This window comes from Undibacterium sp. Ji22W (assembly GCF_049340305.1).
In the GTDB taxonomy this organism is placed as follows: Bacteria; Pseudomonadota; Gammaproteobacteria; order Burkholderiales; family Burkholderiaceae_D; genus Undibacterium.
In genome coordinates this window covers 173,015-230,685 of the sequence record NZ_JBMPOU010000004.1, presented here as the reverse complement: position 1 = coordinate 230,685, position 57,671 = coordinate 173,015, and the positions used below count along the sequence as shown (strand labels likewise).

At 46.0% G+C, this 57,671-nt stretch carries 49 protein-coding genes and 1 tRNA gene (2 of these 50 running past the window's edge); 34 read left to right on the top strand and 16 right to left on the bottom strand.

Annotated elements, in window-relative coordinates; genetic code table 11:
• The 5 genes from ACO0KW_RS18580 to ACO0KW_RS18560 all read left to right on the top strand — a co-directional run.
• Positions 1 to 350, top strand: partial view of a hypothetical protein gene (locus tag ACO0KW_RS18580; protein WP_423054854.1) — the 3' portion only. Its footprint begins 307 nt before the window's first position; 350 of the gene's 657 nt are visible here — the last part of the coding sequence; its start codon lies off the left edge, out of view; the stop codon is at positions 348 to 350.
• A 439-nt stretch (positions 351 to 789) separates the two neighbouring features.
• Positions 790 to 1,008 carry a DUF6500 family protein gene (locus tag ACO0KW_RS18575; RefSeq protein ID WP_423054853.1) on the top strand — a complete coding sequence of 73 codons (219 nt, stop codon included), beginning with the start codon at positions 790 to 792 and terminating at the stop codon, positions 1,006 to 1,008.
• A gap of 233 nt (positions 1,009 to 1,241) precedes the next feature.
• Positions 1,242 to 2,960, top strand: a complete 1,719-nt coding sequence (locus tag ACO0KW_RS18570) for a molecular chaperone HscC (RefSeq protein ID WP_423054852.1) — start codon at positions 1,242 to 1,244, stop codon at positions 2,958 to 2,960.
• A 14-nt stretch (positions 2,961 to 2,974) separates the two neighbouring features.
• Complete coding sequence (locus ACO0KW_RS18565; protein WP_423054851.1) at positions 2,975 to 4,306, top strand: hypothetical protein; 1,332 nt, start codon at positions 2,975 to 2,977, stop codon at positions 4,304 to 4,306.
• 44 nt (positions 4,307 to 4,350) lie between these two features.
• Positions 4,351 to 4,809, top strand: coding sequence for an EVE domain-containing protein (locus tag ACO0KW_RS18560; RefSeq protein WP_423054850.1), 459 nt, complete (start codon positions 4,351 to 4,353; stop codon positions 4,807 to 4,809).
• A 3-nt stretch (positions 4,810 to 4,812) separates the two neighbouring features.
• On the opposite strand, the gene ACO0KW_RS18555 is transcribed toward ACO0KW_RS18560, so the two are convergent.
• The 5 genes from ACO0KW_RS18555 to ACO0KW_RS18535 all read right to left on the bottom strand — a co-directional run bounded on the left by ACO0KW_RS18555 (position 4,813) and on the right by ACO0KW_RS18535 (position 9,400).
• Positions 4,813 to 6,330 (bottom strand): malonate--CoA ligase, encoded by a 1,518-nt coding sequence (locus ACO0KW_RS18555; RefSeq protein WP_423054849.1) that lies wholly within the window; start codon positions 6,328 to 6,330, stop codon positions 4,813 to 4,815.
• Positions 6,331 to 6,384: 54 nt separating this feature from the next.
• On the bottom strand, positions 6,385 to 7,158 hold the full coding sequence (locus tag ACO0KW_RS18550) for an enoyl-CoA hydratase/isomerase family protein (protein ID WP_423054848.1): 774 nt from the start codon (positions 7,156 to 7,158) through the stop codon (positions 6,385 to 6,387).
• Positions 7,159 to 7,346: 188 nt separating this feature from the next.
• Positions 7,347 to 8,201: a prolipoprotein diacylglyceryl transferase gene (lgt, locus tag ACO0KW_RS18545; RefSeq protein ID WP_423054847.1), complete on the bottom strand. Its 855-nt coding sequence runs from the start codon at positions 8,199 to 8,201 to the stop codon at positions 7,347 to 7,349.
• 4 nt (positions 8,202 to 8,205) lie between these two features.
• Entirely contained in the window at positions 8,206 to 9,099 is an 894-nt protein-coding gene (locus tag ACO0KW_RS18540; RefSeq protein WP_423054846.1) for a LysR family transcriptional regulator, read from the bottom strand.
• Positions 9,100 to 9,172: 73 nt separating this feature from the next.
• On the bottom strand, positions 9,173 to 9,400 hold the full coding sequence (locus tag ACO0KW_RS18535) for a hypothetical protein (protein ID WP_423054845.1): 228 nt from the start codon (positions 9,398 to 9,400) through the stop codon (positions 9,173 to 9,175).
• Between the two features lie 223 nt (positions 9,401 to 9,623).
• Here ACO0KW_RS18535 and ACO0KW_RS18530 point away from each other — a divergent pair, with 223 nt between their 5' ends.
• Positions 9,624 to 9,929 (top strand): c-type cytochrome, encoded by a 306-nt coding sequence (locus ACO0KW_RS18530; protein ID WP_423054844.1) that lies wholly within the window; start codon positions 9,624 to 9,626, stop codon positions 9,927 to 9,929.
• Between the two features lie 118 nt (positions 9,930 to 10,047).
• The gene (locus ACO0KW_RS18525; protein ID WP_423054843.1) at positions 10,048 to 10,557 is read left to right on the top strand and encodes an Lrp/AsnC family transcriptional regulator; all 510 of its coding nucleotides are present in this window, start codon (positions 10,048 to 10,050) and stop codon (positions 10,555 to 10,557) included.
• 2 nt (positions 10,558 to 10,559) lie between these two features.
• Here the strand turns inward: ACO0KW_RS18525 and ACO0KW_RS18520 are convergent, their stop codons facing one another.
• The 5 genes from ACO0KW_RS18520 to folD are packed head-to-tail and all read right to left on the bottom strand — an operon-like array spanning position 10,560 to position 15,102.
• Positions 10,560 to 11,057: a hypothetical protein gene (locus ACO0KW_RS18520; RefSeq protein ID WP_423054842.1), complete on the bottom strand. Its 498-nt coding sequence runs from the start codon at positions 11,055 to 11,057 to the stop codon at positions 10,560 to 10,562.
• Complete coding sequence (locus tag ACO0KW_RS18515) at positions 11,054 to 11,479, bottom strand: DNA polymerase III subunit chi (RefSeq protein ID WP_423054841.1); 426 nt, start codon at positions 11,477 to 11,479, stop codon at positions 11,054 to 11,056. The genes ACO0KW_RS18520 and ACO0KW_RS18515 overlap by 4 nt, the downstream gene beginning before the upstream one ends.
• 23 nt (positions 11,480 to 11,502) lie before the next feature.
• Positions 11,503 to 12,138 (bottom strand): DUF4124 domain-containing protein, encoded by a 636-nt coding sequence (locus ACO0KW_RS18510; RefSeq protein WP_423054840.1) that lies wholly within the window; start codon positions 12,136 to 12,138, stop codon positions 11,503 to 11,505.
• A gap of 26 nt (positions 12,139 to 12,164) precedes the next feature.
• Positions 12,165 to 14,252 (bottom strand): M3 family metallopeptidase, encoded by a 2,088-nt coding sequence (locus ACO0KW_RS18505; protein WP_423054839.1) that lies wholly within the window; start codon positions 14,250 to 14,252, stop codon positions 12,165 to 12,167.
• Between the two features lie 4 nt (positions 14,253 to 14,256).
• Positions 14,257 to 15,102 carry a bifunctional methylenetetrahydrofolate dehydrogenase/methenyltetrahydrofolate cyclohydrolase FolD gene (gene folD / locus ACO0KW_RS18500; RefSeq protein ID WP_423054838.1) on the bottom strand — a complete coding sequence of 282 codons (846 nt, stop codon included), beginning with the start codon at positions 15,100 to 15,102 and terminating at the stop codon, positions 14,257 to 14,259.
• Between the two features lie 699 nt (positions 15,103 to 15,801).
• On the opposite strand from folD, the gene aceE reads away from it, so the two are divergent.
• The 3 genes from aceE (at position 15,802) to lpdA (ending at position 22,191) form a co-directional block, all read left to right on the top strand.
• Complete coding sequence (aceE, locus tag ACO0KW_RS18495) at positions 15,802 to 18,495, top strand: pyruvate dehydrogenase (acetyl-transferring), homodimeric type (protein ID WP_423054837.1); 2,694 nt, start codon at positions 15,802 to 15,804, stop codon at positions 18,493 to 18,495.
• A 175-nt stretch (positions 18,496 to 18,670) separates the two neighbouring features.
• Positions 18,671 to 19,987: a dihydrolipoyllysine-residue acetyltransferase gene (aceF, locus tag ACO0KW_RS18490; RefSeq protein ID WP_423054993.1), complete on the top strand. Its 1,317-nt coding sequence runs from the start codon at positions 18,671 to 18,673 to the stop codon at positions 19,985 to 19,987.
• Positions 19,988 to 20,091: 104 nt separating this feature from the next.
• Positions 20,092 to 22,191: a dihydrolipoyl dehydrogenase gene (gene lpdA, locus ACO0KW_RS18485; RefSeq protein ID WP_423054836.1), complete on the top strand. Its 2,100-nt coding sequence runs from the start codon at positions 20,092 to 20,094 to the stop codon at positions 22,189 to 22,191.
• 170 nt (positions 22,192 to 22,361) lie between these two features.
• Here the strand turns inward: lpdA and ACO0KW_RS18480 are convergent, their stop codons facing one another.
• Positions 22,362 to 24,710 carry a sensor histidine kinase gene (locus ACO0KW_RS18480; protein WP_423054835.1) on the bottom strand — a complete coding sequence of 783 codons (2,349 nt, stop codon included), beginning with the start codon at positions 24,708 to 24,710 and terminating at the stop codon, positions 22,362 to 22,364.
• 417 nt (positions 24,711 to 25,127) lie between these two features.
• Here ACO0KW_RS18480 and ACO0KW_RS18475 point away from each other — a divergent pair, with 417 nt between their 5' ends.
• Positions 25,128 to 26,066: a sulfite exporter TauE/SafE family protein gene (locus ACO0KW_RS18475; RefSeq protein WP_423054834.1), complete on the top strand. Its 939-nt coding sequence runs from the start codon at positions 25,128 to 25,130 to the stop codon at positions 26,064 to 26,066.
• A gap of 88 nt (positions 26,067 to 26,154) precedes the next feature.
• On the opposite strand, the gene ACO0KW_RS18470 is transcribed toward ACO0KW_RS18475, so the two are convergent.
• The gene (locus ACO0KW_RS18470; protein WP_423054833.1) at positions 26,155 to 27,006 is read right to left on the bottom strand and encodes a transporter substrate-binding domain-containing protein; all 852 of its coding nucleotides are present in this window, start codon (positions 27,004 to 27,006) and stop codon (positions 26,155 to 26,157) included.
• A gap of 414 nt (positions 27,007 to 27,420) precedes the next feature.
• Positions 27,421 to 27,774: a DUF1428 domain-containing protein gene (locus ACO0KW_RS18465; protein WP_423054832.1), complete on the bottom strand. Its 354-nt coding sequence runs from the start codon at positions 27,772 to 27,774 to the stop codon at positions 27,421 to 27,423.
• Between the two features lie 619 nt (positions 27,775 to 28,393).
• On the opposite strand from ACO0KW_RS18465, the gene ACO0KW_RS18460 reads away from it, so the two are divergent.
• Positions 28,394 to 29,587: an aromatic amino acid transaminase gene (locus tag ACO0KW_RS18460; protein ID WP_423054831.1), complete on the top strand. Its 1,194-nt coding sequence runs from the start codon at positions 28,394 to 28,396 to the stop codon at positions 29,585 to 29,587.
• 105 nt (positions 29,588 to 29,692) lie between these two features.
• Here the strand turns inward: ACO0KW_RS18460 and murI are convergent, their stop codons facing one another.
• Genes murI through ACO0KW_RS18445 form a run of 3 tightly spaced genes read right to left on the bottom strand, consistent with a single transcriptional unit; the run spans position 29,693 to position 32,758 of the window.
• Complete coding sequence (murI, locus tag ACO0KW_RS18455) at positions 29,693 to 30,565, bottom strand: glutamate racemase (protein ID WP_423054830.1); 873 nt, start codon at positions 30,563 to 30,565, stop codon at positions 29,693 to 29,695.
• Positions 30,558 to 32,084 (bottom strand): fumarate hydratase, encoded by a 1,527-nt coding sequence (locus tag ACO0KW_RS18450; RefSeq protein ID WP_423054829.1) that lies wholly within the window; start codon positions 32,082 to 32,084, stop codon positions 30,558 to 30,560. The genes murI and ACO0KW_RS18450 overlap by 8 nt, the downstream gene beginning before the upstream one ends.
• Positions 32,085 to 32,119: 35 nt before the next feature.
• Positions 32,120 to 32,758, bottom strand: a complete 639-nt coding sequence (locus ACO0KW_RS18445) for a TIGR00645 family protein (protein ID WP_423054828.1) — start codon at positions 32,756 to 32,758, stop codon at positions 32,120 to 32,122.
• Positions 32,759 to 33,149: 391 nt separating this feature from the next.
• On the opposite strand from ACO0KW_RS18445, the gene acs reads away from it, so the two are divergent.
• From acs to nuoG, 22 genes are all read left to right on the top strand, one after another.
• Positions 33,150 to 35,129 carry an acetate--CoA ligase gene (gene acs / locus ACO0KW_RS18440; RefSeq protein ID WP_423054827.1) on the top strand — a complete coding sequence of 660 codons (1,980 nt, stop codon included), beginning with the start codon at positions 33,150 to 33,152 and terminating at the stop codon, positions 35,127 to 35,129.
• 221 nt (positions 35,130 to 35,350) lie between these two features.
• Entirely contained in the window at positions 35,351 to 36,496 is a 1,146-nt protein-coding gene (locus ACO0KW_RS18435) for an ABC transporter permease (protein WP_423054826.1), read from the top strand.
• Between the two features lie 67 nt (positions 36,497 to 36,563).
• Entirely contained in the window at positions 36,564 to 37,388 is an 825-nt protein-coding gene (locus tag ACO0KW_RS18430; protein WP_423054825.1) for an ABC transporter ATP-binding protein, read from the top strand.
• Positions 37,372 to 38,310, top strand: a complete 939-nt coding sequence (locus ACO0KW_RS18425; RefSeq protein ID WP_423054824.1) for an MlaD family protein — start codon at positions 37,372 to 37,374, stop codon at positions 38,308 to 38,310. The genes ACO0KW_RS18430 and ACO0KW_RS18425 overlap by 17 nt, the downstream gene beginning before the upstream one ends.
• A complete protein-coding gene (locus tag ACO0KW_RS18420; RefSeq protein WP_423054823.1) occupies positions 38,307 to 39,008 on the top strand; it encodes an ABC-type transport auxiliary lipoprotein family protein in 702 nt (233 codons plus the stop codon). The genes ACO0KW_RS18425 and ACO0KW_RS18420 overlap by 4 nt, the downstream gene beginning before the upstream one ends.
• 79 nt (positions 39,009 to 39,087) lie before the next feature.
• A complete protein-coding gene (locus ACO0KW_RS18415) occupies positions 39,088 to 41,184 on the top strand; it encodes an AsmA family protein (RefSeq protein WP_423054822.1) in 2,097 nt (698 codons plus the stop codon).
• A 102-nt stretch (positions 41,185 to 41,286) separates the two neighbouring features.
• A complete protein-coding gene (locus tag ACO0KW_RS18410) occupies positions 41,287 to 43,440 on the top strand; it encodes a catalase (protein ID WP_423054821.1) in 2,154 nt (717 codons plus the stop codon).
• Between the two features lie 265 nt (positions 43,441 to 43,705).
• The gene (gene pssA, locus ACO0KW_RS18405) at positions 43,706 to 44,569 is read left to right on the top strand and encodes a CDP-diacylglycerol--serine O-phosphatidyltransferase (protein ID WP_423054820.1); all 864 of its coding nucleotides are present in this window, start codon (positions 43,706 to 43,708) and stop codon (positions 44,567 to 44,569) included.
• Between the two features lie 367 nt (positions 44,570 to 44,936).
• Positions 44,937 to 46,475 (top strand): 2-isopropylmalate synthase, encoded by a 1,539-nt coding sequence (locus ACO0KW_RS18400; protein ID WP_423054819.1) that lies wholly within the window; start codon positions 44,937 to 44,939, stop codon positions 46,473 to 46,475.
• 205 nt (positions 46,476 to 46,680) lie between these two features.
• Positions 46,681 to 46,950 (top strand): 30S ribosomal protein S15, encoded by a 270-nt coding sequence (gene rpsO, locus ACO0KW_RS18395; RefSeq protein ID WP_186889867.1) that lies wholly within the window; start codon positions 46,681 to 46,683, stop codon positions 46,948 to 46,950.
• A 241-nt stretch (positions 46,951 to 47,191) separates the two neighbouring features.
• Positions 47,192 to 49,321: a polyribonucleotide nucleotidyltransferase gene (gene pnp / locus ACO0KW_RS18390; protein WP_423054818.1), complete on the top strand. Its 2,130-nt coding sequence runs from the start codon at positions 47,192 to 47,194 to the stop codon at positions 49,319 to 49,321.
• 161 nt (positions 49,322 to 49,482) lie between these two features.
• On the top strand, positions 49,483 to 50,460 hold the full coding sequence (locus ACO0KW_RS18385; RefSeq protein ID WP_423054817.1) for an NAD(P)H-quinone oxidoreductase: 978 nt from the start codon (positions 49,483 to 49,485) through the stop codon (positions 50,458 to 50,460).
• 193 nt (positions 50,461 to 50,653) lie between these two features.
• Positions 50,654 to 51,409 carry a triose-phosphate isomerase gene (gene tpiA, locus ACO0KW_RS18380; protein WP_423054816.1) on the top strand — a complete coding sequence of 252 codons (756 nt, stop codon included), beginning with the start codon at positions 50,654 to 50,656 and terminating at the stop codon, positions 51,407 to 51,409.
• 93 nt (positions 51,410 to 51,502) lie between these two features.
• On the top strand, positions 51,503 to 51,874 hold the full coding sequence (gene secG, locus ACO0KW_RS18375; RefSeq protein WP_423054815.1) for a preprotein translocase subunit SecG: 372 nt from the start codon (positions 51,503 to 51,505) through the stop codon (positions 51,872 to 51,874).
• Between the two features lie 95 nt (positions 51,875 to 51,969).
• Positions 51,970 to 52,054 (top strand) — tRNA-Leu (locus ACO0KW_RS18370).
• Positions 52,055 to 52,181: 127 nt separating this feature from the next.
• Positions 52,182 to 52,541: an NADH-quinone oxidoreductase subunit A gene (locus ACO0KW_RS18365; protein WP_423054814.1), complete on the top strand. Its 360-nt coding sequence runs from the start codon at positions 52,182 to 52,184 to the stop codon at positions 52,539 to 52,541.
• Between the two features lie 17 nt (positions 52,542 to 52,558).
• Positions 52,559 to 53,035, top strand: a complete 477-nt coding sequence (locus tag ACO0KW_RS18360) for a NuoB/complex I 20 kDa subunit family protein (RefSeq protein WP_186923149.1) — start codon at positions 52,559 to 52,561, stop codon at positions 53,033 to 53,035.
• A gap of 35 nt (positions 53,036 to 53,070) precedes the next feature.
• Positions 53,071 to 53,670, top strand: coding sequence for an NADH-quinone oxidoreductase subunit C (locus tag ACO0KW_RS18355; RefSeq protein WP_423054813.1), 600 nt, complete (start codon positions 53,071 to 53,073; stop codon positions 53,668 to 53,670).
• A gap of 9 nt (positions 53,671 to 53,679) precedes the next feature.
• A complete protein-coding gene (locus ACO0KW_RS18350; RefSeq protein ID WP_423054812.1) occupies positions 53,680 to 54,933 on the top strand; it encodes an NADH-quinone oxidoreductase subunit D in 1,254 nt (417 codons plus the stop codon).
• 71 nt (positions 54,934 to 55,004) lie between these two features.
• Complete coding sequence (gene nuoE, locus ACO0KW_RS18345) at positions 55,005 to 55,502, top strand: NADH-quinone oxidoreductase subunit NuoE (RefSeq protein ID WP_423054811.1); 498 nt, start codon at positions 55,005 to 55,007, stop codon at positions 55,500 to 55,502.
• Positions 55,502 to 56,797 carry an NADH-quinone oxidoreductase subunit NuoF gene (gene nuoF, locus ACO0KW_RS18340; protein WP_186940003.1) on the top strand — a complete coding sequence of 432 codons (1,296 nt, stop codon included), beginning with the start codon at positions 55,502 to 55,504 and terminating at the stop codon, positions 56,795 to 56,797. The genes nuoE and nuoF overlap by 1 nt, the downstream gene beginning before the upstream one ends.
• A 79-nt stretch (positions 56,798 to 56,876) precedes the next feature.
• A protein-coding gene (nuoG, locus tag ACO0KW_RS18335) for an NADH-quinone oxidoreductase subunit NuoG (RefSeq protein WP_423054810.1) crosses the window boundary here: on the top strand, positions 56,877 to 57,671 show its 5' end (the start). The gene runs 1,536 nt beyond the window's last position; the window shows 795 of its 2,331 coding nt (coding positions 1-795); its start codon is at positions 56,877 to 56,879; its stop codon lies off the right edge, out of view.

Sequence of the window (57,671 nt, the reverse complement as noted above, 5' to 3'; positions counted from 1 at the left end):
TAGGCGGAATGAACTTCTTAGACATCCAACTCAACGCCTCAGCCACAGGCCAAGGCCAAGGCCAAGGCCCTTACCCACAATCCGTATTTGGCCGCGGCGTATTAGAACCGTCCAGTGATTTCTTACAGGACACCTACGGCTTTACCGATAATGCTTTACGCAATGTCGTCGATCAGTATTACCAAGACGTACGCAAGATCGCACAAGCAATACAACTGCGTCAGGCAAAAGACATCTCCAAATACTTTGCTTTGCATCCGAATAGCGAAGCAGTGCCGAATACGGTTTTGTTTGATTTGATTACGCCGGTGAATGTGATGAATACAATTCAGACTTCGGTGGTGGCTTGATGTAGGAATTTGTTTTTGATGAAGGTCTTCACTAGTCGTTAGGTGAGGGCATTTTTTTATGCTTTCTTATTTTTCGAATGCTCCTGAGATTGAAAGTTCTTCATATTTTTAAGGCTGATTTGATAAAGTCAAACGGCTGATAAATTAACTTGAAGGTGTAGTTTTGGAACAAGAAAATATTTCATTTTCGTAAGTGGAAGATGGGTAACTATATATGATTTCGAGATGGATAATGGGATAAAGAAGAATCACACGTTGTTCAGTTGACGTAAATATTTTTTCCAAAGGTCCGCCGTCGTTGTACTAAATCATTTCGTAATGCTAGTATCCGCAACAATTGATTTAGTGTGACGACGTTGATTATTCAGATTTGGCGCACAGCAGTTGTCTTGATCAATTTAAGATTAATCATCACAAAAATTACGACCCAAAAATCCCAATGAGAAAACAATTACGCGCCAAAATAATCGACGTTTTCAATCAGAAAATTGATGCAAAAGGAGAGGGTGTGGGCTTATCTTTTTACGCATTCTTTGCCAATAAAAACGATGACCCTGAGCTTCTGATGGAGGCTGCAGTCTGGTGGATAAAGCTTCATCAATTGAATCACTTTGAGAAGGCAGTAAAAATTCGGGAAATGGTGGGCTCAGGGCAATAGATGCATGAATTCCATTTTTGATGAAATCTACGTGCGGATGCTCTTGTGATTGTTGTTGAAAATATTGTGCAGTGTTAAATATCTCCGGTCGGACTTCAGCTTGCAAAAATTGTCAATCCATCTGATTCCTTTTACAATGACTCAAGTTCGTCAACACGAAAATAGGAAGTGCACTATGTCTGCTGCGAAAGATATCGTGCACTTATTTTTTGCTCGGAAAAAAGGTATGCAGCATGATAATCGGCATTGATTTGGGTACGACCAATAGCTTAGTGGCGATCTGGCGTGATGGAAAGTCGCACTTGATACCCAATAGTCTCGGCGACACTTTAACGCCATCTTGTGTCAGCGTCGATAATGATGGCAGTATTTTGGTCGGACGCGCAGCCAAAGAGCGTTTGCAAACACATCCTGAAGTGACCGCCGCAGTTTTCAAGCGCTACATGGGCAGCGACAAAAAAATCAAATTGGGCAAGCGTGAATTTCGCGCTGAAGAATTGTCTTCATTTGTCCTGAAGAGTTTGAAAGCGGATGCCGAGGCATTTTTAGGTGAAGCTGTGACCGAAGCAGTGATCACAGTTCCAGCGTATTTTTCGGACGCGCAGCGCAAAGCGACGCGCACAGCGGGGCAACTCGCTGGCCTGAAGGTTGAGCGACTGGTCAACGAACCGACCGCAGCGGCTTTGGCTTATGGCATGCATGAGTTTAAAGACGAATGCCGCTTCCTAGTTTTTGATCTGGGCGGTGGCACTTTTGATGTCTCTATTTTGGAGATGTTCGATGGCGTGATGGAAGTACGGGCTTCTGCCGGTGACAATTATTTAGGTGGTGAAGATATCACCAAGATCATGGTCGATGCGTTTATCGAAAAGCACGCATTTCCGCCCAAGGTGCGCAATGATCCGCGTTTTATGCAGCAGCTTTTCGCTGCAGCAGAAAAAGCCAAACGCGATCTATCCTCTGAAGAAAAATCTAAGATGGAAGTGCAGACCAATGATCAAACTTTGGAGCTTGAATTCGACGAAGAGAGTTTGTCGAAATTAGCTGCACCACTCATTAAGCGACTACGTGAACCTGTCGAGCGCGCCTTACGTGATACGAATTTACGTAGCAATCAGCTTGACAGTATCGTATTAGCGGGCGGTGCAACCCGTATGCCGATTGTTAAGCGTCTGGTGACTTTGATGTTTGGACGTTTTCCTGCTAGCGAAATCAATCCGGATGAAGTGGTGGCGATGGGCGCTGCGGTTCAGGCTGGTTTAAAAATGAAAGATGCTGCACTTGATGAAGTGGTGATGACGGATGTTGCACCGTATTCTTTGGGTGTGGAAGTGGCGATGCGCTTGGCGAATAACAAAAATGTCAGTGGACATTTTTCACCGATTATTGAAAGAAATAGTACGGTTCCTATCAGCCGTGTTGCGCAATATTATCCGATTGAAGACAATCAAAAATTATTGCAACTCGATATCTATCAAGGCGAATCACGCTTGGTCAAAGATAATATTTTATTAGGTTCATTGGAATTGAATCTGGAGCCTTTACCGCGTGATCAGAACGGTGTAGATGTTCGTTTTACCTACGATGTGAATGGTTTGTTGGAAGTGCAGGCGACGGTGATACGCACGCAGAAAGTGCAAAAAATGCTCATTCAAGGTAATCCCGGTCTACTTACCGAGGATGAAATCGCCAAGCGCCTAGTGGAGTTGGAAAAATTGAAAATGCATCCGCGTGATGCACTGGAAGTTCGGACCTTGTTGGCACGCGCTGATCGCGTGTATCAACAATTGAAAGGCGAGGCGCGTGATTGGCTGAGTCATCAGATTGCTGAATTTGAACGTGTGATCGAAACGCAAAATCCTAAACTGATTACGCCAGCACAAAAGCAATTTTCCGAAGCGCTTGATCAAATTGAGCAAGACGTCGTATTGCATCCCGATTTCACTGAATAAGCAAAGAGCGAATTATGTTTGATATACCCGCTTTTTTTATTGATCATCGTATCGAGCAAGATGTCGATGAACGCATGATTAAACGCGCCTATGCTAAAGCGCTCAAGCAGATCGATCAGGATAATGATCTCGAAGGTTTTCAAAATCTGCGTGAGGAATATGTGCGTGCTTTAGCTTGGGCTCGGAGTAAAGAATGGCGCGAGCAGTATATTGCTGAGCAAAATGCTGAGTCTGAGCAGTCGACGGAATTGGGCTCTACTCAGGAACATATGAACAGCGAGCCAAATGCGGCAACTTTTGCGATGGGGGATGCAGTTGCCGATGCTAGAGGATACACGGAGAACACCGCATCGCCCGAACTTGTTCCGCAACAGCCAACTTCCAATGCCGTAGAAAATGCAGAAGAGCAGGTCGTTTATGCAATCGATATTGCCCGTCATATTTTTATGGAATTTTTGCAGCATCTAGGTGAAAAAGCAGAAGAAGTGGGGCAGACGGAGTTTCTGTTGCGTATGTATTTGGATGACGAGCGTTTAATTAATGTGGAAATCCGCGACTTGTTTGAGTGGCTAATAGCCGAACGATTAGCGCAAGGCTGGCAGACAGGTAATGGTGATTTGTTTGGCGCTGCGGTGAAGTGTTTTGGCTGGCATCAAGACAAACACAGACTATTAAGATTTCATGACTTTGGGTATTACCTTGATCGTGCAGTCGATGAAATGAGTGCATTCAATTTGCAAGATGAGGCGCGCACTAATCGGCAAGTCGGTTTGATACGCCTCGCCAGAAATGACGCGCCACCGACCAAGCAATTTTTGCGTGAGAACATTTATTTTATCGATGAGATGTTGAGCAGTTATCCGACATGGTTGGCTATGGTGACGAAGTATGAGAATTTGCAGACATGGCATAAACGGGCTGTGGAGTATAAGTTTTTTCAGCCGCCGAAGTTGAATTTCGTCACAATCAGAGAATTTTTCAAAAATAGTGAGTGGTCAGCGCCACTCGTGGTGTTAATAGTTGTTGTGCTAATGGTGCTATCTGTCGTTTCGAATCTTGGTAGCGCTGGAAAAACGATAGAAGTAAAGTTGGATAAGGCAGAATTCCGATCAAATACCGAGATTGCACTGGACTTGTATTTGAAGGGTGAACGGTATCTAAATTCGGTAGATTCTGCGCCAGCAGATATTGCGCTCGCCGAAATTAATTGGAAGCGTGCAGCCGCATTGGGATCACACGCTGCACAATTGGGATTGGTTAAGTTATATGAAGATGACCGATATGGACGTAAGAATATTGAGGAATCTAAGCGTTATGCGAAAATGGCTGCTTCTAGAAATGAATGAACGAAACCTTGTATTGATGAATTGAGATTAAGGAAGCTACAGGAATGAAATACTGGCTAATGAAATCCGAACCCAGTGAAGTCAGCATAGACGACGCCTTGCGTATTGGTGCTGCACCTTGGTTTGGCGTGCGTAACTATCAAGCGCGGAATTTTATGCGGGACCAAATGCAGCTTGGTGATGGGGTTTTGTTTTATCACTCTAGCTGCGATGAACCGGGAGTGGTTGGCATTGCGGAAGTTGCCAGTATGCCTTATCCCGATGCGACGCAGTTTGACATGAAGAGTCACTATTACGATCCGAAAGCCACACCAGAAAATCCGCGTTGGATTTTGGTGGATGTGAAAGCAATTCGTAAAACACGCATATTGAGTCTGGCAGAGATGCGGGCCAATGAAGCGCTGGAAAGTATGGTGGTGTTGCAAAAAGGGAGTCGTCTGTCCATTACTCCTGTGACCGCTGCGGAATGGAAAGCCGTATTGAAACTGTTGGACAAAAAGTAAAACTTAAAGTTGAAACTGCTGCCTGAGCAAATTTTTCTGTACTTTTCCCATCGCATTTCTCGGTAACTCGCTCACGAAGAAAACTTGCTTAGGCACTTTGAAGTTAGCGATTTGCGATTTCAAACGTGTGACGACTGTTGCTGAGTCCAGCGTCTCCGCTTTTTTTAATACAATCACCGCACATACCGCTTCACCAAAATCTGCATGTGCTAAGCCGATGACCGCGGACTCGACTACTTCAGGCATGTCATCAATCATGCTTTCGATTTCTTTCGGGTAGACATTGTAGCCACCTGAAATAATCAAATCTTTGCTACGCCCGACGATACTCAAATAACCATCACGATCGAATGTGCCGACATCGCCAGTGCGAAAGTAGCCATCGGAAGTAAATTCTTCTGCGGTCTTATCCGGCATGCGCCAATAGCCTTGAAAGACGTTAGCGCCTTTGACCTGGATATCGCCAATTTCTCCCGCATGACCAATTGTGCCGTCAGAACTTACAACGCGCACATCGACGCCCGGCAAGGGCATCCCAACGGTGCCCGCTTTTCGCTCACCATGGTAGGGATTGGACACCAGCATCGTCGTTTCGCTCATGCCATAGCGTTCTAAGATGGTGTGCCCAGTACGTAGTTTGAAGTCACGGAAGGTTTCCATTAGTAATGGCGCCGAACCAGATATAAACAAGCGAATCTTGGAACAAAGTGAATGATTTAAGCGGCTATCTTGTAGCAGTCGTACATAGTACGTTGGCACACCCATCATTACAGTTGATTGCGGCAGATAATGTAGCACCTGATCTGCATCGAACTTCGGCAGAAAGATCATCTTGCTACCGTTGAGAAGCGTTCCATGGGAAGCAACAAACAATCCGTGGACATGAAATAAGGGCAGTGCATGCAATAGCACATCGTCTTTCTGCCAGCCCCAGGCGTCTTTCAAGACCTTTGCATTCGAGGCGAGATTGTCATGACTCAGCATCGCGCCTTTGCTGCGACCTGTGGTGCCTGATGTGTAAAGGATTGCTGCCAGATCGTTTGCTTGACTATGAACGGTAGTGAATTGATCGGACATAGTTGAGGCACGATCTAGCAGACTACCGCGATTATTTCCTTGTGTCGGCGCGTCTAAAGTGAACACATGTTGGCTGCCAGCCTGAAACGCGATTTGTGAAACCCAGCCAAAATTTTGTGGAGAACATACGACTACTTCTGGTGCCGCATCTTTGATGAAATAGGAAATTTCTGCATGCTGATAGGCGGTGTTCAATGGCAAGAAAACATAGCCAGCGCGCAAAGTCGCCAGATACAAGATCAGTGCTTCGGGCGATTTTTCTACTTGTACCGCAATTCTCGCCCCTGGCTCTAAATCTAAGCTAGCCAATAGATTGGCGAGTTTGGCGCTGGCGTGTTCGATATCTAACCAACTGAAATAGCGCGTATCGTGTGTTTCTATACAGCAGCGAGACAAATCGCTAGGAAAGTTTGCAGCGAAAAGTGCGTAGAGGTTGGCATTCATAAAGCAGCGATTGAAATTTATTTTAGTGTGATGTTCCGGTCTTAAGTTCTAGCCTTAAGTTCCTGTGAATACGGGAACTTGTTTGGCCAAGAAGCCTAGCACACCTTCCTGATAGTCATTCGTTTCTAAAAATGAGAAGGCTTCTAATTGTTCATTGTCATCTAAAGGTTGTGGGGCAAAGCTTAAACGACGAATAAATTTTTTATTCAAGCGAGCGGCAAGTGGTGCGCCGAGCGCGATTCTTTGTGCAGTCTCGAGCGCTTCACCCGGTACGTCATCGGAAAGTCGTTGTACTAAACCTTTTTGCTTTGCCTCGATGGCATTCAAAATTCTGCCCTCGAGTAAAATTTCTGAAGCAACTGCTTTGCCAACTAAGCCTAACAAACTCTTGAGTTCTTTCGGAGCTAAAGGAAACCCTAACTTGTTAATGGGAATGCCGAATCTTGCATTCGGCGAAGCAATCCGAATATCGCAAGAAATCGCGATTTCTAATCCACCCCCGACACACACGCCTTCAATTGCAGCCACGACTGGATGTTGGCATTCGCTGATGGCTTTTAATGAAGCGGCAATGACTTGATTGTGATAACGCATGCCATCGGCCAGCGTATTGCGCACCGTAGCAAATTCTTGTACGTCGGCACCAGCCGCAAAATTGCCGCCCGCACCGCGGATGATGATGCAGCGCAAGTCGGGGTTTTGGTGCAAATCCGTAAAATGCGTGGTGAGCGCATTCCACATTCCCATATTCAAGGCATTGAGCCGGTCGGGATTGGAGATGGTGATATAGGCGAGGTTGCCTTGAAGTTCGCAGCTAATGCTTTCCATGATGTTGTCTCCTGGTGGGGAATTTTATTTTGAGACCTTTATGCGAGCTGAGCGTGCACAAATTTTGATTCTGCGATGCTCACTGTATTCAATCAAAAGTGTGCTGTGCTCACTAAAATTTAGGCGTTCGCGAAACTTGTGCCAAGGTCTTATTTTGTTTTATTGTGTTTTGTCGTGAAGTGTTGCTTTTATTTCTTGTGCTTATTCGGTTTGTTGTTTGATTTGACTGGTGCTGGGCTTGATTTTGCTGGCGTAAACTTTCCGGCATACGCCATCACCAGCAATACAGCACCCACCACGATCATCGGTAGCGATAGCATTTGTCCTGCAGATATGGTCATGCCAATAAAACTGACTTCGTAATCGGGGGTGCGGAAATATTCAGTGAAGAAACGGGCGCAGCCATAGAGCATCACAAATAAGGCACCGACTGCCAATGCTGGGCGTGATTTGCGTGCAAATATCCAGACGATCACAAATAACAAAATACCGTCGACTAAGGCTTGATAAATTGGAGAAGGATGAACTGGATAGGGTACGTCTGGCCATTGCATCGCCCACGGGAAATCGGCAGCAGCAGCGCGACCGGGTAATTCATGATTGATGAAATTACCGAAGCGTCCAGCCGCATAGCCGAGCGGCACCAACGGAGCGATAAAGTCATACACGTGAACTAGAGGCATTTTAGCTTGCCGTGCCCATAACGACATCGCAATCAAGACACCCAGAAAGCCACCATGAAACGACATACCACCTTTCCACACCATAAATATTTCGAGCGGATGATGGAAAAAGTAGTTAGGCTGATAAAAAATCACTTCACCTAGGCGACCACCAAGTACTACACCAAGTACGCCATAGAACAGCATGTCGTCGATATGTTCCTTGGTCCAACCTAAAGCCGCAATATGTGGCAGCCGCAAACGCAAACGGCCTAAGATGACGAATTGAGCGAATGCGACCAGGTACATGATGCCGTACCAGTGGATTTTCATAAAACCCAGATCGAGTGCAACAGGGTCAAAATTAGGATGTACCAACATGAGTTTATTCTTCTAAAAGGTCTAAAAAAGCTTGCACAACTGGCGAGGTGGAATCGCGCCGCCAGGCGATTCCTAGCTCTACACAATTTTGCATCGCTGGATGTAAATCTAAAGTCTGATAATGCACACCTGTACGCTGTAAGTTGGCGACGGATTCAGGCACGAGTGCCATTCCCATATTTGCTGACACCAGCGCAATAATGGTTTGCATTTGTATGGCTTCTTGCGCAATGACTGGTGTTAAGCCAGCTTCGCGGAAACAACCCAAAATCGTGTCGTGCAGGGCAGGCGCAATTTTGCGCGGAAAAAGTATTAATGGCAAATCTTTATAACTACTTATTTTTTCTGGATGACGGCGTTTCTCTGTGCCTTCAGGTAAGGCTAGGATTAAGTTTTCGTTAGCCAATTTACGGTAGTGAAGCAAATGCTGGAGGCGATCTGGAATGGGAGGAATCAATAAGCCTGCATCGATCTCATCATTTTCGAGCAAGTCGAATTGTTTATCGCTAGTCGCTTCGTGTAAGGCAATTTTTACCTTGTCAAAATCCCGGCGAAAACTTCGCAAGGCGGGCGGCAAGATACTGTAATCAGCGATAGAAACAAATGCTAGGCGTAGTTCACCGATTGCACCCGCTGCAGCACGTTGAGCGATTTCTGGCAGCAATTCTGCTTGTGCTAACAAGCGCTTCGCTTCAGGTAATAGCACCAAGCCTGCAGCACTTAGTTGTATGTGCCTGGTTGTGCGATGAAAAAGGGCAGCGCCTAGTTCCGCTTCGAGGCTTTGAATTGCCTGCGATAAAGGTGGCTGTGTCATGTGTAGGCGACTTGCGGCACGCCCAAAGTGTAGTTCTTCTGCAACCGCGACAAAATATCGGAGCTGACGCAGTTCGATTTGCATAAGTCTGTTAAGTGGTGAGACGCGTGGCACATGTTTGTTTCGCTACAAATGTATGTGCACTAGGCTGAAAGGATTATTTCTTTCTGATATTGAATTGACGTTTTTGACGTTCTTTTAGCATTTTTTCATGCAGCATGTCGTCTTTTCGTTTATCTAAGCCTAGCATGCGTTCAAAATATTCAAACCATAAAAATGCAAAAAAACCGATGGCGTTGATCCACCACCACGAGACATTTTCCATGAAGCTCAGGTCAAGCAGCTTTAAAATGTATAAGGCGACAACAACGATCAAGAGTTTCATAAATGGGGCGGGGTAAAAAGTGTTTGCAGTTAATCAGGGGTTTATCGTCTTTGAGTTCGAAGCTTGCTATGCGGTTCTGGCTTTATCATAGGCACTATTCTGTTTCCGGTCAACCAAAGCAAATTGCTTGGCGTTGCATTTCTCAGTATGAGGGAAAAAGCGGTAGAATAGGGAAAGACTATTTTTGAAATTGTTGCACTTTTTATTGATCAGGAGATTTTGAATGAAAACGACTTTATTGTTTGCTGCAGTCACTTTGTTAGCGTCCGGTTCTGCGATGGCAAATGCGGATTTGGCAAAATCCAAAAATTGCATGAGCTGCCATAGTGTAGATAACAAAATTTTGGGCCCAGCATTCAAAGATGTAGCAAAAAAATACGCGGCAGATAAAACTGCGGAAGCGAAATTAGTCACCAAAGTGTTGAAGGGCGGCAGTGGCGCGTGGGGTGCTATTCCAATGCCAGCGAATGCGCAGGTATCCGAAGCAGAAGCAAAAACTTTGGTGAAGTGGGTTTTAAGTTTAAAGTAATCAATGATTTTTTGCGAAGAGGGCTCGGTCTTGACCGGGCCTTTTTCTTATTTCTGCGCGCAATAATTTTTGTATAGTCCACCCGACTTAGTTTTATTTCGCACTTCTTAGTACTCCTATGGCTAAATTTCACACTCTCGACAAAGTTGATCGCAAATTGCTCAATTTGTTGCAAAAAGATAATCAAACGCCGACACGGGTGTTGGCGGAAAAATTGCATATTTCACAGCCAACTTGCTTGCGTAGAATTAAAACTTTACGTGATTCTGGCGTGATTAGTGCGGATGTGGCAATGGTCGATCCATTTTCCATTGGGTATGGAATGCTCGCATTTTTGGAAATATCACTGCAAAATCAGTCTGATGAGCGCATGCATGATTTCGAGGCTTGTATGAATCATGAGCCAGAAGTGATGCAGTGCTATTTCGTCTCAGGTGAGATTGATTATTTTCTGGTCATCCATGTCGTTGATATGGAAGCCTATTATCAATTTGTACGTCGTGCGATTTCAGGGTCTGGCAATGTGCGGCACTTTCACTCACGTTTCCCGATGAAGCGTGCGAAGTTCTCTACAAGAATCTCTTTCGATGAAAAGGGACCTGAATTAAACGTCAGAGTTGCTAAGTAGATTCAGCGACTGCTACCCTTAAGCTTAGTAATTTCTTGATTTAGAGCTCGCGTTACGACCTCTTCGATGCTCTGACGTAAGCCTGCGCGTATCTCATCAGCAAGCCTATCGACTGCAGTTTGTAGAACATCCGCTAGGCTATCACTAACGCGGTGTTCTAGAACGAAATCAACCCTAGATAAGACTTGCCGCAAGACATTTTCACGTATGGTTTGTTCTAACTGAACCCATTCCTCAGCGCTAATTGATTGTGCCTTATCTGTTAGCGCAGCGGTCTTTTCCAATAACAGAGCTTGCGAATCGGGGTGTGTCAACACCTCTTTTGCGGATGCAAGTGCTGTTGCGAGTGGCTTACTGCTTGATGGCTTGTTGAGATGACTGTTGTCCGCGACAAATGGGAAATGCGATTCTGTTTTGCTTTTACTTAACGGTGGAGCGTCATTTGGTGCCGAAATGATTTCGGTCAAGACGGGAATACTTTCATCGATTTGATCATTCATGATGTACTTGCCACAAGATGAGAAGGTTTTATACCTTGTTGTTGATATAGGCGAAATCGTTGACGACCGCTGGCGGCGTCTTGTTCTTGCTGCGAGATCACTTCGATCACGCGGCTAAATTGTTGAAAGTTATCGGGTAATTGCTGACTCAGATTGATCAGCACATCATAATGTGGCAGTGACGCTCGCAACAACGTGGTGATAACGATGGGCGTTTTCGGCGCAAGCGGACTCTCCAGCATGACATGTGGCAGAAAATCACTCGCTGAAAAATTCCACAATGCCTGATCTAAGGCTTGTGCTTGCTGTACATCTTCGCTAAGTACCAGTATCTGACAATTCGCTGCACGTGCTTTGCGTATCAGGCGGCAGCTGTAGTGAATTTTGTCTTGTACCTGACTGTGAAAATCGACTCTGGTCATAAATTAAAATTGGCAAAAATAAGTCAGAAACGGATGCCAGAAGCTGAAGTCGATTTTGGTCGTGGTATTTCTTTCGGTGTATTGTCCGTAGGCTTGGCTGCACTGGCAACTGCTGGCGCGGCAGATTCTGGTTCTGGATAACGGTAGTCTTTTGGTAGCATACTTGTTTCAGGATAACCTGCAGAACTTAATGCAGTACGCCATTCGGCGGCTTCAAAGCCAGAGAACTTACTCTTGTTGATCAACATGAAAGGAATCTGTGTATCGCCACTGACTTGTTTGAGTTTTTCTACATCTTCTGGCGACTTGATGGCTTTTTCTAGGAACGGTATTCCATTTTGTTTTAGCATATTGCGTGCTTCGTTACAGACGCCACAATTAGCTGCAGAATAAAATGTCACAGGATTTTTTGCCACAGCTGCCGCTAGTTCCACCGGCAAACGAACGTTAGAAATAGTGGCTGTGTTATCCAACGCTTTGGTACTCAGTTTTTTAGCATTCGCGGGTGGTGGCGTATCGCTGTAGACAATTTTGCCGTTGGCACCTATCCATTTGTACATTTGTGCTGAAGCTAAAGGACTTAGCAACACGCCCGTACCGCTAACGATTAGTGCACAAGCGAAGCCAAGTTGACGAATGTGAGTCGGTGCTACAAACATGATCAAAATCTCCGTAACAATTATTTTTATTGAATCATGCCATTATGGCGTAATAAGGCATCTATTGATGGTTTTCTCCCACGAAATGCAACAAAGGATTCAAGTGCAGGACGTGATCCACCCATTTCCAGAATCTCGGTTTGGAAAGCTTGACCAACGGTGCGAGACAGGCTACTACCTTCGATTTTAGCGACTTCTTCAAATGCTGCATAAGCATCTGCCGACAAAACTTCAGCCCACTTATAACTAAAGTAACCAGCCGAATAGCCCCCTGAAAAAATATGCCCGAACGAGTGCTGAAAGCGATTGAAGGCCGGTGGTTGTAATACTGCAACTTGGTCTCTTACCTGTTGCAGCACTTGTGCCACGCTAAGATTGGCAGCACGGGCGCTGCCGTCATGTAGACGCATATCGAACAAGGCAAACTCAACTTGACGTAATGTTTGTAAGCCAGATTGGAAATTTTTGGCAGCGATCATTTTGTCGTACAGGCTGCGTGGCAAATGCTCAGCTGTATCGACATGCGCTGTCATTTGCTGCAAAACATCCCATTCCCAGCAGAAATTTTCCATGAATTGCGATGGTAATTCAACGGCATCCCATTCCACACCAGAAATGCCCGACACAGAAATGTCATCGACTTTGGTCAACAACTGATGCAGGCCATGGCCAAATTCGTGGAACAGCGTAATGACTTCGTCATGCGTAAAGGTGGCGGGCTTGGTTACGCCGTCCACCACCACGGGTGCGTTGAAATTACAAGTTAAGTAGACTACCGGTGTCTGCACACTACCGGCTTTCAAACAACGAGCACGTGCATCGTCCATCCACGCGCCGCCTTGTTTTCCTGCACGGGCATACAGATCGACATAGAACTGACCAATCAGTTCACCGTCGCGTTCTACGCGGTAAAACTTGACATCAGGATGCCAAGTCGTTGCGCTATCGGTTTTGATATTCACCGCGAACAAGGTTTGGATGACATTGAATAATCCTGTGACCACTTTGTGTTCTGGAAAATATTGTTTCACTTCTTGCTCAGAAAATGCATAGCGTTGCTCACGCAATTTCTCAGAGGCGAAGGTGGTGTCCCAAGCTTGCAAGTCTGCAATACCATACTGGTCTTTGGCGAATTGACGTAGTTCGATTAAGTCCTTTTCGGCGTAAGGCTTGGCCTTATTCGCCAGATCCAATAAAAAGCTTTCGACTTGCGTTGCGCTTTCCGCCATCTTCGGTAGCAAGGAAACTTCCGCGAAATTCTCGTATCCGAGTAATTCAGCTTCTTCTTGGCGTAGGCTTAACAATTGGTCGATGATGCTTGTGTTATCCCATTCAGGGTGACCGCCTAATTCGGAGGCTTTGGTTGCGTTCGCACGATAAATGGTTTCGCGTACACTGCGATTTTCAGCATATTGCAGTAGTGGGAAATACGAGGGGAAATGCAGGCTGAACTGATAACCAGCTTTTCCATCTTGTTCTGCGGCGTGCTGAGCTGCTTGTAAAACTTCTTCTGGCAATCCTTTGAGTTCGGCGATATCCGTGATCAAAAGCTTGTAATCATTGGTCGCGTCTAAAACATTTTCAGAAAATTTGGTCGATAAGGATGCGAGTTTTTCTTGCACTTCTGCGTAACGTTTCTTTTTATCGTCCGCGAGTTCTGCGCCGCCGAGCTTGAAATCACGCAAAGCATTACCGATGATTTTTTTGCGAGCTGGGCTTAATTTCGTGTAGTCTGCGCTCGCATTTAAGGCTTTGTAGTGCTGAAATAAATGTAAGTTTTGACCAAGTTCAGTCCAGAATTCGGTGACTTTAGGTTGGTTTTCATTATAGACCGCACGCAGTTCTGGTGTATCGCGAACTGAATTGAGATGACTCACGATGCCCCAAGCGCGCCCCAGTTTTTCCGTTACCGTTTCTAGTGGTGTGACGAAGTTATCCCATTGGATGTTCGCTATCGGACCTTCTAATTGAGTCACGACTTGACGACATTCAGTCAATAAAGCATCAATTGCAGAGCTGACATGCTCCGGCGTGATATCGTCAAAACGGGGCAGGTCGCTAAAGTCGAGCAGGGGGTTCGCTTGTTCCATCAATGGAGTCATCATTTCGGTCATTTTATTAAGTTCTTTCTGCAGCTTCTATCGTATTGACTAATAACATCGTGATCGTCATTGGGCCGACACCGCCTGGTACTGGCGTAATGTATCCTGCCACTTCTTTCACATTCGTAAAATCAACGTCACCGCATAATTTGCCTTCATCGTCGCGGTTCATGCCGACGTCGAGTACCACAGCGCCGGGTTTGACCATATCGGCAGTCACGATGTTGCGTTTGCCAGTAGCTACGACAAGGATGTCAGCGTTGCGTGTATGTGAACCCAAATCACGGGTCTTAGAATTGCATATGGTGACGGTAGCACCTGCTTGCAAGAGCAACATGGCTTGCGGTTTGCCGACAATATTTGAAGCACCGACCACGACAGCATTCGCGCCACGTACCGGATAGTCGATGGACTCCAGCATCTTCATTACGCCGTAGGGCGTGCAAGGACGGAATAAAGGCTGACCTGTCATCAGCAAACCAGCGTTGCTGATATGAAAACCATCTACGTCTTTTTCAGCCGCAATCGCTTCGATTACTTTATTCGCATCGATATGCGCAGGCAAAGGCAATTGCACCAAGATACCATTGATTTTCGGATCATCATTTAGGCGTGTTATGTGTGCCAGTAAAGTTACTTCACTCAGATCGGCGTCATACTTTTCCAGTACAGAATAAAAACCGCAATCTTCGCAAGCTTTAACTTTATTACGAACATAGACTTGTGATGCTGGATTCTCACCGACCAAAATCACTGCAAGGCCAGGTTGTTTACCTTGCGCGGTCAACGCTGCAGCGCGATTGGTGACATCTTCACGAATTTGTTGAGAAAGCTGGGTGCCGCTAATGATTTGTGCCGTCATGATGGTGTACTCGGAAAGGTGGCAGATGTGGAAGTGAATTAAATTCTCAACTTCTGTTTAGCCAGGTTTGCAAAGAAAGGATAAGCCGTGATTATAAAGGATGACGGGCTTTTTCATTTGAAATGGCATTCAAAAAGCCTAACTGTAGTAGAGAAAATCGGTACAAATCTTGTCAAATCAGATTTAGTGCAGCTTTAACTTATCTGTTCTTAACTTGTAATGATTGTTTGATGAATCAGTGTTGGTCGTTTTTGAAAAAAATGCTGAAAAAAACGACAAACAAGATTGTTTGATAAATGCCACTATTTTGTACCTGAGCGATCTTGCTGTATTGAATGATGTCGAATAATTTTGGCTGACTAAGCAGGGCTAATTTTTTTTCCGGTGCTTATCAAGCCGCAAGGCAATACTCACAAAAAGTATCAAAAAATCAGCAATTGCGTATGTTGCGCTGCGACACGAATATCACATTATGAAATTACATATCGCAATTTGAAATTTGCGAAAACTGCTGTTAGAATGCTTCAGTTTTAAAATTCAGATCCAAAATTCATTGAGCTTTTGGCGTATTTCAGACAAGCTAGAAAACCGACTCAAAAAATAGAGGCAGGTGTAGCGCGCCGTAGTCTGAAACAATAAAAGAGTTGTAATGAAAACAGGTGAATTCAGCTAATTAAGAATGATCAACGAGGAGACCGTATGTCACAAATAGACCAAATTTTGGCGCAAGCCGTGAATGACCCTGATGTGATCGAGACCAATGAGTGGCTCGATGCTTTAGAGTCGGTGATCGATACGGAAGGTCCGGATCGCGCGCATTATCTGATGGAACGCATGATGGATCTGGCGCGCCGTCGCGGTGCGAATATCCCGTTTTCTAGTAACACAGCCTATGTAAATACCATTCCAGCTGACAAAGGTGCACATTGCCCTGGTAATCTGGAAATTGAAGAGCGTCTGCGCTCTTATATGCGCTGGAATGCGATGGCAATGGTGGTTAAGGCTAATCGTGTTGATGGTGACTTGGGTGGTCACTTATCCAGTTTTGCGTCTTTGGCGAATATGTTGGGCATAGGTTTTAATCACTTCTGGCATGCACCGACAGCGGATCACGGTGGCGATCTTTTGTACATTCAAGGTCACTCATCTCCAGGTATTTATGCTCGCGCTTTCCTCGAAGGCCGCTTGAGCGAAGATCAATTGATTCACTTCCGCCGCGAAGTCGATGGTAAAGGTTTGTCTTCTTACCCACATCCAAAACTGATGCCAAGTTTTTGGCAGTTCCCGACGGTGTCTATGGGCCTCGGTCCGTTGATGGCGATTTATCAAGCGCGTTTCCTCAAGTATTTGCATGCACGTGGCATTGCCGACACTGAAAAACGCAAAGTCTGGGCTTTCTGCGGTGACGGCGAGATGGATGAACCAGAATCCATGGGCGCGATTGGTATGGCGGGTCGTGAGAAGTTGAATAATTTGGTGATGGTGGTTAACTGTAATTTGCAACGCCTTGACGGTCCAGTGCGTGGCAATGGCAAAATCATTCAAGAACTCGAATCTGATTTCCGTGGTGCAGGTTGGAACGTCGTTAAAGTGATCTGGGGCTCTGGCTGGGATGACTTACTGGCGAAAGACAAAGACGGCGCGTTGCGTAAGATCATGATGGACACCGTTGATGGTGAATATCAGAATTACAAAGCCAAAGATGGCGCTTATGTACGAGCTAATTTTTTTGGTAAAGATCCACGCACTTTAGCGATGGTCGCGCACATGTCGGATGACGATATCTGGCGCCTAACCCGCGGTGGTCATGATCCACATAAGATTTATGCAGCATTTAAAGTCGCGCAAGACAGCGTTGATCAACCGACGGTCATTTTGGCGAAAAGTATTAAAGGCTTTGGTTTCGGAAAATCCGGCGAAGCGCGTAACACAGCACACAATACCAAAAAGCTTGACGACGAAGCCATTAAGGCTTTGCGTGATCGCTTCCAATTGCCGATTGCGGACGAACATTTACCAGCGATTCCATTTTTCAAACCTGCAGATGACACGCCGGAAATGAAGTACCTGCAAGAGCGCCGTGCGGCACTTGGTGGTTACTTGCCGCAACGTCGTCAACAAGCGGATGAAATGTTGACCGTGCCGCCATTGTCAGCGTTCCAAGCGATGCTAGAACCGACTGCTGAAGGCCGTGAAATTTCAACAACGGCTTCTTACGTTCGTGTTTTGACTTCTTTGTTGCGTGACAGCAGCCTCGGTCAGCGTGTCGTGCCTATCATGGTTGATGAATCCCGTACTTTCGGTATGGAAGGCTTGTTCCGTCAAATCGGTATTTTCAGCCAAGTCGGTCAGTTGTACGAGCCAGTCGATAAAGATCAGGTTATGTACTATCGCGAAGACAAGGCTGGCCAGATTTTGCAAGAGGGCATCAACGAAGCTGGTGGTATGAGCTCATGGATCGCTGCGGCGACTTCCTACTCGACCAATAACCGTGTGATGGTCCCGTTCTACACTTACTACTCCATGTTCGGTCTGCAACGTATCGGTGACTTGGCGTGGGCAGCTGCGGATATGCGCGCACGTGGTTTCTTGATCGGTGGTACTGCTGGTCGTACGACTTTGAACGGCGAAGGTTTGCAACATGAAGACGGTCATAGCCATGTGATGGCATCGACGATTCCTAACTGCGTGCCTTACGATCCTACATTTGCACATGAAGTTGCGGTCATCATTCATGACGGTTTGCGTCGTATGGTCACCAATCAAGAAGACGTGTTCTACTACATCACCGTGATGAATGAGAACTACGCGCATCCGGGTCTGGTTGCAGGTCAAGAAGAGGGCATCATCAAAGGTCTGTACTCCTTCAAAAAATCGGAAGCACAGACTAAGCACCGTGTACAGTTGTTAGGCTCAGGTACGATCCTGCGTGAAGTGATCGCAGCGTCTGATTTGTTGATGAATGATTGGGGTATTGCTTCCGATATTTGGTCTGCACCATCCTTCACATTGTTGGCGCGTGATGGCCAAGATGCCGAGCGTTGGAATATGTTGCATCCGACTGACACACCACGTGTACCTTACATTGCTGAATGTTTGAAAGACACGGCTGGCCCTATCGTGGTTGCCACCGATTACATGCGTACTTACGCAGAACAAGTCCGTGCATTTATTCCTAAAGATCGTAGCTATAAAGTTTTGGGAACTGATGGTTTTGGTCGTTCTGATAGCCGTGCTAAATTGCGTGAGTTCTTTGAAGTGAATCGCTATTTTGTGGCGATCGCTGCATTGAAAACTTTGGCGGACGAAGGTGCAATTTCTGCTTCTGTGGTTGCGCAAGCGATTGAAAAATATGGCATCAATCCGAATAAGCCAAATCCGGTGACTGTTTAATTGAAAATTGCGTTTAATGCGAATTTGTAGGGCGGTTGCAACCCGCTCCGCCGGCCCATCGTGCACCTGAGCAGCGCGGATTCCGCCCGCCTTACAAGAGCTACAAGAGCGCTTAATTTATTAGCCCTGACCCCAGCCTTCCCCTATGAAGGGGAGGGAGTAAATGGAGAAAATGATGAGTACAGTAGAAGTCAAAGTCCCGGATATCGGCGATTTCAAAGAAGTGGAAGTCATCGAGTTGATGGTAAAAGTCGGCGATACGATCAAAGTTGATCAATCTTTGATCACCGTAGAATCCGATAAAGCAAGTATGGAAATTCCATCCAGCCACGCGGGTGTCGTGAAAGAAATCAAAGTAAAAGTTGGCGATAAAGTCGCGCTCGGATCTTTGGTTGTGATCGTTGAAGCCGATGGCGCTGCCGCAGCGTCTGCTCCAGTTGCATCCGCACCAGCACCGGCAGCAGCTCCGGCTCAAGTGGCTGCTGTAGCCCCAGCTCTTGTTGCTGCTCCAGTTCCAGTAGCAGCGGCGCCAGCGATTGCAGGCGTTGCCACTGCGGCAGCAGGCAAATCACACGCCTCACCGTCAATCCGCAAATTCGCCCGTGAACTCGGCGTTGATTTAAGCAAAGTCCCAGGCACTGCACCTAAAGGTCGCATTACCCAACAAGATGTACAGAATTACGTTAAAGGTGTGGTGGCAGGCGCTGCCAATCCACCAGTTGCAGCTGCGAGCAGTAACGGTAGTGGCTCAAGCATGAATCTCTTGCCGTGGCCTTCATTAGACTTTAGCAAGTTTGGCACAACTGAATTATTGCCACTGTCGCGCATCAAAAAACTCAGCGGCCCGAATTTACATCGTAACTGGGTCATGATTCCACATGTCACCCAATTTGACGAAGCCGATATCACAGGCTTGGAAGACTTCCGTAAATCATCGAACGATGCCTTGGCAAAATCCGGTGTGAAATTGACGATGTTGGCATTCGTGATTAAAGCTAGCGTGGCAGCACTGAAGAAGTTCAAAGCCTTCAACGCCTCTTTGGATGCGACGGGTGAAAACCTGATTTTGAAGCAGTATTACAACATCGGTTTTGCAGCGGATACACCGAATGGTTTGGTGGTGCCTGTGATCAAAAACGCGGATCAAAAAACGCTGTCACAAATCGCTACAGAAATGGGTGAGTTGTCTGCACAGGCGCGTGATGGCAAGTTAAAGCCAGCCGACATGCAGGGTGCAACCTTCACGATTTCTTCTTTGGGCGGCATCGGCGGTACAGCATTCACACCGATTATCAATGCACCAGAAGTCGCCATTCTCGGCTTGTCTAAGTCATCGATGAAACCAGTGTGGGACGGCAAACAATTCGTACCGCGTTTGATGTTGCCTTTGTCTTTGTCCTACGATCACCGCGTGATCGATGGCGCGATGGCGGCGAAATTCACTGCATATCTGGCGGACGTTCTCGCGGATTTGCGTAAGACGATGCTTTAAAAAACGTAGGGTGGGCACGCTGTTGTGCCCACGCGTAAGGTAAATATTGGCTGATAACGGTGGGCACATGCCCACCCTACGAAGAATAAAATTGGAGCTAAAATATGAGCATAATTGAAGTTAAAGTCCCGGATATCGGCGATTTTAAAGAAGTTGAAATTATTGAAGTCATGGTCAAAGTCGGCGACACGATTAAGGTCGATCAATCGTTGATCACGGTTGAATCTGATAAAGCCAGTATGGAAATTCCATCGAGTCACGCTGGCGTAGTCAAAGAGATTAAAGTTAAAGTCGGCGATAAAGTCGCTGAAGGTAGCCTGATGATTTTCGTGGAGGCAGCAGGTGTCGCGGCATCCGTGGTGGCACCAGCAGTCGTTGCCCCCGCTGCTCCAGCGCCAACTTCAGCTGCGGCCGCGCCAGCACAAATTGCTGTTGCACCTGTCTCGGTCGGTATCATCGAAGTTAAAGTTCCCGACATCGGTGACTTTAAAGAAGTTGAAGTCATCGAATTAATGGTGAAAGTCGGCGACACGGTCAAAGTTGACCAATCGTTGATCACGGTCGAATCCGATAAAGCCAGCATGGAAATCCCATCCAGCCACGCTGGCGTGGTGAAAGAAATTAAAGTTAAAGTCGGCGATAAAGTCGCCGAAGGTAGTTTGTTAGTCTTGGTCGAAGGTGTTGGCGCAACAGCGAGTGTTGTAGCGGCAACTGCGGCCCCAGCAACACCGACGACAGCAGCGATTGCAGCACCAGCTGCATCCGGATACAGCGGTGCGGTCGATGTGGAATGCAACATGATGGTTTTGGGTGCGGGACCTGGCGGTTACTCCGCGGCTTTCCGTGCTGCCGATCTTGGCATGAACGTGGTCTTGGTTGAACGTTATGCTACCTTGGGCGGTGTGTGCCTGAATGTTGGCTGTATTCCTTCAAAAGCCTTGTTGCATGTTGCGGCAGTGATTGATGAAACCGCGAATATGTCTGGTCATGGCGTCACTTTTGCAAAACCGCAAATCGATCTTGATGCATTGCGTGCACACAAAGATGGCGTTGTGAAAAAAATGACGACTGGTTTAACTGGCATGGCGAAGATGCGCAAAGTCAATGTCATTCAGGGTGTCGGTCAATTCCTCAGTCCCTATCATGTAGAAGTGACAGCAAACGACGGCAGCAAGAAAGTTGTGCAATTTAAGCAGGCTGTTATTGCAGCCGGTTCTGCCGTTGTGAAATTGCCGTTTGTACCGGAAGACCCACGTATCGTTGATAGCACAGGCGCCTTGGAATTGCGTCAAATTCCAAAGCGTATGTTGGTCATCGGCGGAGGCATCATTGGTTTAGAAATGGCAACTGTGTATTCAACCCTCGGTGCGCGCATTGACGTGGTTGAAATGATGGATGGCCTGATGCAAGGCGCTGATCGCGATATGGTCAAGGTTTGGCAAAAACATAATCAACATCGTTTCGATAATGTGATGACGAAAACCAAAACAGTTGGCGTGGAAGCACTTCCAGAGGGAATTAAAGTCACATTTGAAGCCGCAGAGGCAGGCGCAACTGCACCAGCTCCACAGCTTTATGATTTGGTTTTGGTGGCAGTTGGGCGTAGTCCAAATGGTAAAAAGATCGCGGCAGATAAAGCTGGTGTAATTGTGACCGACCGTGGTTTCATCAATGTCGACAGTCAAATGCGCACAAACGTGCCGCATATTTTTGCGATCGGCGACTTGGTGGGACAACCAATGCTGGCTCATAAAGCTGTGCATGAAGCGCATGTGGCTGCTGAAGCTGCAGCAGGACACAAAGCTTATTTTGATGCTAGCGTGATTCCATCCGTCGCTTACACCGATCCAGAAGTGGCTTGGGTTGGTGTAACGGAAGATGAAGCTAAGGCGAAAGGTTTAGCAGTAGAGAAGGGTGTATTCCCATGGTCTGCTTCTGGTCGTGCAGTGGCTAACGGTCGTCCTGAAGGCTTTACGAAGCTGATTTTTGACGCCGAAAGCAAGCGCATCATCGGCGGCGCCATTGTTGGGACGCATGCTGGTGACATGATCGGCGAGCTGGCAGTGGCAATTGAAATGGGTGCTGATGCAGTGGATATTGGTAAGACGATTCATCCGCATCCGACTTTAGGTGAAACGATGGGGATGGCCGCTGAAGTCTACAAAGGCGTTTGCACAGATTTGCCTCCGCAGCGTAAGAAGTAAAATAAGTTTTCGAATAGAAGAAATCCTTGGTGTGTTAGCACCAGGGATTTTTTTTTGCAAATTTGATTGTGCTTGCATTTCTCAAACATGCCGCGGATTTGAAATGTCGCTTGCCTAATGAACGTGAATGTCTTACTGACTAGGGCTAATTTGAGGTCTTATCATAGGAGTCAGTGTGGATTTAAGATAGTCCAACTCTCAGTGATTTTGTTGTAGAAGCCGCATTGATGTAAAGCTAGTTCAAAACTTCCATCATCGAGATAGCGTTTCAATTCAGGAAAAACGACTTCGGCAATTCCTTGCCCCTGCACCGTTTTATTACTGGCGAAGTGGCGGGAGCCAGTTAATGCGATACGCAAACCAATGACCGGAAATAATTGGCAATCGTCCAGTTCTATTTTCATATCTTGGTGGGTTGAAAATGGTGCAAGTAAGGCATCAACTTCTCCACTGCTGACCATATAGACCATTTGACGCCAAGTTTTGACATCCATGCAGTGTAAAACGCCCAGCTGTTTTAAGGTATTCCAATCCGCACTCCAGTCGCGATTAGATACCAAACGTAAATGTTTGAAATCTTCCAAAGAATGACAAGATCGTGCATGTTGATTTTGTTGATCGGTGTATATGCCAACGACAGATCTTCCATTTTGGATCATCGCATCGGAAATACAAATTTCTTCTGCGTAGGCAAGTAAATCAGATTCCCAACAACTGGTGGCTAGCGTGGCAATCGTCGAGGCGCGTAGCTGTTCGATCCCATTTGCATAACTATCAACCGGTGTCAATTCATATTGTGCATCCGGCCAGACCGTTCTTAATGCGCGGATAAAAAAAGCGAGTTCTACCACGTCACGCCGGCTATGCTCACCGGAGTATTCCTGAACTTTGAGAATATCTTTGTCGCCTAAGAAATGCACATAATCTTCCAACACATCTTTAGGGACGCCGATTTTTAGTAGACTCTGACTGACTTGTGGTGCTATCAGAGGTAGTACCATGCGGATGCTCGTGCCTTCGCCGGGAAGTGAATGAATTTCAATTCTTCCCCCGAAAATCTGGGTGATGACTGTATGCGCCAGGTGCATTCCCAGACCACTTCCCCCTTTTCCTAATTTTGTCGTGAAAAATGGTTCAAATACACGGCGGAGAATTGCTGCTGGAATCCCATTCCCATCGTCGCTGAAAATGACTTCAACTGAGTCACTTTCATATTTTCTAGCATTGAGCAGCATGTGCCCTTGGGGCATGTTGTCAAACGCATGCAGTAGAGCATTATTAATAAAGTTGATAAAAATCTGACTGAGTGGCCCTGGGTATGCATCCATGACAATATCCGGATCGATATCCACGTTAAATGTATGCGGCGTTTGGCGGATACTTGGCATCATCGCTAGTCGCGTTTCGTCCACGACATCTAATAGACGGAATTCTCGCCTTTGTTCAGAGTGCTGATCCGCTGACAATTGTTTGAAGCTACTAATGAGTGACGCGGCACGCTCGAGATTCTGCTGCAAGATCGCAGTACCGTGATGGGTGTCAGTAAAGAAATCTTTGAGGGCTTTGCGAGTGAATTTGGTTTCGCTGATAATTTCAAGCTCTTTAATTTTGTCTGATATGGTACTACAGACGAGTAAGGCATTACCAATCGGCGTGTTGAGTTCATGCGCAACGCCAGCTACCAATGCGCCGAGCGCAGCATTTTTTTCATTTTGTACCAGCTCATGGCGGGTACCTTCAAGGTTTTGCAGTGTTTCGATCAGGCGTGAATTGCTCGCAGCTAGGGCGCGAGTACGTTCGTCGACGCGTGATTCTAGAGCATGATTACTTCGCTCCAATTCAGTCTGGAGATGCTCCGCTTCTGCCAGAGCTTGTCTTGATAGACGCCACTCCCACACGAGGTAAATTAGAATAATCGCAAGCCAGAGAAAGATAATACTTAAGCGAAATTTTTCTGTAGAGATCCATTGACCAACAAATTCGACAGATATTAAATTAATGTTATGTTTGCCTGGTATGACATTGCCACCCGTTACAAAGCTGATGGCAACGACGTTATTTAGTTGAGGCCCCAAATGTTCAAGGCTCGTCGGATGTGCTTGCGTCCACCAAGATGCAACCATGAATTGATTGAGTTTAAATTCTACTATTTCGGTATTTTGATTGGGTTCAAACACGACCTCATGTGGCTTGAACGTACTCGTCGACTTGAGATTTGAGTAAGCGGGATTATAGTTGCGGAGGAATACCCGCACTGGATGTGTCGCTTCAGGACCATCACTGCTTAGCTGCAATCGCACAGAATCAAATTGATTCAAGTCGAGTCCAAGTTGCTCTTTGTTGAGATCGATAACTAATTCACAGAAGGGCCATTGATATGCTGCAACAATGTCGCAGTCGAGCTGTAATGCCTGGCCTGTCTTTTTAAGTGTTGCAATACTTTTGCCACCTTCGGGGCGATCATCCACTGAGGAAATAGTTAAATTTGTCTGCGGATCAATTCGTAATCGTCGCTTCATCCAGTTTTCATTGGCATACAGTGATAGTAGGCTCAAGAGAATTAAGCCCAATATGAACCGGCGAATGAAGCGACTCACGAGTTGGTTATGGATTTGACGTTGCACGATGAGAGGCAATGAAGTTGCAAAGAGAGTCAATATACGATTTTTATTTTACTCGCATTTGGAATGCTCCAAGCTTGAATCAATGGCTTCTATCTGTTGAAAAGACAGGATTGTTGTTGATTCGTTCGGAGTTTTAAGTTTCGAGTAAAAAGCACTTGCTTTAGCAATACGACGGATAGATACTCCTACATATTTTTTAAATATATTAAAACTGATTTTGCTGAATTGATTCAGGTGAAGTGAGTCAATCACTTACGTCGCATGGGCAATCTATATTTTTTTATCGAACCGATAAGATTTCAGGACACAAAAATGAAATTTATAAGCTATTTTGTAGCAAGCACAATTTGTTTGACGGTGAGCGGATGCAATGTGCACAGTAAAGATCTTAGTGCTGGCCTATTGGTGACTTTTGCCGTGCTCGCCCTCATGTTTGGTTTAATTTGGGCGCGACGTTTGTACTTGATGCGAAAGCAGGGAATTGCGTGGCATTGGCCAAAACCAGTCGAAATTATCATAGGCGCTATTACGGATTTTTTTGATACCTTAGGGATAGGATCATTCGCACCAAGTACAGCTTTTTTTCGTTTAGGTAAGTTAGTACCCGATGAATTGATTCCCGGTACATTGAATGTTGGCCATACGTTGGGAACAATTACGCAAGCGCTGATATTCATTCAAATTGTCAATGTCGCTCCGGCGACTTTATTGCCTATGATTTTGACGGCCGGTGCAGGAGCATGGCTAGGTACCTCCATTGTTGGGAGTTTGCCGCGATTTCATATTCGCATTGGTATGGGCAGTGCGTTGTTAGTCGCTGCATTGATTATGCTGTGTTCATTACTAGGAGTGCTGCCGGCCGGTTTGGACGCGCTCGAGCTCACCGGCTGGAAATGGTGGGTGGGCGTGATTGGAAACTTTATTTTAGGTATGCTCATGCCTCTCGGAATAGGTCTGTATGCGCCCTGTATGATTTTAGTCAGCTTACTGGGCATGAGTCCGATGGCAGCGTTTCCTATTATGATGGGCTCGTGCGCCTTCTTGATGCCGATTAGTAGTGTGGGCTTTATTCGCAATCAAAAATATCTGCCTTCAGCAGCATTAGGGTTGGCGATAGGTGGTGTGCCAGCCGTTCTATTAGCGGCTTATATCGTGAAGTCGTTACCTTTAGATTATGTGCGTTGGATTGTCGTCGTTGTCGTCTTGATTGTGGCGCTTAGCTTGCTGAGGATGGCGTGGCGGGAACGCTAGCTTACACGGCTCTATCGAAAATAACAGTAACAGTGGTGTTGATCATTATGTCGTAGCACTTAAGCCGCAAAATGTAGCACCGTTACTCTCAATTTTTTTGGAGTTCACTCAACTGCTTACGGTATGGCTTAATCATCGTAGCAGGTAACCAGCGTTCATAGCCCGCCTGAAAGATCTTATGGGTGCGTTCAGTATCTACCGTACGTGCCAGGTCAGAAAATACTTTTTCAGTCGCTTTGTTTTTGGTACAACTAAAGCCGACAGGCATGAGTTTGTGATTGCCCTCGACTTGGTAGAATAAAAATTCACCAACAGGTGCGTGGTGGTAAACCATTTCACTCACTGAAGCGATCGTAAAATGAAAGCGTTTATAGCTTAGCATTTTGAACAAAGTTTCAGTCGCCTGGTCATTGTAAATTTCAAGAACACGCTTATCGCCAGCTGCTGCGATAGGTTTAATGTGGCTGTCAATCATTTGCCCCATTGTGCGACCACTAGAAATGCCAAATTGAATCTCTTTGTTTTTTAATAGATCTTCAATATTGATATGTTCATCTTTATTTAGATAAGGTAAAAATCGATCTTTGTCATCGGCACGAATGACGATCCCCATCGGCAGAACCCAGCCATATGGATTTGTGAAGTTTAAAAAATTCTTGCGCTCTGGAGTGTTTACCAAAGCATTGAAACAGTACGCTTTACCGCTTTTTGCCATTTCCAGTAGGCGCTTAGTCGGCACAAAATCTTCAAGAAATCGATATTGCGGTAAGTTATTTTGGACTTCTTCCGTGATACGGTCGATATATCCTTGTTTTGCGTACTTGCCTTTCGCCATTGTTGCTGGAGCATATTCAACTTTGACGATGACGATAGCGTCAGCGTTGCAGGTGTTGGATAGCAGAAACAGCACAGGCAAGCAGTAATGCATTAATTTCGTCATAAAATCTATCAGGAGTTGGTGCCTCATATCTGTGGCATCGACATCGGAGCTCAAACAAAGTAAGTATTACATTGAAATTGCGGATCAATTAAAGCCGCAAAAAAAAGCTGTAAATCAAGCTGTAAAAATACCCAACAAACCGTTTGGTAAAAATTGGTAGAAGTGTGAATCGCTGCTAGGGGAGCATGCTAATGATTCTGAAGTCGCCTATTGTGAGTTTTAGCCATTAAAATTCCTGAACAAATGGTTGTGCTCAATTCCTTGCAAGTATCTAAATAGGCCATTTACAAAGAAGCTTATTAAGCAAAACCCAATGCATGTCTGTTGTGTAGCGACATCAATTCTCACAGGCATCTGTCAACGAACAATTGATCGAATTGACTGGCGGTGCATAGGGCCAGCCGTAAATCATGCCTACAATTCTACGAGTTTCTGAAACCCACCGTAGATCAGCCGCTTACCATCAAATGGCATTGGAATACTCTCCGGCGCAAAACGTGGGTCCGCCATCATCTTTTCCCAAGCGGCATCGCGGACTTCTTTTGAGGGCCACGTCATCCATGAAAATACAACTGTTTCGTCTTCCTTGCACATGACTGCTTGTGGAAATGAGGTTAGTTTACCCGGTTGCACATCATCTCCCCAGCACTCGACAATTTGCAAGACACCGAATTCCTTAAATAAAGCGGCTGTCGTTCTTGAATATTCTTGATAAAGGTCTTTGTTAACAGTGGGAACGGCGATAATGAAGCCATCTACGTAGTCCATATTTGTCTCACTTTCTTGCGCTAGATTAGATGTGTTAGTTGATCATATTTGCATGCAACACGAAAACTGTTCTGTCCCTTTTGGCCGATTAATGACATACGCTCACGAATTCCTCGTCAGATCTTTCAGTCGTTAGTAATTGAGCGTTACGTGAGTGTACGGAATCAATTTTTTTCCCGCAAGTGGCGGAATAATTAAATTTGAGGGGATTACACGATCATGGAGATTCTAGTCTGCAGCAAAAAAACCAAGTCGGTGCGGCTTTTGCTAGGGATAATGTGTCAAAATATCGCCTTTGCGAGATTCTGCTTTATCTGTTTTTTTGCTGTTTTAGCCTTTAGCATGGGCACAAATTCACCGGAAAATATCATTTTCCTTTGCACAAAGACGACGACAAACGCGACAGCTCCTGACTTCGCCCCGCTAGTGACGTGTCGCTTCAGCTTGATCAGCTATTAACTTGTCAACATCTTACGAATATGGATGGCAGAATTGTGGCGTTGCTCACCTGTTTACTATCTTTCTTGTCAACGGTTGGAGCACCCTTAACGTTTTTAGTAGTTTGTTCTGTCTTACTATTTTTTGCAATTTTTGATTTTTCTCACATTGGAGTTTTAACATGTTTCAGCACGTCGAAGCCTATGCAGGCGATCCTATCCTCTCTTTGAATGAAGCGTTCGGTAAAGATCCGCGCCCAAACAAGATTAATCTGTCGATTGGGATTTATTTTGACGATAACGGCAAGATTCCGATGTTGCCATCCGTGCGTGCGGCTGAATTAAAAGTAGTAGCAGCGGCTGGTGCGCGCCCTTATTTGCCGATGGAAGGAGCTGCAAATTTCCGTACCGCAGTTCAACACTTGTTGTTTGGTGCTGATCGTCCAGCGGTTAAAGAAGGCCGTGTAGTGACTTTGCAAACGGTCGGTTCCAGCGGCGGTCTAAAAGTTGGCGCAGATTTCGTTAAACGTTATTTCCCAGAAACGACGATGTTGGTGAGCGATCCGACTTGGGACAATCATCGCGCTGTTTTTGAAGGGTCTGGTTTGGTTGTGAAAACCTATCCTTACTACAATGCTGAAACAGGTGGTTTACGTTTCGACGAAATGTTGGCGAGTCTGAAGCAAGCAGAAGAAAAATCGGTTGTGTTATTACATGCTTGCTGCCACAACCCAACCGGTGTCGATTTGACTAAAGCACAGTGGGAACAATTGGTGCCTGTATTAAAAGAGCGCAATCTGATTCCTTTCCTAGATTTGGCTTACCAAGGTTATGGCGATGGTATCGAAGAAGATGCTTTTGCAATTCGCTTGTTGGCAGATCAAGGTTTGAGTTTCTTCGTCGCGAATTCATTCTCCAAGAGTATGAGCTTGTACGGCGAACGTTGCGGTGCATTGAGCGTTGTTTGCCCAGATGCAGCACAAGCGGTAAATGTTTTAGGTCAGATGAAAGCTATTATTCGTCGCAATTATTCTAACCCGCCTATGCACGGTGGTCAGTTGGTTGCTACCGTATTAACTGATCCAGAATTGCGTCCTATGTGGGAAGCAGAAGTGGTCGCTATGCGTGATCGTATTCAAGCTATGCGTAAAGCTTTGCACGATGTCTTGGTCGCTAAAGTACCCGGCCGTGATTTCAGTTATTTCTTAACCCAGCGCGGGATGTTCAGCTACACCGGATTAACAGCAGCACAGTGTGATCGCCTGAAAGAAGAATTTGGCGTGTATGTAGTGCGCTCTGGCCGTATGTGCGTAGCGGGTTTGAATACACGTAATGTAGAAGCAACAGCATCGGCGATGGCGGCAGTTTTGGCTTAATCTGTTTCACTGATTAAATAAAAAAAGGACAGATTTCTCTGTCCTTTTTTATTGTATGTTGGGGAAATGTCCGCCAAGTGCTGTTGTCATATAGTCGTAAATGTCTTAGATATTTAGTGACTGTGCGACAGGACTTGTTTCACCTTGCGTAATAAATCCTAAAGCCATTTGTAAAGTACGAGCATCACCGCTTGTCCATGCATGAAAAGACTGGGGTTTTTGATGATTCGTATTGCTTAAGTGCTGTTTTTCTAGAAGATCAGATAACCGTCGCGCCACTGCTTCTCCGGTATCGATAATGTGAATTGGCTTGATCTGATTAGCCTGATGTTCGCGAATTATTTGGCGTATTTGTTGCTCGACAAAGGGGTAGTGCGTGCAGCCTAGTACCAACGTATCGACACCCTGATCAAGTAAGGGCGGAACGTAGAGTCGTAGTAAATCCAAAATGGCGGCTGATTTCAGATCGCCTTGTTCGATTTGATTCACCAGACCGACGCAGGCTTGCGGAATAAATTGCGTCAGCGTCTCTTGACTGAGTTGTTCACTTAGTCGATTAAATTTTTCGCTGTGCAATGTACTGCGGGTTGCCAGCACGCCGACAATCTTACTTGCGCTACGTGCTGCAGCTGGCTTGATGCCGGGTTCCATACCGATGATGATTAATGTCGGATAGCGCTCACGCAAAGTCGCAACGGCTGCCGCCGTGGCCGTATTGCAAGCAATGACCAAGGCCTTAATGCGTTGCCGTAAGAAGAATTCCGTAATATTAATACTGCGAGCGATCAATTCTTCATTGCTGCGCTCACCATAAGGAGCGTAAGCGGTGTCTGCAACGTACAAGAAATTTTCAAACGGCAGCTGCTCGCGCAAATGCTTGAGCACGGACAGACCGCCGATGCCAGAGTCAAACACGCCGACAGGCGCATTGCTGTCGGCGTGATTTATTTCTGAATGAATATTTGCAGCATTAAGCAACTGGAATAATCCCGATTTTTGCTTGCCATTCTCTTGGTCCAGTATTGTGCACTGAGGTACCCTGAGAATCGACCGCGACAGTGACCGGCATATCGACGACGTCAAATTCGTAAATGGCTTCCATCCCTAAATCGGCAAATCCAACTACTTTCGCTGTTTTGATTGCTTTCGAGACTAAGTAAGCTGCACCTCCAACTGCCATGAGATAAGCTGATTTGTGATTTTTAATCGACTCTATTGCAGCAGGACCACGTTCTGCTTTACCAATCATCGAAATCAAACCAGTTTTTTCTAACATCATGTCGGTGAATTTATCCATACGGGTTGCTGTAGTCGGGCCCGCTGGGCCAACAGCTTCATCGCGCACCGGATCAACTGGGCCAACGTAGTAAATGACGCGATTAGTGAAGTCCACTGGCAGCGTTTCGCCTTTGGCCAACATATCTTGAATGCGCTTATGTGCAGCATCACGACCCGTCAACATTTTGCCATTTAACAGCAAAGTCTGACCCGGTGTCCAAGACGCTACTTCTTCTTTGGTTAAGGTATTCAAATCGATACGTTTAGATTTTTCTGTGTCGGCGACCCAATGTACATCAGGCCAATTCGACAGTGATGGTGGTTCCATATAAGTCGGACCTGAGCCATCTAATACGAAATGCGCATGACGGGTTGCTGCGCAGTTAGGAATCATCGCGACTGGTTTAGACGCGGCATGGGTTGGGTACATATTGATCTTGACGTCCAAGACCGTCGTTAAACCACCTAGACCTTGCGCGCCGATACCGAGCGCGTTGATCTTGTCGCACAATTCAATACGCAGCTCTTCGGTCTTATTTTGTGGACCACGTAATTTGAGTTCATGCATGTCGATGTCTTCCATCAAGGATTCTTTCGCCATCAACATCGCTTTTTCTGCCGTTCCGCCGATACCGATACCCAGCATGCCTGGAGGGCACCAGCCTGCGCCCATAGTCGGCACTGTTTTCATGACCCAGTCAATTAAGGAATCGGATGGGTTGAGCATCACGAATTTAGATTTATTTTCTGACCCACCACCTTTAGCAGCAAGCTGAACGTCGACAGTGTTGCCCGGCACCAGTTCCATGTGGACAACTGCTGGCGTATTGTCTTTGGTATTTTTGCGATCAAATAAAGGATCTGCAACGATGGACGCACGTAATACATTTTCCGAGTAGGCGTATCCGCGACGAACACCTTCGTTGACTGCATCAATAATTGAGCCAGAAAATCCTTCGAAGCGCACGCCCATGCCGATCTTCAAAAACACGTTGACGATACCAGTGTCCTGGCAAATTGGACGTTTGCCTTCTGCGCACATGCGTGAATTTGTCAAAATCTGCGCAATCGCGTCTTTCGCCGCGGGGCTTTGTTCGATTTCATATGCACGCGCAAGATGGGCGATGTAATCAGCCGGATGGTAGTAGCTGATGTATTGCAATGCAGCTGCAACGGATTCGATTAAGTCATCTTGCTGAATGATGGTTGTGGTAGTCATGATGGGACTCTTTTGAATGAAATGAAATAATTGGTCTAGTGTTTATTCGCTTGCTGCTGAGTCTTAGTCATTAACTGATCGCAATAGGCGATGGCTAATGCCGACATTAAAAATACGACGTGAATCACGGTTTGCGCAATCAAGTCTTTGGCATCATAGGATTTGACGTTGATGAAGGTTTTCAGCAAATGAATTGATGAGATACCGATAATTGCCATCGCCAATTTTACTTTAAGGACGGTCGCATTGACATGCGAGAGCCACTCTGGTTGGTCTGGATGATTTTGAAGGCCTAAGCGGGAGACAAACGTTTCGTAACCACCAACGATGACCATAATTAGTAGGTTGGAGATCATCACTACGTCGATTAAGCCAAGGACTACCAGCATGATGGTCGTTTCATTTAATTTGCTTGGGCGTACTATCGCTTCCACACCTTCTTTGCCATGCGTAGCCGCAACCGACACCGCGTCTAATAAATGTTGCAGGGCAGTTGCATCACCCATCGCGGCGCGTATCAGATCTACTAATTCGACCCAGAAATGATAAACGTAGACGCATTGCGCCAAGATTAGCCCCAGATACAGTGGTAACTGCAACCAACGACTGGCGAAAATAAATTTGGCTAAAGTAGAGAGTTTCTGGGGTTCTACAGATGGGGAGGAATGCGACATTCGATACCTTTATAAACTAATAAATGTTTCACTTGACCTAGTTTTTGATGTTGCAATTGAAACGCAAAACTAAGCGTATAGCAGATGTAAAATTTGCCCGCATTTTACACCGATGAACGGGCAATGTCTGCGGCTAACACTAATTGCAGTTTTATTGTGTTAAATCAAGTAAAACCTGTCGCAGATGCCCCTAATACCACTCACTTAAAAATAGCTTTTTTGGGCTGCTAGCCTTAGAATCAACGTCAAAACATAATAAGCGGTGAATATCAAAAAGGCTTGAAGGCGAATTGGCAAATATTCGTCGAATATGATCTTGAACTTGTCTATACATGTTTCTATGGATTGTGTGCCGAGCTTTTTTGATATTCACAACAGCATGGAGACAATTATGTCGGATCAAGAAGCAAAAACTGAATCACGTGTGTTCCCCCCACCGGCGAATTTTGTTGCAAACGCCGCGATTTCTGGCATGGATGCGTATAACGCACTCTGTGCTGAGGCCGCTAATGACTACGAAGGTTTTTGGGCGAAATTAGCTCGTGAACATCTGCATTGGCATACGCCCTTCACCAAAACTTTAGACGAATCAGAAGCGCCATTGTACAAATGGTTCGATGATGGCTTGCTCAACGTGTCTTACAACTGTCTGGATGTTAATTTACAAAAAGGTCTAGGCGACAAAATTGCGGTGATTTTTGAAGCCGATGGTGGCGAAGTCACTAAAGTTAGCTACCAAGAATTACATACCAAAGTCTGCCAATTCGCTAACGGATTGCGGGCTTTAGGCGTCAAAAAAGGTGATCGCGTCGTCATCTACATGCCGATGTCAGTGGAAGGTGTGGTTGCAATGCAAGCTTGCGCCCGTATTGGTGCAACGCACTCTGTCGTGTTCGGTGGCTTTTCCGCTAAGTCTCTGCAGGAACGAATCGTTGACGTTGGTGCGACACTCGTGATTACTGCTGATGAGCAAGTACGCGGCGGTAAACACTTGCCTTTGAAAGCGATTGTCGATGAGGCTTTAGGCCTCGGCGATTGCGAAAAGATTTCTAAAGTCGTCGTCTACAAACGTACAGGTGGCAACGCGCCGTTTAATTCTGCACGCGATTTGTGGATGCATGAATTAGTTGCCAATCAAGCGATAGAGTGTGAGCCAGAGTGGGTCAATGCCGATCATCCTTTGTTCATCCTATATACCTCTGGTTCGACCGGTAAGCCAAAAGGTGTACAACATTCTTCTGGTGGCTATTTGTTGTGGGCGATGCTCACAATGAAATGGACCTTTGACATCAAACCGAACGATGTATTCTGGTGTACTGCAGATATTGGCTGGGTAACAGGACACACCTATATTACCTACGGACCATTAGCGATGGGTACAACGGAAATTGTGTTTGAAGGAATCCCAACTTATCCAAACGCCGGCCGCTTTTGGGACATGATTCAAAAACACAAAGCGACGATTTTCTACACAGCACCGACCGCAATTCGCTCCTTAATTAAAGCGGCCGATGGCGATGCGGCGATTCATCCGAATAAGTATGATCTGACATCCTTGCGTTTGCTTGGTTCAGTTGGTGAGCCGATTAATCCTGAAGCTTGGATGTGGTACTACCGAAATATTGGCGGTGAAAAATGTCCTATCGTGGACACCTTCTGGCAGACGGAAACGGGTGGGCACATGATCACGCCATTGCCAGGTGCGACACCTTTGGTACCTGGCTCTTGCACCTTACCACTGCCCGGAATTATGGCGGCGATTGTGGATGAAACCGGTGCAGATTTGCCAAACGGGCAGGGCGGCATTTTGGTGGTGAAACGTCCATGGCCTTCCATGATACGTAATATCTGGGGTGATACCGAGCGCTTTAAGAAGAGCTACTTCCCTGAAGAATTGGGCGGTAAGACGTATCTCGCTGGTGACGGGGCTATCCGGAATAAAGACACGGGTTATTTCACGATTACCGGTCGAATCGATGACGTGTTGAATGTCTCAGGCCATCGCATGGGAACGATGGAAATTGAATCAGCATTGGTTGCCAATCCTTTGGTTGCTGAAGCAGCTGTTGTTGGTAAGCCTGATGACACGACTGGTGAAGCCATTTGCGCTTTCGTGGTCTTGAAGCGCAGTCGTCCAACTGGTGAAGAAGCGAAGCAAATCGCACTGGAATTGCGTAATTGGGTGGCAAAAGAAATCGGTCCAATCGCAAAACCGAAAGAAATTCGTTTTGGTGACAATTTGCCAAAAACGCGTTCAGGAAAAATTATGCGTCGTTTATTGCGTGTGTTAGCCAAAGGCGAAGAAATTACACAAGATATTTCTACTTTGGAAAATCCTGCGATTCTTGATCAATTGAAACAAGCGCAATAAACGCCATAAGCAAGCAGCTAATCAGCGAATAGGAAGACGGTAAGCGCAAAAAGCAAGAACTAATCGTTGTATAAAAACGCTCTTCTGATCGTCTAGTTCAGAAGGGCGTTTTTTATTGCCCACAATTGTAATTATTTTGCTTGCGCTTATGTTCGTTGGCGAACGGATGTCTCAACTGAATTCAGTCAAATTTGCGAAATGAAAACTCATTTCCATGACTGATGTCAAACACTTCGACTATTGCCAACAATCCAGCGCCAAGTGGCGCGTTGTTTCTGTCCGGTGATTGGACCGCACGTGATGTTGCCGCGATCGATATCCAAATCAAAGCAATCGACGCACAACTTGCCAATGGACAAAATGAAATCGAATTGGATGGTAGTCAACTCAAGAAAATGGATAGCGCGGGTGTCTGGATCTTGCAACATGCATTAGCCACTATTCGACAGAAAAAAAAGAAGGTAAGACTCTTAAATTGGCCAGCACAATATCAACGACTGATGGATGAAGTCGAGAAAATTGATTCAAATAAAGTCGACGCGACCGTCGTGTCAGCTAATGCGAACATTAAGACAGGATTTTTATATGATCTAGGTAAAAGAAGTGCAAATGCTTTGAATAGCCTTGATATGGTCTTGAGTTTTATCGGCGAAGTCGCACTCTGTTTTTTACAGGTGCTTCGGCAACCTGACCGTTGGCGCTTGCGTATGGTCTCACGACAAATTCAAATTGCAGGTTTAAACGCCTTACCGATTATTGGTGTTACTTCGTTCTTGTTGGGGATCGTGATCGCTTATCAAGGCGCGGATCAGCTTAAGCATTACGGCGCGAATATTTTCGTTGTGGATTTGCTCGGCTATTCGATGTTGCGTGAATTCTCACCATTGATCACGGCGATCATCGTTGCTGGTCGCTCGGGTTCAGCGTATGCCGCGCAAATTGGCAGTATGGTGGTCAACGAAGAAGTCGACGCAATGCGAACCATTGGTATTGTTCCCATTGAGTTATTGGTGCTCCCCAAAATAATTGCTCTCGTCGTTGCACTGCCATTGTTGACGGTATTCTCAGATGTGACTGGCGTAGTCGGTGGCATGGTGATGGCGCGTTCACAGTTAGAAGTGGACCTCACGGAATTTCTTTTACGCTTTGGACATGAGGTCCATCTGCCCTCATTTTTGATTGGTGTCGGTAAGGCCGTGGTGTTTGCGTTGGTGATTGCAACGGTAGGGTGTTTTCAAGGATTTCAGACAAAAGCGAATGCCGATAGTGTGGGGCAGCAGACTACACGTAGTGTAGTGCAGTCGATTTTTATTATCATTATTTTTGATGCGCTGTTTTCCATCGTGCTTAATCTGATTGATCTGTGAAATGAGCCCATCGTCACCTCAATTGAGCACCAGACCGCCAAATTCAGAACGGAAAAATGCGATCGAAATGCGTAGCATCAGCACACGTTTCGGTGACCATGTCGTGCACGACAATTTAGATTTGGATGTTAAGGCAGGTGAAATTTTTGCGATTGTTGGCGGTAGTGGCTCAGGTAAATCAAGTTTGCTGCGCGAAATGATCATGCTCAATCAGGCAAATGCCGGGTCGATCAATATTCTCGGCAAAGATCTTAAAGACATTACGCCAGCTGATGCACTTGATTTACGCCAGCGTTGTGGCGTGATGTTTCAACATGGCGGTTTATTCGGTACCTTAAATATTCGCGACAATATTGCGCTTCCTTTGCAGGAAAACACGGATCTAAAACCAGAATTGATTGCGCAAATCGGCGCTTGGAAATTGCAGATGGTTGGGCTCAAGGTTGAGACTGGCGAGCAGTTTCCTTCCGAATTGAGTGGTGGGATGCTCAAACGGGCATCGATGGCACGGGCGATAGCACTCGATCCCGAACTGCTATTTTTAGATGAACCAACTGCAGGACTTGATCCTACCAGTGCGAGCGGAATCGATCATTTAATTCGCACCCTGCATGATTTATTCAATACGACGATTGTGATCATTACCCACGATTTGGATTTGCTGTGGCAAGTGACTGACAGGGTGGCCGTGTTAGGCGAAGGGAGAGTGCTTGCACTTGGATCGATGCAAGAGTTAGCGGACATGCCTGATCCTGCGGTGCGGGCGTATTTTGACGGAACACGCGCCAGGGCAGCGCAAACTCAGGCGCAGACGCAGCTGACAACATCTCAAATAGACACGAAGCGCAATACCACCCAAATGAACAAGGAAGCAAGTGGACACGAAAGTTAACTATGCAGCAGTTGGTGCCTTTGTCCTGATGCTAGGTGTCGCTTTGCTCGCCGGCATACTGTGGCTCTCAGTGGGTTTTGGTCATAAGAAAGAAATTCAAATGTATCTGGCTATCGTCAACGAATCGGTCGCCGGATTAAATGTGGATGCGCCAGTGAAGTATCTTGGCGTGACGGTGGGAAAAGTGAAATCAATACAGCTCAATCCCGCACAGCCAGAGCAAGTGGTGCTGCAATTCGCGATTGAAAAATCAACACCCATCAAACTGGACACAGTCGCCGTTTTAAAGACTCAAGGTTTAACAGGGATTGCCTATGTAGAGCTGAGTGGTAGCACGGCGGCCTCACCCTACTTGCAAGTGCGAGGTGATAGCCCGTATCCCATTATCGGAACTAAGCCATCGCTCAGTACACGCTTGGAAAATGTTCTGACCACGGTACTGGCAAACTTGGACCGTACGTCGGCCAATGTCAACGCGATGTTTAGCGATGAAAATCGCTTGGAAGTGAAAAAAATTCTCGCCAACAGTTCTTTGTTGATCGGGTCGCTCGCCGATCAGCGCAACGAAGTGCATCGTTTGATTCATTCCGCGACCATGACGGCAGATACCGCCGCACGGATTGCGCCTCAAATCGAGCCTGTGTTGGTGCGTATTAGTAATGCTTCTGATGCATTGGAAAAAATGGCTGATGAAGCAAAACTTGCGAGCAAAAGCGCCAAGCAAGCGATGCAAGGCTTAGATGGTGGAATACACCAAATAACTGACGAAACATTACCAGAGTTGGAACGATTATTAGTCGAACTAAATGCTTTATCCGCATCGGTTAAGCGCCTGAGTGATCAGACTCAACGTAATCCCGCTAGTTTGCTGCGAGGTCGGCAAACTAGCCCCTTAGGTCCAGGCGAAAGAGTCAAACCATGAATAATTTCATTATTTCCCGTCTTATTTCGGCACGTTATAAAAGCGGCATGATCCTGATTGGTGCAGTTCATGTGCTGGTGGGTTGTTCTCTGCTCGCGGTAGATAAAGTTGAACCGATGTCGGTTTATTCCTTGGGACAGTTGGCGCAGGTCGCAGAGCCAGATCGACGAGCACACAATCAAAACGGTAGCAGCGCTCCCGACGCTCCGACCATTCTACTGAGTATGCCACGTGCTGCGGCAGGATTTGAGACGACGCAAATTGCTTATGTGCGACAAGCATTTCAATTGGAATATTTTGGTTTGAGTCAGTGGGTTGCACCCCCGGCGGTAATGTTACTTCCGTTGATAAGCACGGCGTTAGAGCGTAGCGGTGAATTTAAGGCGGTGTTGCAATCGCCTTCGAGAGCGAGCGGACAACTACGCTTGGATATGGAAATTATTCGATTGCAGCAGGAATTTTTTAAGGTGCCAAGTCAAGTGCATTTGACTGTGCGTGTGCACTTGATCGATAGCACAAATCGCCAAGTCATTGCGTGGCAAGAGTTTGATGGAATGCTTGCTGCCACGAGTGAAGATCCATATGGCGGTGTCGTTGCGGCGAATCAGCTTGTCCGTTTGGTCGCGTATGAGGTGGCTGATTTTTGTGTGAAAGCGTATAGACAGAAAGTCAGCCGCGTGGCAATCGGAAAAAAATAAGGTGCCGCGGGTAGTAGCCACGAGCAACAAGTCGAAAGTCGGTATCAAAAATCGCAACATGAGTGAGACATGTCAGTCTATGAAAATTCAAATCAAAACCAAAGTCTTACTAAGTGTCTTTGCTGTGTTAATAGCGCTACCGATGATTGCTATAGTTTTCATGTCGACGTTTGACTGGAATCGGCTTAAGCCTAAGGTGAATGCTGTGATGACGGAAGCATTGGGACGGCCGTTTCAGATTCAGGGGGAGCTGCGTTTGCAGTGGGTTAAGGCGGATTTGAATTCTACCCTCAATAAAAATCTTCCCGATCTCAATTGGCTTCGCTGGATACCTTGGCCAAGATTCACCGCAACGGACATTCATATAGACGATCCAGTCAGTTTTCAACGACCACAAATTGACTTAGTCGGCGCGTCCAATCAGACCGAGAGGAACGGAGGAAGTACGAATTCGCCTCCTATCGTCACAGGCTTTCAAAAAGAAACGGCCAGCATCCAAGAAGTGAGCTTCTCTTTAAGTCCATGGAGCTTATTGCATAAAGAAATTAGCATCCCAGTACTGAGCCTCAATGCACCAGAAATTCACCTCCTCAGAAATGCAAATGGTGCGAATAATTGGGCGCTGAATAAATCCGGTGGCGCGTCATTATGGCGATTGGACCTGCAACAAATCGCCTTATCTGAAGGCATCGTGTATCTACGAGATGCAATTAAGCATATCGACGTGAAAATAATCTTGAAGGAAGACCGCAACGATCCTGACTATTATTTTGCCTGGAAATTGAATGGAGAGTTGAATGCCGAGAGCCTCATCGGAGAGGGACATGCCGGTGCGGTTCTCGCCATGAACGACCCGAGCCGACCGTTCCCGATTCAGGGCTATCTACGGCAAGATCAAACAACGATTGCACTACGGGGTAGTTTGACGCGTCCCACCGATCTGATGGCGGTTCACATGCGTTTAGCTGTATCTGCACTGAGTATGGCAAAACTATATGGACTGAGTGGGATATTTTTACCCGAGACACCACCTTTTTCAACTGAAGGTGAGTTAAGTGGGGACCTAGAAAAGGATGGTGGAAAATGGACTTATCATGATTTTAGAGGAAAGGTTGGTGCCAGCGATATCGCAGGCGATCTACAATTTGATTTGAAATCGCCCCGTCCTTTGCTGAGTGGTGCAATTACATCGAAATTGCTTGTGTTCTCTGATCTCGCGCCTATCATTGGCCTGGATTCGCGCTCGAGCAAACAGACTCGTGGGCTTGCGATCGTGCAACCCTCCAACAAAATACTTCCAATTGAGACGTTTAAGACAGATCGTTGGAAAAGTATTGATGCCGATGTGAAGTTTAGTGCAGATCATATTATTCATAGCGCTGTCACATCAATCTCAAAACTAACCACACATTTGCGCTTGCAGTCGGGAGTCCTTAGCCTGACGCCACTTAATTTTGATTTGGCGGGAGGCAGTCTTAGTTCCGATATACGTTTGGACGGCAGTCAGGAGCGTGAAAAGAACGCGATTCTCGCTAACATACAAGTGCGCGCACGTCATCTGCAATTGAAGAAAGTGATGCCGTTTGTGAAAGATCTCGATGCCAGTCTAGGCGAAATTAATGCTGAGGCATCATTGACGGCGGAGGGGAATTCTATCGCTAGTTTACTGGGGGCTTCTCATGGCGAATTAAGTGCTTATATTCATCAAGGCACGATAAGTAAATTGTTACTAGAAAAGATCGGTTTGAATATTGGCAGTATTGTGCTGACCAGTTTGCTTGGGGACGAGGATGTTAAGTTAAATTGTCTCGACGCGCGTTTCACTGTTCATCAAGGCGTGATGAAAATCGTAAAAATGATTGTTGACACACAACAGTCGAGGTTGACGTTGCAAGGCAACGTCAACTTACAGCAAGAGAAAATTAATGTGGAAATGACACAAAAGAGTAAAGGAGTACGTTTGATTTCACTGCGCGCACCGATTTATATACGCGGCACGCTGCAACACCCCACCACAGAAATTGATAAGGGCGTCGTTGCCTTGCGTGCTGGAGCCGCAATTGCTTTGGCTGCCTTAGCACCAATTGCTGCGCTTATTCCCTTGGTTAATTCTGGCTCAAAAGAGAGCGTGATTTGCGGCAAAGTGCAAACTGGTAAATCTCCGCATCCAAAATAGCACGGACTTCTCCATTGGGTGTGATGTCGCACAGACCGTCATCCACTGGTTCGACAACATAGCTGCGGGTAATTGCCAACAACCATCTAGCGGAAATACATCATGTCGAAGATTCAATCGTCTAAAGAGTTGCAGCACGCTGAAGTAAATGAAATCGAAATACAGGGCAATGAAGCCAGTTCACCTCTTGCTATCGTTAGCGATTGCAGTATAGGTCAAGGAGGAGAGTGGCATCAGCTTGCAGCGCAAGGTGAGCTTGCCTTGAGCACTAATCAAGGCGTGAGCATTGCGGATAATCAGAATTCTTTAAGGGCTAATATCGCGGGCCCAAGTTTGCTCGAAGATTTTATCTTACGGGAAAAAATCACACACTTTGATCATGAACGTATTCCAGAGCGCATCGTCCATGCAAGAGGAACAGGGGCACACGGCTATTTTGAATTGACACATTCTCTTGCTCAGTACACAAGCGCAAAAATCCTATCAGAAGTTGGCGAAGTCACACCGTTGTTTGCGCGTTTTTCCACGGTTGCCGGTGGTGCTGGTTCTGCGGATACGCCGCGCGATGCACGCGGTTTTGCAGTGAAATTTTATACGCAGCAAGGGAATTGGGATTTAGTCGGCAACAATATTCCTGTTTTCTTCATTCAAGATGCAATTAAATTTCCCGACCTAGTACACGCCATTAAAATGGAGCCAGATCGTGGTTTTCCGCAAGCCGCGACCGCGCATGATACGTTTTGGGATTTCATTTCACTCACGCCAGAATCGATGCACATGGTGATGTGGATAATGTCAGATCGCACACTGCCGCGATCGTTGAGTATGATGGAAGGTTTTGGTATTCATTCTTTTCGATTAATTAACGGCGCAGGGGAATCTACATTCGTTAAATTTCACTGGCGTCCAAAACTAGGATTGCAATCGACTTTGTGGGACGAAACCATGAAGCTGGCGGGTGCAGATCCTGATTTTCATCGACGCGAATTATTCGAGGCTATCAGCGCTGGTCATTACCCAGAATGGGAATTTGCGGTTCAGCTATTTACGGAAGAGCAAGCGGCGCAGTTCCCTTTCGATCATCTTGACGCGACCAAATTGATTCCAGAGGAGCTTGTGCCTTTGCTAGTGATAGGACGCATGGTATTGAATCGCTGGCCGGATAATTTTTTTGCCGAAACCGAACAGGTTGCTTTTTGCCCTTCACATTTGGTGCCTGGTATTGATTTTTCCAACGATCCTTTATTGCAGGGGCGACTTTTTTCTTATTTGGATACACAGCTGTCGCGACTGGGATCGCCCAATTTTCATCAATTACCTATTAATGCACCGAAATGTCCGTACGCCAACCACCAGCGCGATGGTCATATGCAGATGTCAGTGCCAAGTGGTCGTGTCGCGTACGAACCGAATTCTTTGGCTAGTGATGTTCTTAGCGAGCAGCCAGAGCATGGATTTCGCAGCATGGGAATGCAGGAAAATGGGATCAAAGTGCGTGCCCGATCTGCGAGCTTTGCCGACCACTATAGCCAAGCACGTCAATTTTATCTGAGCTTGAGTAAATACGAAAAAGCGCATTTGCGGTCCGCTTTAGTATTTGAATTGTCGAAAGTCGAGCATCCTCATATTCATAAAGCAATGATTGCGCATTTACGAAATATCGAGGAAGACCTAGCAGTAAGGGTTGCAACGGGATTGGGCATTTTTGATTTGCCGATGGCTGTGCATCCAGCACAATTGGTGCAAAACTTTCCAATTTCTCCCGCTTTGCAATTAATCGGAAAAGCAGCGAACACCTTACAGGGACGGGCTGTGGGGGTATTGATAGCGGATGGATCGGATAAGACCATCATTGATGCCATCGAAAAAGCGCTACAAGAAGCTGGCGCTACATTGAAAATTATCGCGATGAGTATTAACCACATAAGACTTTCCGAAGGTTCATTCGTGAAGGCAGATGGGCAACTGGCAGGCACGCCTTCGGTTTTGTTTGATGCGATTGCGCTCGTTCTGACACATGATGCGGCGATGTTGTTGCGAAAAGAAAGCAGTGCGATAGATTTTGTTCGTGACGCTTATGCGCATTTAAAAACCATTGGTGTCGACCAAGGCGGCGAATTGATGCTGCAACATATCGGTATAGAAAAGGACCTCGGCGTGATCGATATTAGTCTTCTAGAAAATGTCGAGCATTTTTTAACCGCAGCAAAGACGCGACAATGGGAACGTGAACATCTTGTGAGGACGCTTGCTTAGAAAATTACTGTTGTCGTTAGCAAATGGATTTTTGATTGAGCTATAGGCACTTTTGGTGTCATCGGGTTGTGCAATGTGTAAGCATTTTTTTATCTGGTGCGTTTTTGGTTTCACTTATTTCAGTGTTTCAAATTGGTTTTCGTCCTAGCATTTCGCGGTTATACTTGAAGAATTCCAAACTGAGCACGCCGTTATCAACTTAAAAGATATCGATTTTGCTCGGTTTTTTCGCTCTATAGCCATATTGTCTACATTAAAAATTAGCATGACGCCAGTTAAAAATCGCAAGCCTAAGGGCAGTTTTAAGTTATTCCCACGCGGCGCGAGAAAAAACAACGGAGAACCGCTTGGCGCTCCGCGTAAGCCTTCACGCGGCATCTATCTTTTGCCAAATGCATTCACGACGGCCGCATTGTTTTGTGGTTTTTATGCGATCGTCATGGCAATGAATCAAAAATTTGAACATTCTGGTCTGGCTATATTTGCAGCGATGGTGTTGGATAGTCTCGATGGTCGTGTTGCTCGCATGACCAACACGCAAAGTGAATTTGGCGCGCAATATGACAGCTTGTCAGATATGGTGTCGTTTGGTGTTGCACCAGCTTTGATCGCTTATGAATGGGCTTTGAAGGGAATGGGAAAATTGGGTTGGTTGGCGGCCTTTGTATATTGCGCGGGCGCTGCGTTACGACTGGCACGATTTAACGCAAACATTACCGTGGTGGATAAGCGATATTTTCAAGGATTGCCAAGCCCAGCAGCGGCAGCTTTGGTCGCGGGCTTCATTTTGCTGATGGATGATCTGGCGATTCCTGGAGTAGATGTGCGCTGGTTTGCCTGGGGCGTGGCCTTGTTCGCAGGCTTGACCATGGTGACCAACGTGCCATTTTATAGTTTTAAGGATTTGAATTTGAAGCGCTCCGTTCCTTTCATTGCGCCATTTTTGATCGTAATGGCCTACGTCGCGGTGGTGAGTGATCCGCCAAAAGTCCTATTCGCTTTGTTTGTGATTTATGCCATGTCTGGCTATGTATTGTTGCTTTGGCGCTGGCGTAAAGGTCGCCCTGTGAGCTTGGTGCAGTTGTCTCCAGAGTTGCATGATGACGAAGCTAACGACGTTAAGAAATAATTGAGGGCGGGCTCTTGCGCTTTTGTGTAATCCCGCTTATAGTCTTCTGCATGAAACGCCCAACCACGACATATAATGCTCAAAAAGCATTCATTAAAGCAGATCGCTCCGGTCTGCTTTTGTCGTTGGCATTACCAGCTGCCGCTATCCTGGCATCTCTACTAGCATTGTCTCTAGCGAACACGCTACTAGCGCTCGCGCGCTAAATCCAATTACCCCACAACTTGAGTAGTCTCTCACCCGTGTGCGTTTTGCAAGGGGCGGGAAAGATCTATTCAAGTCATCGAGTTTTACTCGACTGTTTTAATTAATCTCACTTAATCTCACTTATTTTTACTATCTAATTTCGGCATTTTCGGAGGCAAACATGGCAGACAAACTCATCATATTCGACACAACTTTGCGTGACGGCGAACAATCCCCTGGCGCATCTATGACCAAGGATGAAAAGGTACGCATCGCCCGTCAACTAGAGCGTTTAAAGGTCGACGTGATTGAAGCGGGTTTTGCTGCAGCCTCACCTGGTGACTTTGAGTCGATTAAAGCGATTGCTGCGGCGGTGCGTGAACCAATTATCTGCTCTTTGTCACGTGCTAATGACAGAGATATTTCACGTGCGGCTGAAGCTTTGGAAAAAGCCCAGCGCAAGCGTATTCATACTTTCATCGCGACTTCGCCTTTGCATATGGAAATGAAGTTGCGCATGAGCCCAGATCAAGTTTTGGAGCAAGCGATTCAAGCAGTTCGTTTTGCGCGGAAATTCACGGACGATGTGGAGTTTAGTCCAGAAGATGCGAGCCGTTCCGACTTTGATTTCCTCTGCCGTGTCATTGAAGCGGTGATTAAAGAAGGTGCAACGACTATCAACTTTGCGGATACAGTTGGTTATGGTGTGCCGGAATTATACGGTAGTACGTTGAAACGCTTGCGCGAAACTATTCCGAATTCGGATAAGGCAATTTGGTCCGTGCATTGCCATAATGACTTGGGTATGGCAGTAGCAAATTCATTGGCTGGGGTCATGATCGGTGGTGCACGTCAAGTGGAATGTACGATCAACGGTCTCGGTGAGCGTGCAGGGAATACCGCGCTGGAAGAAATCGTTATGGCAGTGCGTACTCGTAAAGATCACTTCAATTTAGATATTGGTATTGATGCCACACAAATTGTAGCTACTTCAAAAATGGTTTCGCAAATCACAGGCTTTGCCGTGCAGCCGAATAAGGCGATCGTCGGTGCAAATGCTTTCGCTCATGCCTCAGGTATTCATCAAGACGGTATTTTGAAAGCACGCAACACCTATGAAATTATGCGTGCGGAAGATGTGGGATGGAGTGCAAATAAGATCGTTCTCGGCAAACTTTCAGGTCGAAATGCGTTCAAACAACGCTTGCAAGAACTTGGTATTGCCTTGGAATCCGAAACTGAAATCAATGCAGCATTTGCCCGTTTTAAAGAACTTGCTGATAAAAAATCAGAAATCTTTGACGAAGACATTATGTCAGTAGTCGCCGATGAAGAGCATTCACATGACGCCGATCACTATCGTTTGGTTTCCATCAGTCAGCACTCAGAAACTGGCGAACGTTCTTCTGCGGTCGTGGTAATGACGATAGGCGATAAAGAAAAATCCTGTATTGCCCAAGGTAATGGTGCGGTGGATGCGATCGTTAGCGCAATTGAATCAGAAGTGAAGAGCGAAGCGGAGTTGTTGTTATTCTCGATTAATGCGATCACTGCCGGCACGCAATCGCAAGGTGAGGTGACCATACGATTAAGCAAAGCTGGACGTATCGTGAATGGCGTAGGGGCAGATCCCGATATCGTGGTGGCTTCTGCGAAGGCCTACATTTCGGCTTTGAACAAATTACACTCTAAGGTTGAAAAGTTGAATCCGCAGATTTGATATTTTCTTTGTAGTATTGAGATGCCTCCTAGAGCGAAAAACGTGCCCCTGGAGGTATTTCATGGTTTTTCTTGAAATCGCACTATTTTCCATGCTATAGTCGCGGTCTCATCAAATTCTGATGGGATTTATTAATGGTATTTCACGATATCGACGGTGCTGGTTCAAAAACCTAACTCTTGGTATCGCATGTAAAGGAAATAAGATGTCTATCGAAAAAAGTGCAAAAGCCGCTATCGTTGCGGATAATGCCCGTGGTCAAAACGACACAGGTTCTCCAGAAGTGCAAGTTGCTTTGTTGACTGCACGTATCAATGACTTAAATGGTCACTTCAAATCTCACTCTAAAGATCACCACTCACGCCGTGGTTTGATTATGATGGTTAACCGTCGTAAGAGTTTGTTGTCTTACCTGAAAGGTAAAGATTTGAACCGTTATCGTTCATTGATCGAAAAACTCGGCTTGCGTAAGTAATCTACTCATCAGAGTATTTTGCTAAGCACAGCAAAGAATTAAAGTAAAAAGCCTGCGTCAGTTTGACTGACGCAGGCTTTTTGCCTTTATGGTGCTTAAATTTGCTCACAAGTTGGGCACCGTTGGTAGTAAAAGTAGTGAGATTGTTGGAAGTGGTAAGGGTGATTCGAAACTGAATTGCTTGTGGTGAGGTGAACGACAGCCCCTGGAAATCTGTCGGAAAATAGTGAAAGGACACATTGTGTTTAATAAAGTTACGAAAACATTCCAATACGGTCAACATACAGTGACCTTGGAAACAGGTGAAATCGCACGTCAAGCTTCTGGCGCTGTATTGGTATCGATTGAAGATACCGTTGTATTGGCGACAGTTGTTGCGAAAAAAGATGCCAAGCCAGGTCAGGATTTCTTCCCATTGACCGTGGATTACTTGGAAAAGACCTATGCAGCTGGTCGTATTCCGGGTGGCTTCTTCAAGCGTGAAGGTCGTCCATCAGAAAAAGAAACATTGACGTCGCGTTTGATTGATCGCCCGATTCGTCCATTGTTCCCAGAAGGTTATTTGAACGAAGTGCAAGTGATTGTGCATGTGTTGTCCGTGAATCCAGAAATCGATCCTGATATCGCAGCAATGATCGGTGCGTCTGCAGCGATTTGCGTATCTGGTATTCCATTTAGTGGTCCGGTGGGCGCAGCACGCGTTGGTTACATTGATGGTCAATATGTATTGAACCCAACCGCAACGCAATTGAAAACATCGGCGATGGATTTGGTGGTTGCTGGTACGGAATCTGCTGTGTTGATGGTGGAATCTGAAGCGCAACAATTGTCTGAAGAAGTCATGTTGGGTGCTGTTGTGTATGGTCATACGCAAATGAAGGCAGTCATCGATGCGATTCATGATTTAGTGCGTGATGGCGGTAAGCCAGAAGTGCAATGGGCACCAGCGGCGAAGAATGAGCCTTTGATTGCTGCAGTGACTGCAGTAGCTGAGCCGTTGTTACGTGCTGCGTATCAAACTAAAGAAAAACAAGCGCGTACTGATCAGTTGAAGGCAGCTAGTGCAGCAGTGAGTGCAGCTTTGGCTGAGCAAGCGGCAGCGGCTGGTACTGCAACGCCAGATTCTGGTGATGTCGGTAACATCATGTTTGATCTGGAATCCAAAATCGTTCGCTCCCAAATTTTGGATGGCGAGCCACGCATCGATGGTCGTGATACACGCACTGTGCGTCCAATCACGATTCGTACTGGCGTATTGCCACGTACGCACGGTACTGCTTTGTTCACACGTGGTGAAACACAGGCTTTGGTGATTGCAACTTTGGGTACTTCCCGCGATGAACAAAAGATTGATGCTTTGATGGGTGAATACTCTGACCGCTTCATGTTGCATTACAACATGCCTCCGTTCGCTACTGGCGAAACAGGTCGCGTTGGTACACCTAAGCGTCGTGAAATTGGTCACGGTCGTTTAGCAAAACGTGCATTGCAAGCAGCATTGCCTTCACCAGAAGATTTCAGCTATTCAGTACGTTTAGTTTCTGAAATTACAGAATCTAATGGTTCGTCTTCCATGGCTTCTGTTTGCGGTGGTTGCTTAGCATTGATGGATGCGGGTGTGCCGATGAAAGCGCACGTTGCTGGTATCGCGATGGGCTTGATCAAAGATGGCAATAAATTTGCTGTTTTGACCGACATCTTGGGTGATGAAGATCACCTCGGTGATATGGATTTCAAGGTCGCTGGTACTGCAGAAGGTATCACTGCATTGCAGATGGATATCAAGATTCAAGGTATTACTAAAGAAATTATGCAAGTCGCTTTGGCGCAAGCTAAAGAAGGTCGCGATCATATCTTGGGTGAAATGCAAAAAGCAGTTCCAGTCGGTAAAGTCGAATTGTCTGATTTTGCACCACGCTTGATTACTGTGAAAATCAATCCAGAAAAAATCCGTGATGTGATCGGTAAAGGCGGTGCAGTAATTCGTGCATTGACGGAAGAAACTGGTACCCAAATTGATATCAGCGATGAAGGTGTTGTGACTATCGCTTCTGTAGATGCTGCTGCCGGTCAAGAAGCGAAACGTCGCATCGAAGAATTGACGGCAGAAGTTGAAGTCGGCAAAATCTACGAAGGCACCGTATTGAAGTTATTGGACTTCGGTGCGATTGTACAAATCATGCCAGGAAAAGACGGCTTGTTGCACATCAGTCAAATCGCTAATGAGCGCGTAAATGCTGTTGCTGATTATCTCAAAGAAGGTCAGCAAGTGCGTGTGAAAGTTCTGGAAACAGATGATCGCGGTCGCTTTAAGCTGTCGATGAAAGCTGCTGCTGAAGCGGCTCCAGTCGAAGTCGCGCCAGAGGCATAATTGCGCAATTTTGTTTGCTTATGATTTTCTGGCTGTAGACAGTAAATCGCCATTAGGCTGACGTAAAATGAAACCGTTCGTAGGAAACTGCGAACGGTTTTTTCTTGTGAACTTGTGTTGATTTGGTGTTTTTTTGTGACTTGGCTTTAGTGGGGTGAAAAATGCGAGCAATAGAAATTACGCAGTATGGTAAGCCTGATGTTTTACAGTTGTGTGAGCGCCCAGTGCCAGTTCCAGCTGCTGGTGAGGTGCTGATACGAGTGCGGGCGGCGGGCGTCAATCGACCTGATGTATTGCAGCGCATGGGGCATTATCCTGTTCCTGCTGGAGCTTCGGATTTGCCTGGTTTGGAAGTGGCTGGTGAAATTGTTGCTGGGGAGTTATCTGATAGTGAATTTGCAATGGGTGATCGGGTCTGTGCCTTGGTGCAGGGTGGGGCATATGCTGAATATTGTATCGCGCCGTTAGTGCAATGTTTGCCAGTTCCCAAAGGCTTAAGTTTGATTGAGGCTGCATCCTTGCCAGAAACTTTTTTCACTGTGTGGTCAAACGTGTTTGATCGTGGAGGCTTACTCGCAGGTGAAACACTGTTGGTGCATGGCGGCACATCGGGTATTGGCGTCGCCGCGATACAAATTGCGACGGCATTGGGTTCAAGGGTGCTGGCTACAGCAGGCTCTGATGAAAAATGTCGAGCGATCGACTTGTTGGGGGCTGTGCGTGCAATCAATTATCGTACTGAGGACTTTCTTGAGGCTGTCAAGGCGGAGACTTTGGGAGATGGTGTGAATGTGATTTTAGATATGGTGGCGGGCAAATATTTATCCAAAAATATCGATTGTCTGGCGGACGATGGTCGCTTGGTTGTGATTGCATTGTTGGGTGGCGCTAAAGCGGAGTTGGACTTGTCGCAAGTACTGCGTCGCCGTTTGCATATTACCGGGTCAACTCTGCGTCCACGCTCAGTCGCATTTAAGGCAAGCATTGCCCGCGCTTTGCGTCAAAACGTTTGGCCATTATTGGAGAGCGGGGTGGTCAAGCCGGTAGTGCATCAAGTTTTCGCTTTGACGGATGCATGTCGGGCGCATGAAGCGATGGAGGCTAGTCAGCATATTGGTAAGCTGGTTTTGGAGCTGTGATTAGAAAGCGGCACTTTCCGCCTTTGATTTTTCAATTGCTGAAACCCTTTAATTTGTAGAAATGCTTCTTTTCTGATCAAATTTACCATTATTAAAACAAAAATGTCGTAATTGATTTTAAACTTTTGCTTGGAAAATTGACCCTGTTAGCTCTGGCGCGATACAATAGCGGGTTAATTAAATTTTGAATCTTATGGCACAACAGCGACGCACATTAATAGCCGGTAATTGGAAAATGAACGGCAGTCTCTCTGCAAACTCTAGCTTGCTGGGGGAGTTGCTGGCGGCATCAATTGAATCGACTAGCGAAATTCTGGTCTGCGTGCCTTCCGTGTATTTGGCTCAATGTGAAGTATCGTTGGCAAAAACCCCGGTAGCCTTTGGTGCGCAAGATGTGTCTGCGCATCAATCAGGTGCTTATACAGGCGAGGTGTCGCCGGCAATGTTGGCGGATTTCTCCTGCAAGTATGTGATTGTCGGGCATTCTGAACGGCGCGCTTATCATCATGAGTCAAATGAACTGGTCGCGCAAAAATCCTTGCAGGCACTACGCTCGAATATTTGTCCGATTGTATGTGTCGGGGAGACATTGGAGCAGCGTGAAGCGGGTAAAACTAGTGAGGTGGTGGTCACTCAGTTGCAAGCGGTAATGGATGTATTGGATGATGGTGCTTTGGCGCGCATTGTTGTGGCGTACGAGCCGGTTTGGGCGATTGGGACTGGAAAAACGGCGACGCCGGAAATGGCGCAAGAAGTACATGCTGTTTTGCGTAAGGCGCTTGCTGAGCGAAGTGTATTTGCGGCAGAAAAGGTTCGTATTTTGTATGGTGGAAGTATGAAGCCTGATAATGCTAAGGAATTGTTAGCGATGCCTGATATTGATGGTGGCTTGATTGGCGGCGCGTCCTTGAAGGCGGTAGACTTCTTGGCGATTATTGCGGCTGCTTAAGTTTAGAATTCTGTAGGAATTTTGAGTTTTGAGATTTCGGCTGAAATTCTCAGATGTTATTTGTAAAAGATTAAATTTGATTGGATGTTTTAAATGAATACTTCTTTGGCTACTTTGGTAATGATCGTTCAGGTAATTTCTGCGCTAGTGATCGTTGGTTTGGTTTTGCTGCAACATGGTAAGGGCGCGGATATGGGGGCGTCGTTTGGTTCTGGTGCTTCTGGTAGTTTGTTTGGTGCTACTGGCTCTTCTAATTTTTTGTCAAAATCGACGGCAGTTGCCGTAGCGGTTTTCTTTGTTGCGACATTGATTTTGACTTCCTTTGGTGCAAATAAAGCACCTTCTACTGTTGGTGTGATGGAGAATTTGCCGGCGGCAAAAGCTAGTGCTTCAGCAAATGCGGCAGTGTCCGCTACGCCATCTGCTTCTGCGGCTGCAAGTCAGGCGACTGAAATCCCGAAATAACTTAATGTAGATCAGTTTGTCCGGCAAAAAAATCTTGAATTACTGCAATTGTGCGTTGAACAATTGAGCTGAAACGAGTACAATGCTGGGCTTATGCCGACGTGGTGAAATTGGTAGACACGCTATCTTGAGGGGGTAGTGGCGAAAGCTGTACGAGTTCGAGTCTCGTCGTCGGCACCAAAGAATAAGTCAAGCTATTCTGCTTGATTTGATCGAGGAAGTGGTTGCGAAAAAAAGTTTGAATTGAGCAATCACTCAAGCATGCAATTAACATCTCAATGTTGCGTTTTTATACGGATAAGCTAACGTGAACCTCGAAAATTATTTCCCAGTTCTTCTCTTTATTTTGGTCGGTATTGCGGTTGGTATTGTCCCGCAAGTTCTTGGGCGTGTTCTTGCGCCACATCGGCCAGATAGTCAAAAAACATCAGCCTATGAGTGTGGCTTTGAAGCCTTTGAAGATGCGCGCATGAAGTTTGATGTGCGTTACTACCTTGTTGCGATTTTGTTTATTTTGTTCGATCTCGAAACTGCTTTCTTCTTCCCGTGGGCTGTGTCCATGAAGGAATTGGGGTGGACTGGTTTCTTGGTGATGCTTGGCTTCATCTTGGAATTTGCGGTCGGTTTTTGGTATATCTGGAAAAAAGGCGCCCTCGATTGGGAGTGACCTGATAGGAAAAGCTTATGTCAATTGAAGGCGTGTTAAGCGAAGGCTTTGTTACCACTAGTTTGGACAAGCTGATTAATTGGACTCAAACAGGTTCGATGTGGCCAATGACATTTGGTCTGGCTTGCTGTGCGGTTGAAATGATGCATGCTGGTTGTTCTCGCTATGATCTGGATCGTTTTGGTGTGGTATTTCGCCCATCTCCACGCCAGTCTGATGTGATGATCGTTGCTGGAACTTTGTGCAATAAGATGGCACCGGCTTTGCGGAAAGTCTATGATCAGATGGCTGAGCCGCGTTGGGTTGTTTCCATGGGGTCTTGTGCGAATGGTGGTGGTTACTATCACTACTCTTATTCTGTTGTGCGTGGTTGTGATCGTATTGTGCCGGTTGATATTTATGTTCCCGGTTGTCCTCCTACTGCAGAAGCGCTGATTTACGGCATTATCCAGTTGCAAAACAAGATTAAGCGTACCAATACTATCGCCCGCTAGTTTTGCAGGCGCAGAAATTTATAAACTAAAGCAAAATGACTACCAAACTAGAAAATCTCGAGTCAGCAGTAAAGGGTGTCATCGGCGAACGACTCGTGCAGTCGCAATTGGCGCTAGGTGAACTGACTGTTGTTGTCTCCGCTAAGGATTATTTAAAAGTAATGTTTGATTTGCGTGATAGCGCTGCGACTCACTTCGAACAGTTAATTGATCTGTGTGGTGTTGATTATTCAACTTATGGTGATGGGATTTGGGACGGTAAACGTTTTGCAGTGGTGTCACATCTCACTTCGGTGAAGCATAATTGGCGCTTGCGTGTTCGCGTTTTTGCAGAGGATGATGAATTTCCAATCGTCGCTTCACTGGTGGATGTGTGGAGTACTGCAAACTGGTATGAGCGCGAAGCCTTCGACTTCTTTGGTATTTTGTTTGATGGTCATAACGATTTGCGTCGTATTTTGACTGATTACGGGTTTATTGGTCATCCTTTCCGTAAAGATTTCCCAGTTTCTGGCTATGTAGAAATGCGTTATGACGCAGATCAAAAGCGTGTGGTTTATCAGCCAGTGACGATCGAGCCACGTGAGAATACGCCACGTATTATTCGCGAAGAAAATTACGGAATTAAGGGCTGAGGAAGCAATATGGCTGACATTAAAAATTACACCTTAAACTTTGGTCCTCAGCATCCGGCGGCGCATGGTGTTTTGCGTTTGGTGCTGGAATTAGATGGCGAAGTTATTCAACGTGCGGATCCGCATATCGGTTTGTTGCATCGCGCAACTGAAAAATTAGCCGAGCAAAAGACATTCTTGCAGTCGGTTCCTTATATGGATCGCCTAGATTATGTGTCGATGATGTGTAATGAGCATGCCTATGTGATGGCAATTGAGAAAATGCTCGGTTTAGAAGTGCCTTTGCGTGCACAATATATTCGTGTGATGTTTGATGAAATTACGCGTATTTTGAATCACTTGTTGTGGATCGGTGCACATGGTCTTGACGTCGGTGCGATGGCGGTGATGTTATATGCTTTCCGTGAACGTGAAGATTTGATGGATTGCTACGAAGCAGTTTCTGGTGCGCGTATGCACGCTGCTTACTATCGTCCAGGAGGCGTGTATCGCGATCTTCCAGATGAAATGCCTAAGCATAAAGCGTCCATACTTAAAAACGAAAAAGCGATTCGATTATTGAATGAAAATCGTCAAGGTTCTCTTCTGGATTTTATTGAAGACTTCACCAATCGTTTCCCGACATATGTCGATGAGTATGAAACATTGCTGACGGATAATCGTATCTGGAAACAGCGTTTGGTCGGTATCGGTGTAGTCACTCCTGAGCGTGCATTGGCGATGGGCTTTACTGGTCCTATGTTGCGCGGTTCAGGCATCGAATGGGATCTGCGTAAGAAACAACCATATGAAGTTTATGATTTGTTAGATTTCGACATTCCAGTTGGTGTGAATGGCGACAGTTATGATCGCTATCTAGTGCGCGTCGAAGAGATGCGTCAATCTAATCGCATTATCAAGCAATGCGTGGAATGGTTGCGTAATAATCCGGGACCAGTGATGTCGACTAATCATAAGGTCGCGCCGCCAAGTCGTGTGAATATGAAGTCGAATATGGAAGAGTTAATCCATCACTTCAAATTGTTCACTGAGGGTTTCCATGTTCCTGCAGGTGAGGTGTATTCCGCAGTAGAGCATCCAAAAGGTGAGTTTGGTATTTACCTGATGTCAGATGGTGCGAATAAGCCATATCGCATGAAGATTCGTGCGCCGGGTTTCCCCCACCTCCAAGGTTTAGATGAGATGGCAAAAGGTCACATGATTGCCGATGCGGTCACGATTATTGGTACGCAAGATATTGTGTTCGGTGAAATTGACCGGTGATTGGTTATTTGTAGATTAAATATTGATAGATGATCGACCTTAATCAAAGGTCGATATTTGAGGCAAAAGCGATGGTCTTATCAGAGCAAGCATTAAAGAAAATTGATCGCGAATTGGCAAAATTCCCTGCGGATCAACGTCAGTCTGCCGTGATGGCGGCCTTGGCGATTGCCCAGGATGAAACCAGTTGGTTATCTCCTGAGGTATTGCAATTTGTTGCCGATTACATCGGTATGCCTGCTGTTGCAGTGCAGGAAGTCGCGACCTTTTACAATATGTACAATACCAAGCCGGTCGGTAAGCACAAGATTACTGTTTGTACGAACTTGCCATGTGCATTGTCTGGTGGTGAACGTGCAGCACATCATTTGAAACAAAAACTCGGTTTGGATTACAAAGAAACCAGTGCTGACGGTCAGTTCACGTTGATGGAAGGTGAGTGCATGGGCGCTTGCGGTGATGCACCAGTGTTATTGGTCAATAATAAGCGTATGTGCGGCTTTATGTCGAATGACAAAATTGATGCCTTAGTTACTGAATTAAGCCAAACAACAGAAGCAGGTAAATAATGACGAGTCTACATAATCGCCATATCAAGCCACTGATTCTTGCTGGCTTAGACGGTAAAAACTGGCACCTGCAAGACTACATTGCGCGCGGTGGCTATCAATCTTTAAAACGTATTTTGGATGAAAAAATCCCTCCAGAGCAAGTGATTGCGGAGCTGAAAGCTTCCTCATTGCGTGGTCGTGGCGGTGCTGGTTTTCCGACAGGTTTGAAGTGGAGCTTTATGCCACGTCAATTCCCAGGCCAAAAATATCTAGTCTGTAATACTGATGAAGGCGAACCAGGTACATTTAAAGATCGCGACATCATTCGCTACAATCCGCACGCCTTGATTGAAGGTATGGCGATTGGTGCATACGCGATGGGTATTACGGTCGGCTACAACTATATTCATGGCGAAATTTTCGCTGATTATGATCGTTTTGAAGAAGCCTTAGAAGAAGCGCGCGCTGCGAATATGTTGGGTGATCGCATTCATGGATCTGACTTCTCATTCCAGTTACATGCTTTCCACGGTTACGGTGCATACATCTGTGGTGAAGAAACAGCATTGTTGGAATCTTTAGAAGGCAAAAAAGGTCAACCACGATTCAAACCACCATTCCCTGCAAGCTTTGGTTTATATGGGAAACCAACGACCATCAATAACACGGAAACTTTTGCCGCGGTACCATTTGTGTTGGCAATGGGTGGTGAAAATTACGCTGCTTTGGGTAAACCAAATAATGGCGGAACGAAGATTTTTTCCATGTCTGGCGACGTTGCTAAACCTGGCAACTACGAAGTACCAATGGGCACTCCGTTTGCGACTTTATTAGAGTTGGCTGGCGGCATGCGTGATGGTAAGAAAATCAAAGCAGTGATTCCAGGCGGTTCCTCCATGCCAGTCTTGACTGGTGACGTGATGATGGCAACCGATATGGACTATGACTCTATCGCCAAAGCCGGCTCCATGCTCGGTTCTGGTGCTGTGATCGTAATGGATGAAACGCGTTGCATGGTGAAATCTTTGCTGCGTTTGTCTTATTTTTATTTTGAAGAATCTTGTGGTCAATGTACGCCATGCCGTGAAGGCACCGGTTGGTTGTATCGTATGGTACATCGTATTGAAAATGGTCAAGGTCGTCCAGACGATTTGGATATGTTAAATGCAGTCGCCGATGGTATTCAAGGTCGTACGATTTGCGCTTTGGGTGACGCGGCGGCGATGCCTGTTCGTGCATTCATTAAGAATTTCCGTGAAGAGTTTGAATACCATATCGAGCATAAACACTGCTTGGTTCCGACTTATTTATAAACAAAGCTTTAGTTTGTTCTTGAATTGAAAATTCATTCAAGTCTGAATATTTATTCGCTTAGCGTACCCAGAGCACATCATGGTTGAAATTGAAATAGACGGCAAAAAAGTAGAAGTCCCTGCGGGCAGCATGGTGATGGACGCTGCTAATAAACTCGGCACTTATATTCCTCATTTTTGCTATCACAAGAAATTGTCGATAGCTGCGAACTGCCGCATGTGTTTAGTCGAAGTTGAGAAAGCTCCTAAACCATTGCCAGCCTGCGCCACTCCTGTGACGCAAGGTATGATCGTTCGTTCGAATAGTGATAAAGCAGTCAAAGCGCAAAAAGATGTAATGGAATTTTTGCTGATTAATCACCCATTGGATTGCCCGATTTGCGATCAAGGTGGGGAATGTCAATTGCAAGATTTGGCAGTTGGTTACGGAAAAACCAGCTCACGATATCAGGAAGAAAAGCGTGTTGTTTTCCATAAAAATGTAGGTCCTTTGATCTCCATGGAAGAGATGAGTCGCTGTATTCATTGCACACGTTGCGTGCGCTTTGGTCAGGAAGTTGCCGGCGTGATGGAACTTGGTATGTTGGGCCGTGGTGAACATTCGGAAATTACTTCTTTCGTTGGTAAGACGGTTGATTCCGAATTGTCCGGCAACATGATTGATCTTTGCCCGGTCGGCGCATTGACCTCTAAGCCTTTCCGTTATTCAGCCCGTACTTGGGAATTGTCACGTCGTAAGTCTGTTAGCGCACATGATAGTCTCGGTTCAAATTTAATCGTTCAAGTCAAAAATAACAAAGTAATGCGCGTCGTTCCTCTGGAAAATGATGCGGTGAATGAATGCTGGATTTCCGACAAAGATCGTTTTGCCTAC

Coding starts and splice junctions, on each gene's coding strand:
- secG (WP_423054815.1), top strand. CDS start 51,503: ATGAATACTTCTTTGGCTACTTTGGTAATGATCGTTCAGGTAATTTCT.
- ACO0KW_RS18550 (WP_423054848.1), bottom strand. CDS start 7,158: ATGGAAAGCATTAGCTGCGAACTTCAAGGCAACCTCGCCTATATCACC.
- ACO0KW_RS18420 (WP_423054823.1), top strand. CDS start 38,307: ATGAATAATTTCATTATTTCCCGTCTTATTTCGGCACGTTATAAAAGC.
- ACO0KW_RS18525 (WP_423054843.1), top strand. CDS start 10,048: ATGGCTAAATTTCACACTCTCGACAAAGTTGATCGCAAATTGCTCAAT.
- ACO0KW_RS18570 (WP_423054852.1), top strand. CDS start 1,242: ATGATAATCGGCATTGATTTGGGTACGACCAATAGCTTAGTGGCGATC.
- ACO0KW_RS18470 (WP_423054833.1), bottom strand. CDS start 27,006: ATGACGAAATTAATGCATTACTGCTTGCCTGTGCTGTTTCTGCTATCC.
- lgt (WP_423054847.1), bottom strand. CDS start 8,201: ATGTTGGTACATCCTAATTTTGACCCTGTTGCACTCGATCTGGGTTTT.
- ACO0KW_RS18355 (WP_423054813.1), top strand. CDS start 53,071: ATGACTACCAAACTAGAAAATCTCGAGTCAGCAGTAAAGGGTGTCATC.
- ACO0KW_RS18415 (WP_423054822.1), top strand. CDS start 39,088: ATGAAAATTCAAATCAAAACCAAAGTCTTACTAAGTGTCTTTGCTGTG.
- ACO0KW_RS18410 (WP_423054821.1), top strand. CDS start 41,287: ATGTCGAAGATTCAATCGTCTAAAGAGTTGCAGCACGCTGAAGTAAAT.
- folD (WP_423054838.1), bottom strand. CDS start 15,102: ATGACGGCACAAATCATTAGCGGCACCCAGCTTTCTCAACAAATTCGT.
- pssA (WP_423054820.1), top strand. CDS start 43,706: ATGACGCCAGTTAAAAATCGCAAGCCTAAGGGCAGTTTTAAGTTATTC.
- ACO0KW_RS18360 (WP_186923149.1), top strand. CDS start 52,559: ATGTCAATTGAAGGCGTGTTAAGCGAAGGCTTTGTTACCACTAGTTTG.
- ACO0KW_RS18460 (WP_423054831.1), top strand. CDS start 28,394: ATGTTTCAGCACGTCGAAGCCTATGCAGGCGATCCTATCCTCTCTTTG.
- acs (WP_423054827.1), top strand. CDS start 33,150: ATGTCGGATCAAGAAGCAAAAACTGAATCACGTGTGTTCCCCCCACCG.
- ACO0KW_RS18465 (WP_423054832.1), bottom strand. CDS start 27,774: ATGGACTACGTAGATGGCTTCATTATCGCCGTTCCCACTGTTAACAAA.
- lpdA (WP_423054836.1), top strand. CDS start 20,092: ATGAGCATAATTGAAGTTAAAGTCCCGGATATCGGCGATTTTAAAGAA.
- aceE (WP_423054837.1), top strand. CDS start 15,802: ATGTCACAAATAGACCAAATTTTGGCGCAAGCCGTGAATGACCCTGAT.
- ACO0KW_RS18540 (WP_423054846.1), bottom strand. CDS start 9,099: ATGCAAATCGAACTGCGTCAGCTCCGATATTTTGTCGCGGTTGCAGAA.
- ACO0KW_RS18510 (WP_423054840.1), bottom strand. CDS start 12,138: ATGTTTGTAGCACCGACTCACATTCGTCAACTTGGCTTCGCTTGTGCA.
- ACO0KW_RS18475 (WP_423054834.1), top strand. CDS start 25,128: ATGAAATTTATAAGCTATTTTGTAGCAAGCACAATTTGTTTGACGGTG.
- aceF (WP_423054993.1), top strand. CDS start 18,671: ATGAGTACAGTAGAAGTCAAAGTCCCGGATATCGGCGATTTCAAAGAA.
- ACO0KW_RS18560 (WP_423054850.1), top strand. CDS start 4,351: ATGAAATACTGGCTAATGAAATCCGAACCCAGTGAAGTCAGCATAGAC.
- ACO0KW_RS18520 (WP_423054842.1), bottom strand. CDS start 11,057: ATGAATGATCAAATCGATGAAAGTATTCCCGTCTTGACCGAAATCATT.
- ACO0KW_RS18535 (WP_423054845.1), bottom strand. CDS start 9,400: ATGAAACTCTTGATCGTTGTTGTCGCCTTATACATTTTAAAGCTGCTT.
- ACO0KW_RS18445 (WP_423054828.1), bottom strand. CDS start 32,758: ATGTCGCATTCCTCCCCATCTGTAGAACCCCAGAAACTCTCTACTTTA.
- ACO0KW_RS18400 (WP_423054819.1), top strand. CDS start 44,937: ATGGCAGACAAACTCATCATATTCGACACAACTTTGCGTGACGGCGAA.
- nuoE (WP_423054811.1), top strand. CDS start 55,005: ATGGTCTTATCAGAGCAAGCATTAAAGAAAATTGATCGCGAATTGGCA.
- ACO0KW_RS18385 (WP_423054817.1), top strand. CDS start 49,483: ATGCGAGCAATAGAAATTACGCAGTATGGTAAGCCTGATGTTTTACAG.
- ACO0KW_RS18435 (WP_423054826.1), top strand. CDS start 35,351: ATGTCAAACACTTCGACTATTGCCAACAATCCAGCGCCAAGTGGCGCG.
- tpiA (WP_423054816.1), top strand. CDS start 50,654: ATGGCACAACAGCGACGCACATTAATAGCCGGTAATTGGAAAATGAAC.
- ACO0KW_RS18430 (WP_423054825.1), top strand. CDS start 36,564: ATGCGTAGCATCAGCACACGTTTCGGTGACCATGTCGTGCACGACAAT.
- ACO0KW_RS18450 (WP_423054829.1), bottom strand. CDS start 32,084: ATGACTACCACAACCATCATTCAGCAAGATGACTTAATCGAATCCGTT.
- ACO0KW_RS18565 (WP_423054851.1), top strand. CDS start 2,975: ATGTTTGATATACCCGCTTTTTTTATTGATCATCGTATCGAGCAAGAT.
- nuoF (WP_186940003.1), top strand. CDS start 55,502: ATGACGAGTCTACATAATCGCCATATCAAGCCACTGATTCTTGCTGGC.
- ACO0KW_RS18480 (WP_423054835.1), bottom strand. CDS start 24,710: ATGAAGCGACGATTACGAATTGATCCGCAGACAAATTTAACTATTTCC.
- ACO0KW_RS18530 (WP_423054844.1), top strand. CDS start 9,624: ATGAAAACGACTTTATTGTTTGCTGCAGTCACTTTGTTAGCGTCCGGT.
- ACO0KW_RS18575 (WP_423054853.1), top strand. CDS start 790: ATGAGAAAACAATTACGCGCCAAAATAATCGACGTTTTCAATCAGAAA.
- ACO0KW_RS18350 (WP_423054812.1), top strand. CDS start 53,680: ATGGCTGACATTAAAAATTACACCTTAAACTTTGGTCCTCAGCATCCG.
- ACO0KW_RS18505 (WP_423054839.1), bottom strand. CDS start 14,252: ATGACCGAAATGATGACTCCATTGATGGAACAAGCGAACCCCCTGCTC.
- rpsO (WP_186889867.1), top strand. CDS start 46,681: ATGTCTATCGAAAAAAGTGCAAAAGCCGCTATCGTTGCGGATAATGCC.
- ACO0KW_RS18555 (WP_423054849.1), bottom strand. CDS start 6,330: ATGAATGCCAACCTCTACGCACTTTTCGCTGCAAACTTTCCTAGCGAT.
- ACO0KW_RS18515 (WP_423054841.1), bottom strand. CDS start 11,479: ATGACCAGAGTCGATTTTCACAGTCAGGTACAAGACAAAATTCACTAC.